The sequence below is a fragment of the Variovorax sp. GW823-FHT04F07 genome, from assembly GCF_058795995.1.
Window position 1 is genome coordinate 171,261 of sequence record NZ_JBXAIG010000003.1, and the last position, 54,789, is coordinate 226,049.

54 protein-coding genes and 1 tRNA gene (2 of these 55 running past the window's edge) are annotated in these 54,789 nt (G+C 67.3%); 20 read left to right on the plus strand and 35 right to left on the minus strand.

Going from position 1 to position 54,789, the window contains the following annotated elements:
* The 3 genes in view from AC1RAA_RS16085 to AC1RAA_RS16095 are tightly spaced (at most 44 nt apart) and all read right to left on the minus strand, a layout consistent with a single transcriptional unit that may run on beyond the window.
* On the minus strand, positions 1-260 hold the start of the coding sequence (locus tag AC1RAA_RS16085) for a class I adenylate-forming enzyme family protein (protein WP_492731913.1). The gene continues 1,240 nt to the left of window position 1, outside the view; 260 of the gene's 1,500 nt are visible here — the first part of the coding sequence; its start codon is at positions 258-260; its stop codon lies beyond the left edge, outside the window.
* 3 nt (positions 261-263) lie between these two features.
* Complete coding sequence (locus AC1RAA_RS16090; RefSeq protein ID WP_492731911.1) at positions 264-1,253, minus strand: Bug family tripartite tricarboxylate transporter substrate binding protein; 990 nt, start codon at positions 1,251-1,253, stop codon at positions 264-266.
* Positions 1,254-1,297: 44 nt separating this feature from the next.
* Positions 1,298-3,634, minus strand: a complete 2,337-nt coding sequence (locus AC1RAA_RS16095; protein ID WP_492731909.1) for an acyl-CoA dehydrogenase family protein — start codon at positions 3,632-3,634, stop codon at positions 1,298-1,300.
* A gap of 144 nt (positions 3,635-3,778) precedes the next feature.
* On the opposite strand from AC1RAA_RS16095, the gene AC1RAA_RS16100 reads away from it, so the two are divergent.
* The 3 genes from AC1RAA_RS16100 to AC1RAA_RS16110 are packed head-to-tail and all read left to right on the plus strand — an operon-like array spanning position 3,779 to position 7,099.
* Positions 3,779-4,561 (plus strand): citryl-CoA lyase, encoded by a 783-nt coding sequence (locus AC1RAA_RS16100; protein ID WP_095949640.1) that lies wholly within the window; start codon positions 3,779-3,781, stop codon positions 4,559-4,561.
* A 5-nt stretch (positions 4,562-4,566) separates the two neighbouring features.
* Entirely contained in the window at positions 4,567-5,727 is a 1,161-nt protein-coding gene (locus AC1RAA_RS16105; RefSeq protein ID WP_159273131.1) for an acyl-CoA dehydrogenase family protein, read from the plus strand.
* A gap of 10 nt (positions 5,728-5,737) precedes the next feature.
* Positions 5,738-7,099, plus strand: a complete 1,362-nt coding sequence (locus AC1RAA_RS16110) for an MmgE/PrpD family protein (protein WP_492731906.1) — start codon at positions 5,738-5,740, stop codon at positions 7,097-7,099.
* Between the two features lie 10 nt (positions 7,100-7,109).
* Here AC1RAA_RS16110 and AC1RAA_RS16115 read toward each other — a convergent pair whose 3' ends face one another.
* The 10 genes from AC1RAA_RS16115 to yaaA all read right to left on the minus strand — a co-directional run bounded on the left by AC1RAA_RS16115 (position 7,110) and on the right by yaaA (position 16,553).
* The gene (locus AC1RAA_RS16115) at positions 7,110-7,817 is read right to left on the minus strand and encodes an arylmalonate decarboxylase (protein ID WP_492731904.1); all 708 of its coding nucleotides are present in this window, start codon (positions 7,815-7,817) and stop codon (positions 7,110-7,112) included.
* 1 nt (position 7,818) lies between these two features.
* Positions 7,819-8,802 (minus strand): Bug family tripartite tricarboxylate transporter substrate binding protein, encoded by a 984-nt coding sequence (locus AC1RAA_RS16120; RefSeq protein ID WP_492731902.1) that lies wholly within the window; start codon positions 8,800-8,802, stop codon positions 7,819-7,821.
* A gap of 96 nt (positions 8,803-8,898) precedes the next feature.
* Entirely contained in the window at positions 8,899-10,053 is a 1,155-nt protein-coding gene (locus tag AC1RAA_RS16125; protein WP_070062161.1) for a mandelate racemase/muconate lactonizing enzyme family protein, read from the minus strand.
* Between the two features lie 123 nt (positions 10,054-10,176).
* Complete coding sequence (locus AC1RAA_RS16130) at positions 10,177-11,064, minus strand: LysR family transcriptional regulator (protein WP_159273125.1); 888 nt, start codon at positions 11,062-11,064, stop codon at positions 10,177-10,179.
* Between the two features lie 13 nt (positions 11,065-11,077).
* Entirely contained in the window at positions 11,078-11,968 is an 891-nt protein-coding gene (locus AC1RAA_RS16135; RefSeq protein ID WP_095746534.1) for a LysR family transcriptional regulator, read from the minus strand.
* Positions 11,969-12,095: 127 nt separating this feature from the next.
* On the minus strand, positions 12,096-13,001 hold the full coding sequence (locus tag AC1RAA_RS16140) for an SDR family NAD(P)-dependent oxidoreductase (protein WP_062479791.1): 906 nt from the start codon (positions 12,999-13,001) through the stop codon (positions 12,096-12,098).
* A 142-nt stretch (positions 13,002-13,143) separates the two neighbouring features.
* Positions 13,144-14,013: an NADPH-dependent 7-cyano-7-deazaguanine reductase QueF gene (gene queF, locus AC1RAA_RS16145; RefSeq protein WP_492731900.1), complete on the minus strand. Its 870-nt coding sequence runs from the start codon at positions 14,011-14,013 to the stop codon at positions 13,144-13,146.
* Positions 14,010-14,909: an alpha/beta fold hydrolase gene (locus AC1RAA_RS16150; protein ID WP_492731898.1), complete on the minus strand. Its 900-nt coding sequence runs from the start codon at positions 14,907-14,909 to the stop codon at positions 14,010-14,012. Before AC1RAA_RS16150 ends, queF begins: the two co-directional genes overlap by 4 nt.
* Before the next feature lie 19 nt (positions 14,910-14,928).
* A complete protein-coding gene (locus AC1RAA_RS16155; protein ID WP_492731897.1) occupies positions 14,929-15,771 on the minus strand; it encodes a 2OG-Fe(II) oxygenase in 843 nt (280 codons plus the stop codon).
* Entirely contained in the window at positions 15,771-16,553 is a 783-nt protein-coding gene (gene yaaA, locus AC1RAA_RS16160; protein WP_354342620.1) for a peroxide stress protein YaaA, read from the minus strand. The genes AC1RAA_RS16155 and yaaA overlap by 1 nt, the downstream gene beginning before the upstream one ends.
* A gap of 105 nt (positions 16,554-16,658) precedes the next feature.
* On the opposite strand from yaaA, the gene AC1RAA_RS16165 reads away from it, so the two are divergent.
* Both AC1RAA_RS16165 and galU read left to right on the plus strand, forming a co-directional pair.
* Complete coding sequence (locus AC1RAA_RS16165; RefSeq protein ID WP_492731895.1) at positions 16,659-19,529, plus strand: valine--tRNA ligase; 2,871 nt, start codon at positions 16,659-16,661, stop codon at positions 19,527-19,529.
* A gap of 100 nt (positions 19,530-19,629) precedes the next feature.
* Positions 19,630-20,523: a UTP--glucose-1-phosphate uridylyltransferase GalU gene (galU, locus tag AC1RAA_RS16170; protein WP_070062154.1), complete on the plus strand. Its 894-nt coding sequence runs from the start codon at positions 19,630-19,632 to the stop codon at positions 20,521-20,523.
* Positions 20,524-20,592: 69 nt separating this feature from the next.
* Here the strand turns inward: galU and AC1RAA_RS16175 are convergent, their stop codons facing one another.
* The 3 genes from AC1RAA_RS16175 to cysM form a co-directional block, all read right to left on the minus strand.
* Positions 20,593-20,820, minus strand: coding sequence for a sulfurtransferase TusA family protein (locus tag AC1RAA_RS16175; protein ID WP_056572272.1), 228 nt, complete (start codon positions 20,818-20,820; stop codon positions 20,593-20,595).
* Complete coding sequence (locus tag AC1RAA_RS16180) at positions 20,810-21,385, minus strand: NUDIX domain-containing protein (RefSeq protein ID WP_056572274.1); 576 nt, start codon at positions 21,383-21,385, stop codon at positions 20,810-20,812. Before AC1RAA_RS16180 ends, AC1RAA_RS16175 begins: the two co-directional genes overlap by 11 nt.
* A gap of 65 nt (positions 21,386-21,450) precedes the next feature.
* Positions 21,451-22,353 carry a cysteine synthase CysM gene (gene cysM / locus AC1RAA_RS16185; RefSeq protein ID WP_062479803.1) on the minus strand — a complete coding sequence of 301 codons (903 nt, stop codon included), beginning with the start codon at positions 22,351-22,353 and terminating at the stop codon, positions 21,451-21,453.
* Positions 22,354-22,394: 41 nt separating this feature from the next.
* On the opposite strand from cysM, the gene AC1RAA_RS16190 reads away from it, so the two are divergent.
* Positions 22,395-22,479, plus strand: a tRNA-Leu gene (locus AC1RAA_RS16190).
* A gap of 179 nt (positions 22,480-22,658) precedes the next feature.
* Here the strand turns inward: AC1RAA_RS16190 and AC1RAA_RS16195 are convergent.
* Both AC1RAA_RS16195 and AC1RAA_RS16200 read right to left on the minus strand, forming a co-directional pair.
* Positions 22,659-22,802, minus strand: coding sequence for a hypothetical protein (locus AC1RAA_RS16195; protein ID WP_492684697.1), 144 nt, complete (start codon positions 22,800-22,802; stop codon positions 22,659-22,661).
* Between the two features lie 68 nt (positions 22,803-22,870).
* A complete protein-coding gene (locus AC1RAA_RS16200; RefSeq protein ID WP_492731288.1) occupies positions 22,871-24,403 on the minus strand; it encodes a glucosyltransferase domain-containing protein in 1,533 nt (510 codons plus the stop codon).
* A 302-nt stretch (positions 24,404-24,705) separates the two neighbouring features.
* Here AC1RAA_RS16200 and AC1RAA_RS16205 point away from each other — a divergent pair, with 302 nt between their 5' ends.
* The 3 genes from AC1RAA_RS16205 to AC1RAA_RS16215 all read left to right on the plus strand — a co-directional run bounded on the left by AC1RAA_RS16205 (position 24,706) and on the right by AC1RAA_RS16215 (position 26,206).
* A complete protein-coding gene (locus AC1RAA_RS16205) occupies positions 24,706-25,380 on the plus strand; it encodes a class I SAM-dependent methyltransferase (RefSeq protein ID WP_492731286.1) in 675 nt (224 codons plus the stop codon).
* Positions 25,381-25,589: 209 nt separating this feature from the next.
* Complete coding sequence (locus AC1RAA_RS16210; protein ID WP_492731284.1) at positions 25,590-25,931, plus strand: hypothetical protein; 342 nt, start codon at positions 25,590-25,592, stop codon at positions 25,929-25,931.
* Complete coding sequence (locus tag AC1RAA_RS16215; protein ID WP_492731282.1) at positions 25,931-26,206, plus strand: hypothetical protein; 276 nt, start codon at positions 25,931-25,933, stop codon at positions 26,204-26,206. Before AC1RAA_RS16210 ends, AC1RAA_RS16215 begins: the two co-directional genes overlap by 1 nt.
* 259 nt (positions 26,207-26,465) lie before the next feature.
* Here the strand turns inward: AC1RAA_RS16215 and AC1RAA_RS16220 are convergent, their stop codons facing one another.
* The 3 genes from AC1RAA_RS16220 to AC1RAA_RS16230 form a co-directional block, all read right to left on the minus strand.
* Complete coding sequence (locus AC1RAA_RS16220) at positions 26,466-26,915, minus strand: hypothetical protein (protein ID WP_492731280.1); 450 nt, start codon at positions 26,913-26,915, stop codon at positions 26,466-26,468.
* An 85-nt stretch (positions 26,916-27,000) separates the two neighbouring features.
* Positions 27,001-27,423, minus strand: coding sequence for a RidA family protein (locus AC1RAA_RS16225; protein ID WP_492731278.1), 423 nt, complete (start codon positions 27,421-27,423; stop codon positions 27,001-27,003).
* Positions 27,424-27,436: 13 nt separating this feature from the next.
* Positions 27,437-28,372 (minus strand): SDR family oxidoreductase, encoded by a 936-nt coding sequence (locus AC1RAA_RS16230; protein WP_492731276.1) that lies wholly within the window; start codon positions 28,370-28,372, stop codon positions 27,437-27,439.
* 74 nt (positions 28,373-28,446) lie between these two features.
* Here AC1RAA_RS16230 and AC1RAA_RS16235 point away from each other — a divergent pair, with 74 nt between their 5' ends.
* Positions 28,447-29,511 (plus strand): CDP-6-deoxy-delta-3,4-glucoseen reductase, encoded by a 1,065-nt coding sequence (locus AC1RAA_RS16235; protein ID WP_062482994.1) that lies wholly within the window; start codon positions 28,447-28,449, stop codon positions 29,509-29,511.
* Between the two features lie 35 nt (positions 29,512-29,546).
* Complete coding sequence (locus AC1RAA_RS16240; RefSeq protein ID WP_492731274.1) at positions 29,547-30,524, plus strand: Bug family tripartite tricarboxylate transporter substrate binding protein; 978 nt, start codon at positions 29,547-29,549, stop codon at positions 30,522-30,524.
* Here AC1RAA_RS16240 and AC1RAA_RS16245 read toward each other — a convergent pair.
* On the minus strand, positions 30,496-31,272 hold the full coding sequence (locus AC1RAA_RS16245) for a Crp/Fnr family transcriptional regulator (protein WP_095746547.1): 777 nt from the start codon (positions 31,270-31,272) through the stop codon (positions 30,496-30,498). The genes AC1RAA_RS16240 and AC1RAA_RS16245 overlap by 29 nt on opposite strands.
* A gap of 155 nt (positions 31,273-31,427) precedes the next feature.
* On the opposite strand from AC1RAA_RS16245, the gene AC1RAA_RS16250 reads away from it, so the two are divergent.
* Both AC1RAA_RS16250 and AC1RAA_RS16255 read left to right on the plus strand, forming a co-directional pair.
* A complete protein-coding gene (locus AC1RAA_RS16250) occupies positions 31,428-33,623 on the plus strand; it encodes a xanthine dehydrogenase family protein molybdopterin-binding subunit (RefSeq protein WP_492731272.1) in 2,196 nt (731 codons plus the stop codon).
* Positions 33,624-33,634: 11 nt separating this feature from the next.
* Positions 33,635-34,093: a (2Fe-2S)-binding protein gene (locus tag AC1RAA_RS16255; RefSeq protein WP_056572291.1), complete on the plus strand. Its 459-nt coding sequence runs from the start codon at positions 33,635-33,637 to the stop codon at positions 34,091-34,093.
* 64 nt (positions 34,094-34,157) lie between these two features.
* On the opposite strand, the gene AC1RAA_RS16260 is transcribed toward AC1RAA_RS16255, so the two are convergent.
* The 8 genes from AC1RAA_RS16260 to AC1RAA_RS16295 all read right to left on the minus strand — a co-directional run bounded on the left by AC1RAA_RS16260 (position 34,158) and on the right by AC1RAA_RS16295 (position 43,469).
* Positions 34,158-34,931: an ABC transporter ATP-binding protein gene (locus AC1RAA_RS16260; RefSeq protein ID WP_172438340.1), complete on the minus strand. Its 774-nt coding sequence runs from the start codon at positions 34,929-34,931 to the stop codon at positions 34,158-34,160.
* Between the two features lies 1 nt (position 34,932).
* Entirely contained in the window at positions 34,933-35,706 is a 774-nt protein-coding gene (locus AC1RAA_RS16265) for an ABC transporter ATP-binding protein (RefSeq protein WP_056572293.1), read from the minus strand.
* 17 nt (positions 35,707-35,723) lie between these two features.
* Positions 35,724-36,932 carry a branched-chain amino acid ABC transporter permease gene (locus AC1RAA_RS16270; RefSeq protein WP_062481017.1) on the minus strand — a complete coding sequence of 403 codons (1,209 nt, stop codon included), beginning with the start codon at positions 36,930-36,932 and terminating at the stop codon, positions 35,724-35,726.
* A gap of 13 nt (positions 36,933-36,945) precedes the next feature.
* Positions 36,946-37,875 (minus strand): branched-chain amino acid ABC transporter permease, encoded by a 930-nt coding sequence (locus AC1RAA_RS16275; RefSeq protein WP_062481019.1) that lies wholly within the window; start codon positions 37,873-37,875, stop codon positions 36,946-36,948.
* Positions 37,876-38,103: 228 nt separating this feature from the next.
* Complete coding sequence (locus AC1RAA_RS16280; protein WP_139703237.1) at positions 38,104-39,396, minus strand: replication-associated recombination protein A; 1,293 nt, start codon at positions 39,394-39,396, stop codon at positions 38,104-38,106.
* Between the two features lie 26 nt (positions 39,397-39,422).
* A complete protein-coding gene (lolA, locus tag AC1RAA_RS16285) occupies positions 39,423-40,064 on the minus strand; it encodes an outer membrane lipoprotein periplasmic chaperone LolA (protein ID WP_307587047.1) in 642 nt (213 codons plus the stop codon).
* A gap of 184 nt (positions 40,065-40,248) precedes the next feature.
* A complete protein-coding gene (locus AC1RAA_RS16290; protein ID WP_062481035.1) occupies positions 40,249-42,699 on the minus strand; it encodes a DNA translocase FtsK in 2,451 nt (816 codons plus the stop codon).
* 95 nt (positions 42,700-42,794) lie between these two features.
* Positions 42,795-43,469: a Crp/Fnr family transcriptional regulator gene (locus AC1RAA_RS16295; RefSeq protein WP_062481025.1), complete on the minus strand. Its 675-nt coding sequence runs from the start codon at positions 43,467-43,469 to the stop codon at positions 42,795-42,797.
* Between the two features lie 180 nt (positions 43,470-43,649).
* Between AC1RAA_RS16295 and trxB the strand changes: the two genes are divergently transcribed.
* The 3 genes from trxB to rpmG all read left to right on the plus strand — a co-directional run bounded on the left by trxB (position 43,650) and on the right by rpmG (position 45,278).
* The gene (gene trxB / locus AC1RAA_RS16300) at positions 43,650-44,600 is read left to right on the plus strand and encodes a thioredoxin-disulfide reductase (RefSeq protein ID WP_062481027.1); all 951 of its coding nucleotides are present in this window, start codon (positions 43,650-43,652) and stop codon (positions 44,598-44,600) included.
* A 259-nt stretch (positions 44,601-44,859) separates the two neighbouring features.
* A complete protein-coding gene (gene rpmB / locus AC1RAA_RS16305) occupies positions 44,860-45,093 on the plus strand; it encodes a 50S ribosomal protein L28 (RefSeq protein ID WP_007830293.1) in 234 nt (77 codons plus the stop codon).
* 11 nt (positions 45,094-45,104) lie between these two features.
* Complete coding sequence (gene rpmG, locus AC1RAA_RS16310; RefSeq protein ID WP_007830291.1) at positions 45,105-45,278, plus strand: 50S ribosomal protein L33; 174 nt, start codon at positions 45,105-45,107, stop codon at positions 45,276-45,278.
* A 167-nt stretch (positions 45,279-45,445) separates the two neighbouring features.
* Here the strand turns inward: rpmG and AC1RAA_RS16315 are convergent, their stop codons facing one another.
* The 3 genes from AC1RAA_RS16315 to AC1RAA_RS16325 all read right to left on the minus strand — a co-directional run bounded on the left by AC1RAA_RS16315 (position 45,446) and on the right by AC1RAA_RS16325 (position 49,961).
* A complete protein-coding gene (locus AC1RAA_RS16315; protein ID WP_492731270.1) occupies positions 45,446-46,660 on the minus strand; it encodes a DesA family fatty acid desaturase in 1,215 nt (404 codons plus the stop codon).
* A 132-nt stretch (positions 46,661-46,792) separates the two neighbouring features.
* Entirely contained in the window at positions 46,793-48,064 is a 1,272-nt protein-coding gene (locus AC1RAA_RS16320; protein WP_492731268.1) for an RsmB/NOP family class I SAM-dependent RNA methyltransferase, read from the minus strand.
* A gap of 43 nt (positions 48,065-48,107) precedes the next feature.
* The gene (locus AC1RAA_RS16325; RefSeq protein ID WP_492731266.1) at positions 48,108-49,961 is read right to left on the minus strand and encodes a M48 family metallopeptidase; all 1,854 of its coding nucleotides are present in this window, start codon (positions 49,959-49,961) and stop codon (positions 48,108-48,110) included.
* A 54-nt stretch (positions 49,962-50,015) separates the two neighbouring features.
* Between AC1RAA_RS16325 and AC1RAA_RS16330 the strand changes: the two genes are divergently transcribed.
* On the plus strand, positions 50,016-50,264 hold the full coding sequence (locus tag AC1RAA_RS16330; RefSeq protein ID WP_062483076.1) for a DUF1653 domain-containing protein: 249 nt from the start codon (positions 50,016-50,018) through the stop codon (positions 50,262-50,264).
* On the opposite strand, the gene AC1RAA_RS16335 is transcribed toward AC1RAA_RS16330, so the two are convergent.
* Both AC1RAA_RS16335 and purN read right to left on the minus strand, forming a co-directional pair.
* Positions 50,252-50,560, minus strand: a complete 309-nt coding sequence (locus AC1RAA_RS16335) for an I78 family peptidase inhibitor (RefSeq protein ID WP_223301392.1) — start codon at positions 50,558-50,560, stop codon at positions 50,252-50,254. The two genes, AC1RAA_RS16330 and AC1RAA_RS16335, sit on opposite strands and share 13 nt — an antisense overlap.
* A 59-nt stretch (positions 50,561-50,619) precedes the next feature.
* On the minus strand, positions 50,620-51,216 hold the full coding sequence (gene purN, locus AC1RAA_RS16340) for a phosphoribosylglycinamide formyltransferase (protein WP_492731264.1): 597 nt from the start codon (positions 51,214-51,216) through the stop codon (positions 50,620-50,622).
* A gap of 174 nt (positions 51,217-51,390) precedes the next feature.
* Between purN and AC1RAA_RS16345 the strand changes: the two genes are divergently transcribed.
* The 3 genes from AC1RAA_RS16345 to AC1RAA_RS16355 form a co-directional block, all read left to right on the plus strand.
* Positions 51,391-52,572, plus strand: a complete 1,182-nt coding sequence (locus AC1RAA_RS16345; RefSeq protein WP_062482930.1) for an acyl-CoA dehydrogenase family protein — start codon at positions 51,391-51,393, stop codon at positions 52,570-52,572.
* A 12-nt stretch (positions 52,573-52,584) separates the two neighbouring features.
* Positions 52,585-53,700 carry an acyl-CoA dehydrogenase family protein gene (locus AC1RAA_RS16350; RefSeq protein ID WP_095746552.1) on the plus strand — a complete coding sequence of 372 codons (1,116 nt, stop codon included), beginning with the start codon at positions 52,585-52,587 and terminating at the stop codon, positions 53,698-53,700.
* A 96-nt stretch (positions 53,701-53,796) separates the two neighbouring features.
* Positions 53,797-54,789, plus strand: partial view of an alpha/beta fold hydrolase gene (locus AC1RAA_RS16355; RefSeq protein WP_492731262.1) — the 5' portion only. 366 nt of this gene lie beyond the right edge of the window; 993 of the gene's 1,359 nt are visible here — the first part of the coding sequence; its start codon is at positions 53,797-53,799; its stop codon lies off the right edge, out of view.

Consider the following 54,789-nt stretch of genomic DNA (forward strand, 5'->3'; position numbering starts at 1 on the left):
ATGCGCGCGTTGACGCCGCACGACCACGCGCCCACGCGGCTGCAGGCCAGCAGCAGCGCGATGTGGGCGGCGCAGTTCTCGGCCACCAGCAGCACGCGGTCGGTCGGCCGCACGCCAGCGGCGAGCAGGTCGTTCGCGGCGGTCTCGACCATGGCCTGCAACGCGCCATACGTGGTGGTGCCATCGGGTTCGTGGAGGAACACCGCGTCCGGCGTGCGGGCGGCGCGGTCTTCGAGCAGGTGATGAATGCGGGGCTGCATCGGCTATTCCGCCTCGATGCCCTTGGATGCGCTCGCCCACAGCTTGCGGTCCGACACGCCCTTGGTCGCCAGCACCTCCGGCGCGCCCGTCCAGACCTCGTAGCCCTGCTCGCGCAGGCGGTGCGCGATGTCTTCGCGCGCCAGCATCTTCTGCGCCGCGGCGTTCACGCGCGCCACCAGCGCCGGGTCCATGCGCGCCGGGCCGTACAGGCCGAACCAGCCGCCCACGTCGTAGCCGGGCACGCCCGACTCGATCATGGTCGGCACGTCGGGCAGCATGCGGTTGCGCTGGCGCGAGGTGACGGCCAGCGCGCGCAGCTTGCCCGACTGGATGAAGGGCCGCGAGGTGGCGATGATGTCGAACATCATCGGCACGGTGCCGGCCATCACGTCGGCCAGCGCCGGGGCGCTGCCCTTGTAGGGCACGTGCGTGAGCTGCACGCCGCTCATCTTCTCGAGCAGCGCGCCGCTCAGGTGGTTCGACGCACCCACGCCCGCCGAGCCGTAGAACAGCTTGCCGGGCTTGGCCTTGGCATAGGCCAGCAGCTCGCCCACGTTGCGCACCGGCAGGTCGTTGTTGACCACCAGCACGTTGGTGTAGTCGACCAGCGGCGCCAGCGGCGTGAGGTCCTTCATCGGATCGAAGGGCATGCTGCGCTGCACGTTCGGGTTGATGGTGATGGTCGGGCTCGCGCCGAAGAACAGCATCGCACCGTCGGGCGGCGCCTTGGCCACGGCGTTGCCGCCGAGCGAGCCGGCGGCGCCGGGCCGGTTGTCGACGATCACCTGCGTGCCCAGCTCCTGGCCCAGTGCGGGCGCGAGCAGGCGCGCGGCGCCGTCGACCGGCCCGCCGGCCGAATAGCCGACCACCAGCTTGATGAGCGGCGGCAGCGGCTGCTGCGCGAAAACGCGCGAAGGCAGTGCGGCGAGCGCCGCGCTGCCCGCCAGCGCGGCCATGAGCTGGCGACGCGAAAAGAGGTCGAGGGATTGCATGAGCGTTGTCTCCAGTTGTGTATGTCTTTGGCGGCTCACATCGCTCAGGCCGGCAAGTCCAAGACTTGTCGCGCGAGGATGTTGCGCTGGATCTCGTTCGTGCCGCCGTAGATCATGGCGGCCGTCGAACCAATGAGCGGCGAGAGCACGTTGAAGCTCTGGCCGTCGAGCACCTGGTCACCCGCGACCGCGCCCTGCTCTTCGCCGGCCTCGACCAGCAGCGCACCGATGCGGTGGTAGGTCTCGCTGGCCCAGATCTTCAGCAGCGACACCGACGCGGGCAGCGGCTTGCCCGCGCGCACGATGTCGGCGAAACCCGTGTAGGCGGCCGACAGGTCGAGCACGTCGAGCCGCAGCGCCGCGAAGCGCTGCGCGAACACCGGGTCGGCGAACAGGCGCCGTGCCTGCCCGAGCCGCGCCAGCTGGCCCAGCGCATACTGCGACTGCTTGGGGCTGCCCAGGAAGATGCGCTCGAAGCCCAGCAGCGCCTTCGCAATCGTCCAGCCGCCGTGCAGCCGGCCCACGAGCTGGTCGGCTGGCACGCGCACGTTGTCGAAGAACACCTCGCAGAACTCGGGCTCGCCCGCCAGCGTGTGGATCGGCCGCACCGTGACACCCGGCGTGCGCAGGTCGCACAGCAGGAAGCTGATGCCCTCCTGCTTGCGCGCGCCCTTGTCGGTGCGCACGAGCATGAAGATGTGGTTGGCGTCCTGCGCGAGCGTGGTCCAGATCTTCTGGCCGTTGACGACGAAGTGATCGCCCTGCGCGTCGCGCCCCGCCACCGCCTCGGTGCGCAGGCCGGCCAGGTCGGAGCCGGCATTGGGCTCCGAATAGCCCTGGCACCACACGTGGTCGCCGCTCAGGATGCGCGGCAGAAAGCGCTGCTGCTGTTCGGGCGTGCCGTGCTGGATCAGCAGCGGGCCGATCATCACGATGCCCTGGTCGGGCGCGCGCGCCACGCCGTGTTGCTCCAGCTCCTCGATCCAGGCAATGAGCTTGTCCGCCGGCAGGCCCATGCCGCCGTGCGACTGCGGCCAGGCCGGCGCGATCCAGCCCTGCGCCGAGAGCGTGAGGTACCACTCGCGAACCTCGCTCCAGCGCGCGCGGTGCGACAGGTAGCGCAGATGCGCCGGATAGCGCTGCTGCAGGAAGCCGCGCACCATGCGGCGGAACTCGGGCTCGGGCATGGCGGACCAGTCGGTGGTGCGCGCGAGGAACTCGCCATTCCAGGCCACGGCACTGCTCGCAGCGGCCTCGGCCTCGCCGGTCAGCGCGGCATGCCGGCGCTGGTGCGCCGTGGCATTGCCCAGCCAGGCCGACAGGCACAGCACGCGCTTGTAGAACAGGCTCAGGTCGCACTCCTGCGTGTAGCCGATGGCCCCGTGCAGCTGCACCGCCGCGCGCGACGCCTGCAGCGCGGCAGCGGTGCAACGCGCGTTGACGCGGCTGGCCTCGGCTTCGAGCCGGTCAGAAGGCAAGGTGCCGTCGCTTGCCAGCGCCAGCACTTCGTTCAGCGTGGCCTGCGCCACCTCGAGGTGGATGAACATGTCGACGCTGCGGTGCTGCAGCGCCTGGAAGCTGCCGATGGGCTTGCCGAACTGCGAGCGCGTGCGCAGGTAGGCCAGGGTCTGCGCCAGCATCGCCTGCCCTGCGCCGAGCAGCTCCGCGGCCTGCAAGATTTGTCCGGCCGCGAGCGCCTGGCGCAACGCCTCCTGCGCGGCCGGCCCGCTGGCCAGCACGGCGTCGGCCGGCAGCACGACCTCTTCGAAGCGCAGGTTGGCTGCCTGGCTGCCATCGACCAGCGGCACGAGCGTCTCGCTCACGCCGGCTGTGCCGCGCGGCACCCACAGCAGCACGGCGTCGTCCTCGCCGCGCGCCGACACCAGCCAGCCGCTGGCGGCGGCGCCGGGCAGCACCATGAGCTTGTCGCCCTGCAGCAGCACGCCGCCCCCATGACCGGACCGCGCCTCGCAGCCGCAGGCCAGCGGCACGGCGCTGAGGTCGCCCGCGCTTTCCTGCCAGGCCAGCGCGGGCAGGCTGCGGCCCGCCACCAGCTCGGCCAGCAGGGCACGCGCCGCCGGCGTGTCGAGCCGCGCCAGCAGCAGCGCGCTCAGGCCCGCCACCGCCAGCAGCGGCTCGGGCGCCGCGTGCTCGCCGGCCGCACGCAGGATTTCCGCGGCGCCGTCGAGCCCCAGCGCGAGGCCGCCGGCCGCTTCGGGCGCCAGCATGCCGGGCCAGCCGAGCGCGGCGATCTCGCCCCAGCCTTCCGCCTCGTCGGCCTGCGGCTGCTCGGTGCGGGCGCGGCGTCGCGCGGTGGCGCCGCTGCGGGTGAAGTAGTCGAGCGCCGCTTCGCGCACGGCCAGGAGTGAGTCGGAATCCATCGCGCTGTCTGCCTTTTCTTTTCCGTTGCAATGACGAGTCGCAGCGTGCCCGAAGACCTCGCCGGCGGGCATTCGCGATTGCGGAAGGGAGGGTTTCGCAATCACTGAGCGCCTGCGGGCGCGCGCGGGGATAGATTTGCGGCCATGACAAAGATCAAGAAATCCCTGCACACCGACCTCGGCCACAGCACGCCCGACAAGATCACCGTGCGCGGGCGCGACCTGCCCTCGGAAATCCTCGGCCACCTCAACCTGGGCGACATGGCCTTCCTGGAGCTGACGGGCCGCATCCCGACGCCGCAGGAGTCCGTGACCTTCAACGCCATCGTCGTCACGCTGGTGGAGCACGGCGTGACGCCGAGCGCGCTGGCCGCACGGCTCACCTATGCCGGCGCGCCCGAGGCCTTGCAGGCCGCCGTGGCCGCCGGCCTGTGCGGGCTGGGCAGCGTGTTCGTGGGCAGCACCGAGGGCGCCGCGAAGATGCTGTACGAGGCCATCCCCTTCGGCGAGAAGCCGAGCCGCCCGCTGGCCGACATGGCGAAGGACATCGTGGCCGACCACCGCGCGCGCAAGATCATCGTGCCGGGGCTGGGCCATCCGCTGCACAAGCCGATCGACCCGCGCACGCCGCGCCTGTTCCAGATCGCGGCCGAGAACGGCTTGTCGAGCCACTACGTCGCGCTGATGCAGGCCGTGCAGGAGGAGGCCGAGCGCGTGTCGGGCAAGTCGCTGCCGATCAACGCCACGGGCGCCATCGGCGCCATTGCGGCCGAGTTCGGCTTTCCGTGGAAGATCATCCGCGGCTTCGGCGTGATGGCGCGCGCCATCGGCCTCGTGGGCCACATCCTCGAGGAGATCGACGACCCGATGGCCATCGAGATCTGGCAACGCGTCGAGAAAGAAGCGGGCGGCCCCCGCCAGGACTGAACACGATGATCGCTACCGACAACCGTTTCCCCGACATCCGCGACGCCGTGCGCGACCTGTGCGCGCAGTTTCCCAACGAGTACTTCCGCAAGGTCGACGAGGCGCGCGGCTACCCCGCCGAGTTCGTCGACGCACTCACCAAGGCCGGCTGGATGGCCGCCCTGATTCCCCAGGAGTACGGTGGCTCGGGCCTGGGCCTGACCGAGGCCTCGGTGATCATGGAAGAGATCAACCGCTGCGGCGGCAACTCGGGCGCCTGTCACGGCCAGATGTACAACATGGGCACGCTGCTGCGCCACGGCAGCGAGGCGCAGAAGCGCCAGTACCTGCCGAAGATCGCCAGCGGCGACTTGCGCCTGCAGTCGATGGGCGTGACCGAGCCGACCACCGGCACCGACACCACGAAGATCAAGACCACCGCCGTGAAGAAGGGCGACCGCTATGTCGTCAACGGACAGAAGGTGTGGATCTCGCGCATCCAGCATTCGGACCTGATGATCCTGCTGGCGCGCACCACGCCGCTGGCGGACGTGAAGAAGAAGTCGGAAGGCATGTCGATCTTCATCGTCGACCTGCGCGAGGCCATCGGCAAAGGCATGACGGTGCGCCCCATCCTCAACATGGTGAACCACGAGACCAATGAGCTGTTCTTCGAGAACCTCGAGATCCCGGCCGAGAACCTCATCGGCGAGGAAGGCCAGGGCTTCAAGTACATCCTCGACGGCCTGAACGCCGAGCGCACGCTGATCGCGGCCGAGTGCATCGGCGACGGCTACTGGTTCATCGACAAGGTGACGGCCTACACGAAGGACCGCGTGGTGTTCGGCCGCCCCATCGGGCAGAACCAGGGCGTGCAGTTCCCGATTGCCGAAGCCTTCATCGAGACCGAGGCCGCGAACCTGATGCGCTACGAAGCCTGCCGCCTGTTCGATGCGCGCCAGCCCTGCGGCGCGCAGGCCAACATGGCGAAGTACCTCGCGGCCAAGGCGAGCTGGGAGGCGGCCAACGCCTGCCTGCAGTTCCACGGCGGCTTCGGCTTTGCGTGCGAATACGACATCGAGCGCAAGTTCCGCGAGACGCGGCTGTACCAGGTGGCGCCGATCTCGACCAATCTCATCCTGAGCTATGTGGCGGAGCACATGCTCGGCCTGCCCCGCTCGTTCTGAAGGACTGCACATGAACGCCATCGATCACCCCAGCAAGGTGCTCGCGACCTTCGCGGCCGAGCTGAAGTTCGCCGACATTCCCGCGCCCGTGCTGCGCCGCACCGAGGACCTGATCCTCGACTGGCTCGGCTCCGTGCTCGCGGCGCGCACGGCACGGCCGGTGCGCAGCATCGAGCGCTTCGCGCAGATGATGGGCCCGGCCGACGGGCCGAGCGAGATCCTCATCTCGCGGCGCACCAGCTCGCCGCTGTTCGCGGCGATGGTCAACGCGGCGGCCTCGCACTACGTGGAGCAGGACGACGTGCACAACGGCTCGGTGTTCCACCCGGCCGCCGTGGTCATCGCACCCGCGCTGGCCGTGGCGCAAAGCATCGGCGCCAGCGGCGCGCAGCTGCTGACGGCCGTGGTCGCGGGCTACGAGGTGGGCATCCGTGTCGGCGAGTTCCTGGGTCGGTCGCACTACCGCACCTTCCACACCACGGCAACGGCGGGCACGCTCGCGGCAGCCGCGGCGGTGGGCCGCCTGTTGGAGCTGTCGCCGCAACAGATGCTGCATGCCTTCGGCTCGGCTGGCACGCAGTCGGCCGGTGTGTGGGAGTTCCTGCGCGACGCGGCCGACTCGAAGCAGCTGCACTGCGCGCACGCGGCGGCCAGCGGGTTGATGTCGGCCTACCTCGCGCAGGACGGCTTCACGGGCGCGGCGAAGATCCTCGAAGGCGCGCAGGGGCTGGGCGTGGGCATGTCGAGCGACGCCGACCCCGCGAAGCTCACCGACGGCCTGGGCGCGCGCTGGACGCTGGCCGAGACCTCGTTCAAGTACCACGCCTCCTGCCGCCACACGCACCCGGCCGCCGATGCGCTGCTGCAGGTGATGGAACAGAACCAGCTCCAACCGGCCGACGTGTCCCGGGTCACGACCCACGTGCACCAGGGTGCCATCGACGTGCTGGGCCGCGTGACGGTGCCGGCCACGGTGCACCAGGGCAAGTTCTCGATGGGCACGGTGCTGGGCCTCATCGCCGTGCACGGCCGCGCGGGTCTGGGCGAGTTCGACCGCGACTTTCTCTCGCCCGAGGTCTCGGCCTTCCGCGAGAAGGTGACGATGGCGCTGGACGACGAGGTCGACACCGCCTACCCCGCGCGCTGGATCGGCAAGGTCAGCGTGCACACGGCCGACGGCCGCACGCTGGCCGGCCGTGTCGACGAGCCCAAGGGCGACCCCGGCAACAGCCTGAGCCGCGCCGAGATCGAGGACAAGATGCAGCGCCTGGCGCACTACGGCGAAGGCGCGACGGCCGACGAAGCGAAGGCGCTGTGCGAGCGCGTCTGGCAGCTGGCCGGCACGGCCCGCGTGGGGCGCTGGCTCGGCTGAGGTCGTTCGTTCAGGCGAACAGCCGGCCCTGCCCCGACGAGCGCGCATCGAGCCCGGCGGTGCGCACGAGGTCCCAGAAGCCCGCGGGCGAGCTGGACACCACGGGCACCTGCAGGCGCGCCTCGACCTCGCGCACCGCATCGAGCGTGACGAGGCCGCCGCACGAAATGAGGAGGCCGTCGGCGCCGGGCTGGTCGTCGAACACCTTGAGGCACAGGTCGACCAGCACCTCGGTCGACACCTGGCCCACGGCCTGCACGTCGGAGATGGCCAGGCCTTCGAGTGCGAGCGGTTCGAAGTCGCTCTGCTCGAGGTAGGTGCGCAGCTGTGTGTTGACCTCGTCGATGTAGGCGGTGGCGACGGCCACGCGCCGCACCTTCAAATGGCGCAGGCCCGCGAGGATGGCGTCGCTCATCGTCGTGCAGGGCAGGCCCGTGGCCTGTTCCATCTCGCGCTTCAGCTGGCGGGTGAAGGCGAGGCCGCGAAAGAAGCTCAGCGAGGTGCCCATGAGGGAGACGGCGCTCGCGCCCTCCGCCTTGAGTTCCAGCGCCTTCCCGATGACCGAGTCGATCACCTCGGTGTAGCCGCGCGTGGAGATTTCGCCGAGGCCCAGGCCTTTGGCGCTGAAGCGGATGCGGTCGCCGTAGAGCAGCGGGCCGTCGACCGGCACGGCGCCGGCTGCGGGCGGAACGATGAGGCCGAGATGGGGCTGTGTCACCTCAGTTCCCCTCCGCCACGATGCGCTGGTCCGTGATGATGCGTTTCCATCGCGTCGTTTCCTCCGCCATGTCCTTGCCCAGCTGGGCCGGCGTGGCGTAGGCGCGCAGCGTGCCTTGCGCGGCGGCGGCCGTGCCCGTCTCGGGCATGTCGAGCACGGTCTTCACGGCGGCCGAGAGCTTGTCGACCACGTCGTTGGGCGTGCCCGCCGGTGCGAGCAGGAAGATGCGCGGCGCCACGTCGAAGCCCGGCAGTGCCTCGGCCAGCGGTGCCACGCCCTCAGCGCCTTCGAGCTTCGCGTTGTTCAGCAGCGCGAGCGCGCGCAGCTTGCCGGCCTTCGACTGCGCCATGGCGGCGGTGGCGCTCACCACGCCCAGCGGCACCTGGCCGCCGACCACGTCGGGCACGATCTGCGCCGCGCCGCGGTAGGGCACATGCACCACGAACGCGCCGGTGGATTGCTTGAGCATCTCGAAGCCCAGGTGCTGCACGGTGCCCACGCCCGACGACGCGTAGGAATAACGCCCCGGGTGCGCCTTGAGTTCCTTGACGAGTTCGGTGGGCGTCTTCGCGGGAAAATCGTTGCCCGCGACGATCATCAGCGGCGACACGAAGGCGCCGGCCACGGGCTTGAAGCTGGTCAGCGGATCGATCGCGATCTTCGGCTGCAGCAGCTTGGCGATGAGCAAGGCGCTGTCGCCCATCATCAGCGTGTAGCCGTCGGGCGGCGCCTTGGCAACGAGGTCGGCCGCGATGAGGCCGGTGGCGCCGGTGCGGTTTTCGACCAGCACCTGCTGGCCCAGCACGGCGGGCAGGCGCGCGCTGAGCATGCGCGCGACCGCGTCGACACCGCCGCCGGCCGAGTAGCCGACGACGATGCGGATGGGCTTGTCGGGAAACTTCTGCGCCCACGCGGCGGGTGCGGCGGCCAGCAGGCCGGCCAGGGCCAGCGCGGCCTGCAGGGCATGCCGGCGCGATGGCCGCATGGCGTCTGTTCTTCTGTCGTTCATCTTGTCTCCGTGGTGGTCGGGATGCGCCGGCCGTCTGCGCGGCCTGGTCGTGTTCTGAAGTGTCGTTGCGCGTCAGGCCTTTCCCTTGCCGTGCGAGGTCGGCAGCTTCGCGAGTTCGCGCACGCGCTCGGCGTTGGGCGTGAAGCCCAGGCCCGGCGCCTCGGGCAGCGTGAGCCAGCCCTGGTCGGGCACGGGCAGGCCGTCGAAGATCTGCTTGAGCATCTGCACCGCGACGTAGTGGTACTCGACCAGTCCGCCGTTCGACACGCCCGCGTGCAGGTGCATGTTGTGGAAGGGCCAGGCGCCGCCGTTGTCGATGGGCACGTTGAAGGCGGCGGCCATGCCCGCGATCTTCAGGCACTGCGAGTAGCCACCCGAGATGGTCACGTTGGGCTGCAGCACGTCGGCCGCCTGGTTCACCAGCAGGTCGCGAAAGCGGAAGGCCAGGCCCTCGTTCTGCCCGCAGGCCAGCGGAATGCGCGTGCGCGCGCGCAGCTGGGCCATCTGGCGCACGTCGTTCTGCGTGAGCGGCTCCTCGAAGAAGCTGATGCCGTAGGGTTCGATGCGGTGCGCGAGTTCGGTGGCGTGGAACAGGTCGAGGCCGCAGTTGGCGTCGACGTACAGCTTGACGTCGGGGCCCACGGCCTCGCGCACGGCGGCCACGCGGCGCACGTCTTCGGCAATGACTTCGTCGAGCGGGCGCGGCTCGTCGCGGCGCGCCAGCGCGTGGTTGCCCACGGTCATCTTCAGGCGCTGGAAGCCCTGCGACACCCACAGCTTCGCAGCGGCGGCGAGCTGGTCGCGCTCGAAGAAGCCGAAGCCGAAGGTGGCGTACACCGGCACCTTGGCGCGCGCGCCGCCGAACAGGCGCCACAGCGGCTGGCCCAGCGCCTTGCCCTTCAAGTCCCACAGCGCGATGTCGAGCGCGGCGATGGTGTGGCTCGCGTAGCCGGTCTGGCCGCGCGGCGAGAGCAGCCAGTAGAGCTTCTCCCACAGGCGCTCGGTGGCCATCGGGTCTTCGCCAATCAGCGCGGGGCCGGCCACTTCGCGCACGGCGGCGGCGATGATTTCTTCTTCGGTGATGGCCGTCATGCCGTGGCCGACGAGGCCGGTGTCGGTCTCGATCTCGGTGAGGCACAACGACAGCGAGGTCTGTTTGTTCAGGCCGACCACGTCGATGGTCACGGGAATGTTCAGCGGCGTGGCGCTGACGCGGATGATCTTCAAGGGTGTCTCCTTTGGTGTGCCCGCATCTTTGCGCGAGGGCCGCGGGAGAACAATTCGTTTTTGGCGAGTTCGAGCCTTCGCGTGGCGCGAAGGCTCATCGCCCGATGGACCGCCCGCCTCAGCTCAGTCGGGACGGCCGAGGTGTTCGAGCACCGAGCGCGCGGCGGCCGTCAGGTCTTGCTGGCGACGCACGCACAACAGGTGGCGGCGCAGCGCCCAGGGCGCGTCGAGCTTGAGGCAGCGCAGCTTGAGGATCTGCAGCTGCGGCAGGATGGCCGCATAGGGCAGCACGCCGATGCCTACGCCCTGCTCCACCATGCGGCAGACCATGTCGAAGCTGCCCACCTGCATGCGCACCTTGAGCGGCACCTGGGCCTCGAGCGCGGCGGCCAGCAGCACGCGGTGCAGCGCCGTGCCTTCGCGCACCACGATATGGTCGTGGCGCAGCACCTCCTGCACGTCGATGCGCTTGCGGCGCGCCAGCGGGTGGTCGCGCGCGACCACCACGGCCAGCTCGTCGGTGCGGTAAGGCAGGCATTCGAGGCCATCGGCCGGCGTCTGGCCCTCGATCACGCCGATGTCGGCCAGGCCGGCCTGCACGGCCTTCACCACCTCGGTGCTGGCGCGCTCCTGCAGGTCGATCTTGAGCACCGGGTGCAGGCGCAGGAACGAGCCGATCTGCGCCGGCAGGAACTGCGCGATGGTCGAGGCGTTGGCCGTGATGCTGACCACGCCCGCCACGCCGTTCTGGAAATCGTCGAGCTCGGCGCCCAGCCGGTCCATGGCCGAGAGCACGGCGCGCGCATGCAGGAGAAGCCCATGGCCGGCCGAGGTGAGCGTGACGCCGCGCGCATGGCGCACCAAGAGCGGCAGCCGGGCGCGGGCTTCCAGATCGGAGATGCGCTTGCTCGCAGCAGCCAGCGCGATGTGGCAGCGCTTGGCGCCTTCGCTGATGCTGCCGTGGTCGGACACGGCCACGAACAGGCGCAGCGATTTCAGGTCGGCGGACATGGCCCGTCGCGCCTCAGGCCAGGGTGAGGTGGTCGAACAGCTCGCGCGCGGAGGCCGGCAGCTGCTCGCGGTTGCGCGCGATGAGCTTGAGTTCGCGCTCGGCCCAGGCGTCGCTCAGCGCCACGGTCGAGATGCGCATCGCCATCGACAGCCGGTGCGCCGACGACGAGGGCAGCACGCCGACGCCCACGCCGGCTTCGATCATCAGGCAGATGGCCTCGAAGCTGCTGACCTGGATGCGCGGGTTGAAGCCACGCCCCGCGAGTTCGGCGCGGCGCTGCAGGAAGCGGTGGATCGCACTGCCGTGGTGCAGGCCCACGTGCTGCTCGTCGAGCGTGTCGGCGAAGGCCACCGACGACGCGCCCGCCAGCGGGTGCGTGGGCGGCACCACCAGCACGAGCTGGTTGCGCCCGAACGGGCGCGCATCGAACTCGCCGGTGTGCACGTCGCCCGCGAGGATGCCGATGTCGGCCTCGCCGTCGGCCACGGCGCGCACGATTTCTTCGCTCAGGTACTCGCGCAGGTCGACCTGCACGGCCGGGTGCTGCGTGAGAAAGCCCGCGAGTTTTTGCGGCAGGTACTCGGTGATCGAGGTGGTGTTGGCGAACACGCGCACATGGCCCTTGATGCCCTTGCCGAAGTCCTGCATGTCGCAGCGCAGGTGCTCCATCTGCTGCATCACGCGCTTGGCGTGGTACAGCACGGCCTGCCCTGCCGCCGTGAGGCTCACGCCCTGCGCGCTGCGGTGCAGCAGCTTGCCGCCCACCGCCTCTTCCATCTGCTTGATGCGCGTGGACGCCGCGGCCAGCGAGATGCAGGCCTTCTCGGCGCCGCGCGTGAGGCTGCGCGCGTCCGCCACGTAGACGAACAGTTTCAGGTCGAACAGGTCGAAGTGCAGGTTCACCGGGCGGGCACGAAGGAAGCGGGAGGAACGCGCATTGTCCGGCGAACGGCGTCGCCTGCAGCCGCTTGCGGGTTTGTCCTCAGAAGGTGTGAATGAATCCGGACATGGTGGGTCCGTTCACACCCTCTCAGACCGGGTCCCAGCTGAACACGTCGGCCGAGCGGTCCAGCGGGAAGAAACTGGCGCGCATCGCGGGCATGGCGTGCTCGGCGATGCTCTCGGGCGTCCAGCCTTCCGAGCGGTGGATGGAACGCACCGGGCGCGGCTGGCTGATGAGCGAGATCTCGTTGTTGCGCACCGAGAAGATCTGCCCGTTCACGGCCGCCGCCGCGTCGCTCGCCAGGTACACCGCGAGCGGCGCCACCTTGGCCGGCGTCATCTGCTTGATCTTGTCGACGCGGGCGCGCTGCTCGTCGGTGTCGGTGGGAATGGCGCCGATCATGCGGCTCCAGGCGAAGGGCGCGATGCAATTGGAGCGCACGTTGAACTTGAGCATGTCCAGAGCGATGGACTTCGACAGCGCCGCGATGCCGAGCTTGGCCGCCGCGTAGTTGGCCTGGCCGAAATTGCCGATCAGGCCCGAGGTGGAGGTCATGTGCACCAGCGCGCCCGAATTCTGTTCCTTGAAGTGCGTCGCGGCCGCGCGGCTCACGAAGTAGGCGCCGTACAGGTGCACCTTGATCACCGCGTCCCACTCGTCGACCGACATCTTGTGGAAGAACCGGTCGCGCAGGATGCCCGCGTTGTTCACCACCGCATCGATGCGCCCGAAGCTGTCGACCGCACATTCCACGATGCGCCCGGCGCTCGCGGCATCGGCCACGCTGTCGGTGTTGGGCACAGCCTCGCCACCTGCCGCGCGGATTTCCTCGACCACCTGCTGCGCCGGCCCGGCACTGCCGCCGGCGCCGTCGAGCCCCGCGCCGATGTCGTTGACCACCACCTTCGCGCCGTGCCGCGCCATCGCGAGCGCGATGTCGCGCCCGATGCCGCCGCCCGCGCCGGTGACGACGATCACTTTGCCTTCAACCATGTGTCTTGCCTCTGCTTCGGATGTTCGTTCGCCCGCGAACTCGCGGGGGAATTTCAGAATGCCACAGGGGGCGGCCTGCGAGTTCAGGAATTCCGAAGAGGGGCTTAAGCCGCAGCTGCGCGCGACCGCCCGCGGGTGGCCGTTACTGCCGCGCCGTGCGGATGTTCGGCGGCAGCGCCTGCGGCCAGCTCGTGCGGAACGGGTTGATGTCCAGCCCGCCACGCCGCGTGTAGCGCGCGTACACCGCGAGCTTGGTCGGCTGGCACTGGCGCCAGATGTCCGTGAACATGCGTTCGGCGCAGGGCTCGTGGAACTCGTTGTGGTTGCGAAAGCTCACGATGTACGCCAGCAGGCCGGCCTGGTCGATGGGCGGGCCGCTGTAGCGGATCTGCACGCTGCCCCAGTCGGGCTGGCCGGTGACGAGGCAGTTGCTCTTGAGCAGCCGGCTGGTGAGGGTTTCGTTCACGTGCACCTGCGTCGTGTCGCTGCTCAGCAGCTCGGGCGCGGGCTGGTAGTGGGTGCATTCGATGTCGAGGCGGTCGAGGTCCAGGCCGTCGATCTCGTGCACCGGCTCGCGGTCGAAGAGGTCGGGCGTGAGCAGCTTCACGCCGATGCCGGCCGACTGGTCGCTGCCGCGCCATGCGGCTTCGGCGAGGTCGGTGCGCAGGTGCTCGCGCACGGCATCGATGCTGGCGAAGGTGCTGTTGTTGAAGCTGTTGAGGTACAGCTTGAACGACTTGCTCTCGATGATGTTGGGCGTTTCGCAGGGAATGGTGAAGTGCGCGATGGCCACCTGCGGCTTGCCGCGCGGGTTCAGCCAGCTCAGCTCGAAGGCGGTCCAGAGGTCGGCGCCGAAGAAGGGCAAGGCGCCGGCCTGGATGCCCATGGCTTCGCGCTGCGTGGTGCGTGCGATGGGGAACAGCAGGCTCGGGTCGTACTTGTCGGCGTAGGCCGAGGCGCGGCCGAGCTGCGACTGTTCGGGGGTGTTGGGGTTGGCGGGGTCGTGGCTCATGGGGCAGTTCCGGCATCCGCCGCGTGTGCGAACGGAGCGATATGGTGGGCGAGGATTGTGCAGACCTCGGGCGGCAGGTCGTGGCCCATGCCGGGCACGGCGATGAAGGTCGCACCCGGAATGCGCTGCGCCGAATCGCGGCCGCAGGCGATGGGCACGAGCGCGTCGGCGTCGCCGTGCAGCACCAGCGTCGGGCGCTGGATGCGCGCCAACACCTGCGGGCGGTCGTCGTCGGCGCCGATGGCGAGCATCTGGCGCATCAGGCCGGCCGGGTGGTAGGCGCGGCGCATGCTGAAGGTGAGGCGCGTGGCCAGTTGCTCGTCGGTCTGCGGGTAGGCCGGGCTCTGGATGAGCCGCAGCAATTTGATGCTGTGCGCGACCAGCGCGGCCTCGTCGTGGCTGCGCGGGCGCCGCATGAGCATGGCCCCGACCTCGCGGCGCGGGCCCGGCAGGCCGCGCGCGCCGCTGGAGCTCATGATGCTCACGAGGCTGGCGGTGCGTTCGGGCGCGGTGGCGGCGATGCGCTGGGCGATCATGCCGCCCATCGAGGCGCCGACGATGTGGGCCTTCTTGATGCCCAGCGCGTCGAGCACGCCGAGCGAATCGAGCGCCATGTCCTGCAGCGTGTAGGCGCTGCGCACCTTCAGGCCGATGCGGTGGCGGATGGTTTCCCACACGAGGTTGCCGGTGCCCAGGTGATCGAAGCCCTGGCTCAGGCCGATGTCGCGGTTGTCGTGGCGCACCACGCGAAAGCCGGCGTCGACCAGTTGCTGCACGAAGCCGTCGGGCCAGGCGACCAGCTGCATGCCCAGCCCCATGATCAACAGGATGACGGGGCGCCCTTCGCCGCCGGTGTCGTCGACTTCGATCTGCAGGCCGTTGGCGGTGACTTTCATCGGGTCCTTGTTTTTCTTTTTACTTGAACTCGCGTTCGCGCAGCCACTTGGTGGCGACCCATTTCTCGCCCGCGAGCACCGGCGCGCCGCCGTGCAGCGTGCGGGTGGCGGGGTCGGGCCGGTCGTAGCTGAAGAACACGCCGGTGCCGCGCACCGGGGCCACTTCGAGCCCGATGTCGGGGAAGGTGGTGGCGCCGCCCTGCTCGGGCTCCTGCAGGTACATCACGAGCGTGGCCACGCGCTGGCCGCCGCGCTTGAGGATGGTGGGCGTGCCGGGCTCGTGCGGGTCGAAGTAGTCGTAGTGCGGGCGGTACTGCGCGCCGGGCGCGTAACGCAGGATCTGCAGGCCCTCGCCGTACTCGAGCGGCCAGCGCAGCAGCATGGCCAGGCGCTGTTCGAGGCGCGCGACGATCTCGTTCTCGCCGCGCTCGAAGAACATGCCGTCGCTGGTGCGGTCGACGTTGAGCACCTCGCCGCCGGTGCGGGTCTCGACGGTGAGCGAGCGGGCCAGCCGCACGCGCGCGGCGGCGATCAGGCCTTCGCATTCCTCGACCGACAGCAGGTTGCCGAACACCACGACGCGCGGATGCCGCACGGTCTGCAGCACCTGCACGCGGCGGTCGCCGGCGTCGAGGTACAGCGGCGCGCCGTCCAGGTCGGGGCCGGGCATCTCGGTGCGCGCCGGCGCCAGGACCGCCTCGACATCGGGGAAACCGGCCTCCAGCTGGGCCAACGCGAGGTCGGTGGCGGCATCCTGCCAGCCGGCCGCCCGCATCGACATGCGCAACGCGGGCACCGAATGGCCGGCCGCGAGCTGGGCCACCAGCCATTCGCGCAATTCCGGACTGATCGCTTGGGACATCAGACTTTCCTTCTGAACACCAGCCTTTCGGCTGTCGATACCTGGGCGTCGAAACCATAACCCTCGAGATCGAATTTTTCCAGCGCCTTGGGCGTGGCCGCCTGGTGCAGCACGGCCCAGCGCGCCAGCAGGCCGCGGGCGCGCTTGGCGAAGAAGCTCACGATCTTGTACTTGTCGCCCTTCCACTCCTGGAACACGCATTCGACCACGCGGGCCTTGAGCACCTTCTGGTCAACCGACTTGAAGTACTCCTGCGAGGCGACGTTGACGACGACCGGCGTGCGGTCGGCCGCCAGGCGCTCGTTCAGGTGCTCGGCGATGCGCGAGCCCCAGAAGGCGTACAGGTCCTTGCCGTGGCGGTTGGCCAGCGCGGTGCCCATTTCGAGCCGGTAGGGCTGCAGGCGGTCGAGCGGGCGCAGCAGGCCGTACAGGCCGCTGAGGATGCCCACATGGTCCTGCGCCCAGGCGAGCTGGGCGGGCGTGAGGCTGCGGGCGTCGAAACCGCCGTAGACGTCGCCGTCGAAGGCGAAGGCGGCCTGGCGGGCGTTCTTGTCGGTGCTCTTGGACGACCAGGCGGCGTAGCGGGCCACGTTGAGGGCCGAGAGCTTGTCCGACAGGTGCATCAGCTCGGCGATGTCCTGGGGCGACTTCTCGCGCAAGAGCTTGATGAGTTCGACCGAGGGGCCGCGCGGGGCTTCGAAATGGGGCTGGGTGGCGGGGGTTTCGGAGGGGACGGGGGTGTCGTAGTCGAGCGACTTCGCGGGGGAAAGCAGGAACAGCATCAGCTGATTATGTGGGGCTGGGGTTTCCCCGGGCCGCCCCGGTAAAATCCCGGGCAATCCCACCCTGTCACCAACGGCACCCGAGGGTGCCGTTTTGCATTCCCCATGAGCGAACCTACCTCCCAGCCCGGCCTCGAGAGCCTGTCCAAATCGTTCGAACCCGCCGCCATCGAGGCGCACTGGGGCCCGGAATGGGAGCAGCGCGGCTACGCCAAGGCGGGCTTTCGCGGCACGCAGCAGCCCAAGGAAGGCGCCGAGTCGTTCGCGATCCAGCTGCCGCCGCCCAACGTCACGGGCACGCTGCACATGGGCCATGCGTTCAACCAGACGATCATGGACAGCCTCACGCGCTACCACCGCATGAAGGGCGCCAACACGCTGTGGGTGCCGGGCACCGACCACGCGGGCATCGCCACCCAGATCGTGGTGGAGCGCCAGCTGCAGGAGCAGAAGGTCAGCCGCCACGACCTGGGCCGCAAGAACTTCGTGGCGCGCGTGTGGGAGTGGAAGGAAAAGTCGGGCAGCACCATCACCGAGCAGATGCGCCGCATGGGCGACACGGTCGACTGGAGCCGCGAGTACTTCACGATGGACGACGACCTCTCGAAGGTGGTCACGCACACCTTCGTGAAGCTGTATGAAGAAGGCCTGATCTACCGCGGCAAGCGCCTGGGCAACTGGGACCCGGTGCTCAAGACCTCGGTGAGCGACCTGGAAGTCGAGAGCGAGGAAGAAGACGGCTCGCTCTGGCACATCGCCTACCCGCTGGAAGACGGCAGCGGCACGCTCACGGTGGCCACCACGCGCCCCGAGACCATGCTCGGCGACACGGCCGTGATGGTCCACCCCGAAGACGAGCGCTACAAGCACCTGATCGGCCAGCGCGTGAAGCTGCCGCTGGTGGACCGGCTGATTCCCATCATTGCCGACGACTACGTCGACAAGGAATTCGGCACCGGCGTGGTCAAGGTGACGCCTGCGCACGACTACAACGACTATGCCGTGGGCCAGCGTCACAAGCTCGAGGTGATCGGCATCCTGACGCTCGACGCGACCATCAACGACAACGCGCCTGAAAAATACCGCGGCATGGACCGCTTCGTGGCGCGCAAGGCCATCGTGGCCGACCTCGAGGCGCTGGGCCTGCTGGTCGAGGTGAAGAAGCACCGCCTCATGGTGCCGCGCTGCGCGCGCTCGGGCGCCGTGGTCGAGCCGATGCTCACCGACCAGTGGTACGTGGCCATGACGCGCCCCGGCGCCGACGGCCAGTCGATCGCGCAGAAGGCCATCGACGTCGTGAAGTCGGGCGAGGTGCGCTTCGTGCCCGAGAACTGGGTCAACACCTACAACCACTGGATGGAGAACATCCAGGACTGGACCATTTCGCGCCAGCTCTGGTGGGGCCACCAGATTCCCGCCTGGTACGACGAAGACGGCAAGGTGTACGTGGCCGAGACCGAAGCCGAGGCCCAGGCCAAGGCACCGGGCAAGACGCTGACCCGCGACGAAGACGTGCTCGACACCTGGTACTCGTCGGCGCTGGTGCCCTTCTCGTCGCTGGGCTGGCCCGAGAAGACGCAGGACCTGGCGCTGTACCTGCCCTCGACCGTGCTCGTGACGGGCTACGACATCATCTTCTTCTGGGTCGCCCGGATGATCATGATGACCAAGCACTTCATGGGCACTGTGCCGTTCAAGGACGTGTACATCCACGGCCTGGTGCGCGACGCCCAGGGCAAGAAGATGAGCAAGTCGGAAGGCAACGTGCTCGACCCGGTCGACCTGATCGACGGCATCGAGTTGCCCGCGCTGCTCGACAAGCGCACGCAGGGCCTGCGCAAGCCCGAGACCGCACCGGCGGTGCGCAAGAACACGCAGAAGGAATTCCCGGAGGGCATTCCGGCCTTCGGCGCCGATGCGCTGCGCTTCACTTTTGCCTCGCTGGCTTCGCTGGGCCGCAGCATCAACTTCGACTCGAAGCGCTGCGAGGGCTATCGCAACTTCTGCAACAAGCTGTGGAACGCCACGCGCTTCGTGCTGATGAACTGCGAAGGCCAGGACTGCGGCCTGCTGGAGCACACGAAGGAAGACTGCCAAGTCGGCGGCAAGGCGCACGGCTACCTGACGTTCAGCCGCGCCGACTTCTGGATCGTCTCGCAGCTGCAGCGCGTCGAGGCCGAAGTGGCCAAGGGCTTCGAGGAATACCGCCTGGACAACGTGGCCAACGCGATCTACCAGTTCGCCTGGGACGAGTTCTGCGACTGGTACCTCGAGATCGCCAAGGTGCAGATCCAGACCGGCGACGACGCGCAAAAGCGCGCCACGCGCCGCACGCTGATCCGCGTGCTCGAGGCGCTGCTGCGCCTGGCGCACCCGATCATTCCGTTCATCACCGAAGAGCTGTGGCAGAAGGTGTCGAAGGTCGCGGGCCGCGAAGGCGCGTCGATCATGATCGCGGCCTACCCGCAGAGCCAGCCGGAGAAGATCGACGAAGCCGCAGAAGCGCACGTGGCGCGCCTGAAGGCGCTGGTCGACGCCTGCCGCACGCTGCGCGGCGAGATGAACGTGTCGCCCGCCACGCGCCTGCCGCTGTACGCGGTGGCCGACGACGCCGAGGGCGCGGCCTTCCTGCGCGACGCGGCCCCGGTGCTGCAGGCACTGGCCAAGCTCAAGGAAGTGAAGGTGTTCGACGACGAGGCCTCGTGGCAGGCCGCCGCCGAAGCCGCGCCCGTAGCGGTGGTGGGCACGACGCGCCTGTGCCTGCACATGGAGATCGACAAGGCAGCCGAGAAGCTGCGCATCGACAAGGAAATTGCACGCATCGAGGGCGAGATCGCCAAGGTGCACGGCAAGCTCGGCAACGAGGCCTTCGTGGCCAAAGCGCCGCCCGCCGTGATCGAACAGGAGCGCACGCGCCTGGCCGATTTCACCGCCACGCTGGAGCGCCTGCGCGGCCAGCTTGTGCGCCTCGGCTGACAGACGAGGCCAGGGTGGGGGCTTAGGATGCGGATGCGGCTTTGCGCTGCATCCTCTCCCAACCCTCTTCTTTCCTCTTTCAAACGACACTGAACCGCCCATGTCCACTTCTTCCCCGACGCGCATCCGCAAGGCCGTATTCCCTGTTGCAGGCTTCGGCACCCGCTTTCTGCCGGCCACCAAGGCCCAGCCGAAGGAAATGCTGCCAGTCGTCGACAAGCCGCTGATCCAGTACGCCGTCGAAGAAGCCTATGCCGCGGGCATCCGCGACATGATTTTTGTGACCGGGCGCAACAAGCGCGCGATCGAAGACCACTACGACACCGCCTACGAGCTCGAAAGCCAGCTCGAAGCCAGCGGCAAGGACGCACTCCTTGAAATCGCCCGTTCGGTGTCGCCCGACGACATGACCTGCTCGTACGTGCGCCAGCCGCGCATGCTGGGCCTGGGCCACGCCGTGCTGTGCGCCGAGCACCTGGTGGGCAACGAGCCCTTCGCCGTGCTGCTGGCGGACGACCTGATGGTCGGCCCTGTCGGTGGTCAGCCGGTGCTGGCGCAGATGACCGAAGTCTTCGCGCGCCTGGGCGCCTCGGTGCTGGCCGTGCAAGAGGTGCCGCTGGAGCACGTCAAGCGCTACGGCATCGTGGCCGGCGAGAACGTGGAAGACGGCCTCGTGAAGGTCAACCGCATGGTCGAGAAGCCCAAGCCCGAAGATGCGCCCTCGCGCCTGGGCGTGGCCGGCCGCTACATCCTCACGCCCGGCGTGTTCGACGAGATCCGCAACCAGCCCAAGGGCGCGGGCGGCGAGATCCAGCTGACCGACGGCATCGCGGCGCTGATGAAGAAGGAATCGGTCTACGCCTATTCGTACAAGGGCATCCGCTACGACTGCGGCAGCAAGGAAGGCTTCCTGCAGGCGTCGGTGGAGCTGGCGCTGGCGCACCCTGAAGTGGGCGCGCAGTTCCGCGAGTACCTCAAGAGCCTGAAGCTCTGAGGGCGCTGCAAAGCACTGAAAAACAAAAAGGGGCCGCGAGGCCCCTTTTTCTTTTGCCGGTTGCCGACGCTAGCGCCGCTTCAGCACGTGGATGAAGTCGCTGCCCACGGTCTCCTGCGCCACCAGTTCGTTGCCGGTCTGGCGCGCGAAGGCCTGGAAGTCGCGCACCGAACCCGGGTCGGTCGACACCACCTTCAGCAGCTGGCCGCTCGCCATGTCGTTGAGCGATTTCTTCGCCTTCAGGATCGGCAGCGGGCAGTTGAGGCCGCGCGTGTCGATTTCGCGGTCAACTTGCATTGCCAGGCTCCGGCGGCAGGTTCAGGCCGCGACGACGCTCTTCGTTTTCCGCGGCAGTGAAGAACACCGGCTCGTGGCCGCGCGTGCGCAGCCAGTCGGCCAGCGCATAGCCGGTGCCGGCGGGCCAGCACCGCAGGTCGGGCAGGTCGTAGAGGCGGTAGTCCACCAGCTCGGGCGAGAGCTTCACCTCGCCGTCGGCCACCACGTGGTACGCGATGATGATCTGGTTCATGCGCTGGAAGTCGTAGGCCCCGACGAGCTTGGCGGCGCTCACGTCCAGGTTGGTCTCTTCCTTGACCTCGCGCGCGATGCCCTCCTCGGGCGTCTCGCCGGCCTCCATGAAGCCGGTGATGAGCGCAAACATCTTGCCCGGCCAGGCCGCATTGCGCGCCAGCAGCACCTGGCCGCGGTACTCGACGATGGCCGCCAGCACGGGCGTGGGGTTGTTCCAGTGCGTGTGGCCGCAGTTGGGGCAGCGCAGGCGCTCCTTGGGACCGCCGTCTTCCATCAACGCGATCCATTCGAGCGGGGTGGCGCAGGCCTGGCAGAACTTGGGGTGGGGCATGGAAAGTCTCTGTTCTTTTTCGCGGGCGTGCGGCGCCCGGTGGGCGCCGCCGCAGTGTGAAGGGATCAGGCGGGGAAAACGCCCGTCGACAGGTAGCGGTCGCCGCGGTCGCAGACCACGAAGACGATGGTGGCGTTCTCGACCTTCTTCGACACCTCGATGGCCGCCCACAGCGCGCCGGCTGCCGAGATGCCGCCGAAGATGCCCTCTTCGCGCGCCAGGCGCCGGCACATCTCCTCGGCGTCGTCCTGGCTCACGCTGATTTCCTCGTCGACGCGGCTCGGGTCGTAGATCTTCGGCAGGTACTCGACCGGCCACTTGCGGATGCCGGGAATGCGCGAGCCTTCGGCCGGCTGCGCGCCGACGATGCGCACCGCCGGGTTCTTTTCCTTCAGGTAGCGCGAAACGCCGGTGATGGTGCCCGTGGTGCCCATCGCGCTCACGAAGTGCGTGATCTTGCCCTGCGTGTCGGTCCAGATCTCGGGGCCGGTGGTCTCGTAGTGGATGCGCGGGTTGTCGGGGTTGGCGAACTGGTCGAGCACGCGGCCCTTGCCCTGGGCGACCATCTGCTCGGCCAGGTCGCGCGCGTATTCCATGCCGCCGCTCTTGGGCGTGAGCACCAGCTCGGCGCCGAAGGCCTTCATGGTCTGGGCGCGCTCCACCGAGAGGTCCTCCGGCATGATCAGCACCATGCGGTAGCCCTTGATGGCCGCGGCCATCGCCAGCGCGATACCGGTGTTGCCCGAGGTGGCCTCGATCAGCGTGTCGCCGGGCTTGATTTCACCGCGCTCCTCGGCCCGCTTGATCATCGACAGCGCCGGCCGGTCCTTGACCGAACCCGCCGGGTTATTGCCTTCGAGCTTGCCCAGGATCACGTTGCCGCGCTTGGCGTTTTCCGCAGCATGGATGCGTTGCAGGGCAACCAGGGGGGTCTTGCCGATGGCGTCTTCGATCGTCGGATAATTCATGCCAGCCACTGTGCCATAATTTTGGGCTTCCTTCCGGATGTGCCCGGGTGGTGAAATTGGTAGACGCAGGGGACTCAAAATCCCCCACCGAAAGGTGTGCCGGTTCGATTCCGGCCCCGGGCACCATTGTTTCAAGGCCCCAGCCTTGATAAGGGCCGCTGACATTGCATCAGGCGTTCCGCAAGGTGTTCCGCTTTTGCTGCCCACATCCCTGCGCCTCGAACTGCTCGACCGCCGGCCTAAGCCCCATCCTCGCCGGCTCATGCCCTCCCTGTAGAGCCCCCCGCCGATCTTCCCAGCACCGCTCAGTCGTCTTCGGTGAGGTGATCGGCAACCAGCGACATCCAAGCGACCACGTTGGCGATTGCATCATCCAGGCCGGCCTTGCTGCGCTGCATATCAAGCAGGCCAGCGCGCTCCTGAAAGAGCTCAATGATGGGATGAATCATTCACGCGCCGTGCTTGCGGGGGAAAACGGCGCACTCATACCACCCACAGGCAGTAAATCAAACGTCCTCTAGTCGCCTAAACAAACGATCGCGAGACTTCCAATCACCGTGACAGATTCAGCACTTGGCCAAGGGGCGACCTGCTTGCAGACCTGCTCTCCCTGAATCTTTTGCTCGCCGGCTGCAGGCTTGAAGTCGTACCCCGAAATTTCAATAAAAAGCGGTATTTTTGTGTAGCCGGGGTAGAGTGCCGATATGTTTAAGTCCCCTTGGATCGTACTAAGGCGAGCTGGATAAGCCCATTTTCCACCGCTGACGAACACGGTTTTTACTTGATCAAACGCTGGATTCTGTTCGAGGCGATTGACAATGCGATTTACCTTCATTGCATCCCAAGAATTCAAGCGTTGCTGATCAGCGAAGATTTGGTTGTTTTTAAAAATAAACGAGACGGTGAGGACAAGCACAGGGACCGTCAATAATGCAGAAGGGATGCGAGGGAAGCGCTCTCTCAGGAGTGACCAGCCGAGAAGAACGACAAGGCCGATGATCAACGAAACTTGCACCAACACCCTTGGCACAGGCCACCAGTCTCTGAACAGAAGGATGACGCCTGCCGTGAGAGGCAGCAGGGCAACCAGCGCTCCCAGCAAAATCACCCTTCTACCGAGCGAGCCAGGCGCACGGATTCCTTCTACAAGAAGGACAACTAACGATGCCGCCATCATGCAAGCAATGACGAGCTTGGGCCATTGAGCTACCACTGGCTCAGCACGCCAGTAGACCTTTAACAGCAATTCACGAAACTGAGAAACTCGTTCCGAAATCTCATTGAATTGAACAAGTCTTGCGCGCCCTGTTAACTCAATCACGTCAAAGTGCTTAAGCCCTGTCATGATTGCCAAGAAACCAATGGCGGAAGCAATGCAGACTAGCAGCAGTTCAATTGCACGCTGCTGCCCAACAGTAAGAGTGCGTGCAGTGGGCGCAGCAGCATCCTTGGAAAGACTGTCATGCAGAAGAGCAAAAACCAACGCTACAGCCAGATAATTCAGGAATCCTTGATAAATAAATAGCATCGCTATTGTTGCGATGACGGAAATCACGAACCTTGTATATCGTCCCACGCGCGGATTCTGCAGCACCTCCATTGCGATGACGGTAAGCAGCGCGGCAAGACAATAGCCAGGAAGAACCATGCGAAATGTCAGTATTTCCGCAAGATAGGGATGCGCCACCATAAGCGCTGCGGCCATAACGACCCCAGCCCTATTGACAACTCCGACGAAACGAAGAACTGAGATGACCAGTGCTACTTGCAGGGCCAATGCAACCCAAGCGAGTGACCAATAGATGTCGTTAAGGTTTACGCCAAGCGAATCGATAGCAGAGGCGACCGCCACCAATAGGAAGCGACCTTGAGTTTGAATTAGCTCTCGATCAACATCAGAAAATCCCCGCCCGTATGAATAGTCGTCAACTGCAAAGCCGCGAAGAAAAATTCCGCCGCGTGCAATCAGTACAATTCCAAACAAAACAAAAAATAGTCTTATCTGTCCGTCTTCGAAATAGCTCCGAATTCTCTGGAGAATGGTTTTCATCTAAGGCAGTTTTGTAAGACAGCAATCAGACTGTAAAAATGCTATTGCTAGCGACGTGGCGAGGCGCATTCTACTGGGAGGGTTACTTGTTGTTGACGGTTCGTCCTCGACTGACACTCCGGTAGCTGATCCAAGTCATGTCTGCCGCCAGGGTCAGCACGCGCTGCCGTGCACCGCTGGGCGCCTCTACCCACACCCTGCTTTCTGCGTCCAGCAGAGAGCCCAGCACTTGAGACGCCATGCGGGTTTGCGGGGAAAATTCTCAACATGTACCATGCGCGACCCCTTGAAGGAACGGATTAATGGAAAAAGTCGATTTCGACGCACATGCGGATAATTACAACGAACTACTTCGTGAGAGCGTTGGATTTTTTTCCTCAGACGAGGCGTATTTCGCTCGCTACAAAGTCGAGCTTGTCCGTGGCGCCACCAATCTCGAACCGAAGAGAATTCTGGAATATGGATGCGGCATTGGCAGGAACCTTCCATTTTTGAAAGAAGCATTTCCCTCTGCCGTACTTGAAGGGTCAGATGTCGCGCCTAGGAGTTTGGAAATTGCTCGCGAGGAAAATCCTGAAATTTCGTTTTTCCTTGAAGATGGCATATCCATGCAGAGCACCTTTGACATCATCTTCGTGGCGAGTGTTTATCACCACATTCCTCCTCCGCAGCGCGAGTCAGTTACAGCCACGCTCGCATCGCGACTTAATCCAGGCGGAGAGCTATATATTTTTGAGCACAACCCATACAACCCAGTGACGCGTCGCATCGTCAACAACTGTCCCTACGATGCTGATGCTGTACTCCTAAAGCCCAGTGAAACGAAAGCGCTCGTGCGCAGTGCTTCCATGCGCGTGACGGCGGCCTCCTACTGCTTGTTCATCCCTCCCAAGCTCTCGGCTTTGTCATGGATGGAACGTGGACTGGGTTGGCTGCCACTTGGTGGTCAGTACTGGGTCCGTGGCACCCGCCACTAGATCGGCGCCCAAGCGACAAAATCCCCGCCCGGCACGTGGCTTGGGCGGGAAAATCGATTCGGGGTCGTGAGCTATTCGGGCGCCAGCGTCAGCCGGGCCCTGCGCGACCGATAGGCCTCGTTCACCCGGTCGGCGAGGTAGGCGTCGTCATCCGCTTCAGCCTCCGGGTTCGGAAGTAGCCCAGGGGCAACGACGCCACCTGCTGCACGATGGCCGGCACCGGCGCCTGGTGCACCTGGGGCGCTGCCACCACCGTCCCCACGTCGGGCATCTTCGGCGGCTCGCTGCAGGCGGTCGCGCAGATCAGCGACAGTCGCAAGCTTCGTTGCATCGGTCTTCTCCTGGGCCACGTGGGCCTCATCGATTCGTTTCTGCTGGGCCAGCACCGAGGCCTGCAGAGTGCGCAGCGTCGCGGCCGCCTCAGCCTTCTGTGCCGTCACATCGGCAGCCAAGCTGTTGCGCTCGCCGCGCGCGGTATCACGCTCGCGCCGGGCTTCGTCGTGCAGGTGGGTCGCCATGCCGGCGGCGCGCTCTCGGTGCCGACCACCTGATGCTGCTGTCCATGCCAGAGGGTGATCCCGTCGAGCTTCGCAAGCTGAGCTACCAGTGGGACAAGGCCCGGAAGCGGGCTGCCGTGAAGGCCAGCATCGCGAACGACGATGAGGTGGTGCGCCGCATCCGCGAGCTGTACCTGCGCGACGCCCGCAAGCGCGCGGCGCAGAAATCCGAGGACCTGCAATCCGCGTCGAATCCGCTGCAGCACTCCGACATGCGCACGACAGAGCGCCGCTATGGGAGCGTCCGAAAGCTCAAACCGGTAAGCTGAAAAGCGCTCCGCTTTTCTCGCACCTCATTGGGGCGTTTCGCAGGGGAAATGCGGAACATTTCGAGGCGCAAACCCGCATGGATGCTCACTTTCACCCGGGACTCAAAATCCCCCACCGAAAGGTGTGCCGGTTCGATTCCGGCCCCGGGCACCACGAGACGACACCGTCTCACCCCCCACATCAAGAAACCCGCTCGCTTCATTGGCGCAGCGGGTTTTTCTTTGCTTCGGAGCTTTTCAGGCCGGGTAAAGCCCCGCCCTAGCGAAGAGCGTCGGCCAGCTTCACCTGGAGCGACAAGGCGGCCTGGTGCAGCAGCTCAAACTCGTCGTCAGGCAGCGGCACGGCCGTGAAGTTGAAGTGGCACAAGGTGCCGGCGACCGCGCCCGAGGCGTTCAACAACGGAACGCCGTGGTAGCTGATGGTGTAGTCCCGCCCGGGATGCGTGGCGAAGCGCTCGTCCACGCTCGAGTCGTCGGTGCGGAACCATCCATCACGCAGGACAAAGGGACAGATGCTCGCCTCGAAGGGCACGACGGCGATGTTCTCAGGGATCAGCTCGCCTTGCTTGTCGTGCAGGTAGAGGCTCGTGACCAGGTCGGAGCGGATCTTGTAGATCCCGGTGTACCGATGCGGCACGCGCGCGTTCAGGTAGGCGAGGACAGCCTGTGCGCCGTGATCGGCAAGCAACGCTTCAATCGTTTGGGGCATTCGTTTCGTCCGCTTCGCTTCGATCGGTTCGATCTGGAACCTGTCCTGCCATGGTACGCCCGGCCCCTGGGCATCCGCTTCGGTGTCAGCCCGCTTGCGCGGTCTTCAACGCCGCCACCGCGCGAATCTCCACCCGCAGCGCCGGCCGCGCCAGCGCCGCCACACCGAGGATCGTCCACGCCGGAAAATCCTCGGTGATGTAGCGGTCCTTCACCTCGCGAAAGCCCGCCAGCTCGTGCTCGACGTCGACGTGGTAGCTCACGATCTCCACCAGGTCGGCAAAGCCGAGCCCTGCGCTGTCGAGCACCACGCCCAGCCGCCGGAAGGCCCAGTCGGCCTGTTCCGCGGCGCTCTCGGGCACGCTGCCGTCGGCGCGCAGGCCGACCTGCCCCGCCACGAACAGCAGGCCGCCGGCCTTGACGCCGGGCGCGTACTTGAAGGTGTCGAAGACGGCGGTCGAGCCGAAGGTCGGATGGCCGCCGGGGATACGGATGCTCTGTTTGCTCACGGGTTGCGTCCTGTCAGGCGTCTGCCGGCTGCAGGCCGGTGTGCACCGTCGGATGCGCGAGCCGCACGCGCAGCTCGCGCTTGAGCCGCGTGTTGTCGAGCCGGCGCGATTCGCCCATGAAGCTCAGCAGTTGCAGCGGCAGCTGGCGCTCGGCCTCGCCACGCGCCACGCGCGGCGGGCGGGGCATGCCGTAGAGGTCGGCGGCCAGGTCGAAGTAGTCGCCCATGCGCAGCTCGGTGTCGTCAGACGCGTGCACGACGCGCTGGGGCTTGCCGCGGAACAGCGCCGCCACGCAGGCGCGCGCGAGGTCGTCGGCGTGGATGTGGCTGGTGTAGACGTCGTCCTCGCGGCGCAGCACGGGCGTGCCGCGTTCCAGACGGCCGCGCGGCGTGCCGTTCTCGCGGTCGGGCGCGTAGATGCCCGGGATGCGCAGGATGCTGGTGCGCACGCCGGTGCTGCGGCCGAACCAGCGCACGGCGCGCTCGGCATCGACGCGCCGGTGGGAGCGCGGGGTGTCGGGGCGCACGCCGCGCGTTTCGCTCACGCGCGCGCCGCCGCAGTCGCCGTACACGCCGCTGGTGGAGCCATAGACCAGCGCCGAGGGCAGCGAGCGCAGCCGCAGCGCCTGCGCCAGCGACACGGTGCGCTGGTCGCGCCACCAGGCCGCGCCGCCTTCGCGCGCGGGCGGCGCCAGGTGCAGCACGCGGGTGGCGATGCCTGCCAGGCGGCGCAGGGTGGCGCTGTCGTCCAGATTGCCCACCAGCGGCCGGATGCCGGCCGCGCGCAGCGCCGCGACACGGTCGGCCGAGGACGTGAGCGCGACCAGATGCATGCGCCCGCGCAGGTTGCGCGCCACGCGCTGGCCGACATCGCCACAGCCGACGATCAGCAGGCGCTCGCGCCGGAACCGGGCCGGCAGTGCGCCGGAGGGACTATTGATTGAAGGCAAAATCCGGGTTTCCTGTCTCAATTCAGTTGTCCCGGCCGCACGCAGCCGGGAAAGTTCACCCCCGAAGAATACCGATGACTGCTACAGCGCCGCACGAAGCGGGCTTTTCCATCACCGTCGAGCCCAGCGGGCGCCACTTCGTGGTCCAGGGCGACGAAACCATCCTCGCGGCCGGCATCCGCCAGGGCATCGGCCTCCCCTACGGCTGCAAGGACGGCGCCTGCGGTTCCTGCAAGTGCAAGAAGCTCTCGGGCGAGGTCACGCTCGGCCCGCACCAGAGCAAGGCGCTGAGCGCCGAGGAACAACTGGCCGGCTACGTGCTGACCTGCTGCGCCCACCCGACGAGCGACGTGGTGCTCGAGTCGCGCCAGGTCACCGAGGCCGGCGCGCTGCCGATCCGCAAGATGCCGGTGCGCGTGATGGCGCTCACGCGCCAGTCGCACGACGTGATGATGCTGCGCCTGCAGCTGCCGGCCGGCGAGCCGCTGCAGTTCTATGCGGGCCAGTACGTGGAGTTCATCCTGCGCGACGGCGCGCGCCGCAGCTACTCGATGGCCAACGCGCCGCACACGGTGGCCGTGCCGGGCACGGGCCTCGAACTGCACCTGCGGCACCTGCCGGGCGGCAAGTTCACCGACCATGTCTTCGGCGCGATGAAGGAAAAAGAGATTCTGCGCATCGAAGGCCCGTTCGGCAGCTTCTTCCTGCGCGAGGACTCCGACAAGCCGATGATCCTGCTGGCCTCGGGCACGGGCTTCGCACCGATCAAGGCGCTGCTCGAGCACATGAAGTTCAAGGGCATCGAGCGGCCCGCCGCGATCTACTGGGGCGGGCGCCGCCCCGAAGACCTGTACATGGACGCCTGGCTGCGCGAGCAGCTGGCCGCGATGCCGAACCTGCGCTACGTGCCCGTGGTGTCGAACGCCACGCCGGAAGACAACTGGACCGGCCGCACGGGCTTCGTGCACCAGGCGGTGCTGGAAGACTTCACGGACCTGTCGGGCCACCAGGTGTATGCCTGCGGCGCGCCGATCGTGGTCGATTCGGCCAAGCGCGACTACGTGGCATTGGCTGGCCTGCCCGAAGAAGAGTTCTTCGCCGACGCCTTCACCACCGAAGCCGACAAAGCCCTGCCCTGAGCCTTCGCGCTCCCCTTCCCTTTCCGTAGAACAACATGAAGACGAGACACTTCCTCCTGACCCTGATCGCCGGCGCCACGGTGTTTGCCACCAGCCACGCGGTCGCACAACAACACCGCCCGATCCGCCTCGTCGTCCCCTACGCGGCCGGCGGCCCGATCGACAACACGGCGCGCATCCTGGCCGAGCAGGTGAAAGACACGCTGGGCGGCCCCGTCATCATCGACAACAAGCCCGGCGCGGGCGGCAACATCGGCGCCGACTTCGTCGCCAAGGCGCCGGCGGACGGCCTCACGATCGGCATCGCGGCCACGGCCACGAACGCGGTGAACCCGTGGCTGTACAGCAAGATGCCGTTCAACGCCGCGACCGACTTCGCGCCGATCACGCAGATGGTGCGCGTGCCCAACGTGCTGGTGATGAACGCCGAGACGGCCAACCGCCTGAACATCCGCACGCTGGCCGACCTGATCCGCTACGCCAAGGCCAACCCGGCCAAGCTCAACTACGCCAGCGGCGGCAACGGCAGCGCCGGCCACCTCGCGGGCGAGCTGTTCAAGAAGGAAGCGGGCATCTTCGCGGTGCACATTCCGTACAACGGCGGCAACCCGGCGCAGCTGGCGCTGCTGTCGGGGCAGGTCGACTTCAACTTCGACAACCTCGCCACGGCCGCGCCGAACATCCGCTCAGGCAAGCTGAAGGCGATCGCGGTCACGACGCTCAAGCGCAGCAGCGCCCTGCCCGACGTGCCGCCCGTGGCCGACACGCTCAAGGGCTTCTCGATCGACACTTGGTGGGGCCTGGTCGCGCCGGCCGGCACGCCGCCCGAGGTGGTCGCGAAACTGAATCAGGCCTTCGTCGCCGCGCTGAACGCACCGGAAACGAAGACCCGCTTCGCCTCGATGCTGGCCGAGCCCGTCGGCAACTCGTCCGAGCAGTTCGGCAGCTTCATGAAGAGCGAACTCGCCAAGTACGAGAAGGTGGTCAAGGCCACCGGGGCGAAGGTGGACTGACGAGGTCGTCCAGGGGCGCTGCGGCCTGCGTGTCGGTGGCCGCAGCCACGGCCGCCGCCGCTTCGGCCGCCCCGCTCTGGTAGGTGCGCAGGCCTGCGAGGTCGAGCACTTCCACCCCCCCGTGCTCGATGCGCAACAGGCCGTCGCGCTGCAGCGCATGCAGCGCGCGGTTGGCACGCTGGCGCGACACCGCCGACAAGAGGCCGATCTCGTCCTGGCTCAACCGCACGAAGCGGGTGGCGCGCGGATAGAGGATGGGGTCGAACAGGCTGGCCAGGCAACGCGCCACGCGCGCGTCGGGGCCGAGCAGCCGATCGAATTCCATGAGGCCGATGAACAGGCTCAGCCGCGCATTGATGTGTAACAACAGAAACCGATTGAAGTCGATGCTGGTGGACATCAGCCGCTCGAAGCTGTGTCGCGGCACGCAGGCCACGCGCGTAGGCCGCAGCGCCACGCCGTCGTAGCGCCAGCATCCGGGGGTGAGCAGCGAGCCTTCGCCGCCCCAGCCGCCGGCGGTCACGCCGGTGAAGGTGGACACGCGCCCGTCGGGCAGCGACACCGACATCTTCATGAGGCCGTCGATCACGCCGATCCAGTGATCGGCCGGCTCGCCGCGCCGCACGACGAAGCCGCCGGCCGGCACCACGCGCTCGTGCGACTCCTGGACGACGCGGTCGAGTTCGTCGTCCGTGAGCGCGCGCGCCCACAGGCTCTCGCGAAGCATGTTCTCCAACGCGTTCGACATCGCGCCTCCTGCTGTCGTCCCTCGTGACATCGCATCGGCCGATCCGTCGCAGGCGCCGGTCGGCGGGGTCCGTAAGAAATGTCGTTGCAACGACATCTTCGGCGCGGCGATGGTGCCACAGTCATCCGCGTTCGCCAAACAACAAGGAGACAACGATGAAGCGTTCGAACAAGGACCCGCGCCCCGCGCGCGGACCCGACGGCGGGGATGCGCGCGGCCTGCGCCGGCGCGACGTGCTGGGCTACGCCACGGCCGCGCCGCTGGCATCGGCGGCGGCCGGCATCGCCGGGCTCGGCGCCCTCACAGCGCCCGCCTCTGCAGTCGCTGCGCTGCTGCCCATGACCCCGCCCGACACCACCGACCTGATCGACATCGGCGACGCGGTCACGCTCACGTCGCTGCCGACCATGCCGCTGGTGAAGGTGACGAACACCGGCGACGGCCGCGTGCGCCTGGCGCTGCCGCGCCTCGAAGTGGGCCAGGGCATCGCCACGGCCAGCGCCATGATGCTGGCCGACAAGCTGCGCCTGCCGCTGAGTGCCATCGAAGTCACCTCGGCCGACGCGAGCCCCGAGCTGATCTGGAACCAGCTCACGGGCGGCTCGTCGAGCGTGCGCTCGATGCACGCCGGCATGCCGGTGCTGGGCGGCCTCGGCGGCCTGCTCTCGGGCTCGACGCCTTCGGTGGTCGGCCAGCGCGTGACGCGGCTCGATGCGCTGGACATCGTCACCGGGCGCAAGAAGTTCACGCTCGACCAGGCGGTGCCCAATGCCAAGCCGACGATGGTGCGGCGCCCGCCGACCATCAACGGCAAGTTCGTTGGCATCAACAACCTGAACACGGTGATGGGCATGCCGGGCGTGATCGGCGTGGTGCCGATTCCCGCCACCAACGGCATCACGCCGACGCCGCCCGGCGTGGCGGTGATGGCCGAGACCTTCGGCCAGGCCTGGGCCGCCGTGAACGCGCTCGACGTGACCTGGGCCGCCGGCCCGCTCGACGGCGAGTCGAACGCCACCATCATGCGCAAGCTGAAGTCGTCGCTGCTGCCCTTTGCACTGCCGCCGCTGGGCGCGCTGACGGTCGAGGCCGAGTTCGAGTTCGCGCCGGCCGCGCACTGCCCGATGGAAGTCGAATGCGCGATTGCCGATGTGCGAGCGGATCGCGCCGAAATCTGGGCCGGGCTGCAAAGTCCCATCGTCACCCAGCAGGCGGTGGCCGCCGAGCTGGGCCTGCCGCTGAACAAGGTCGTCGTGCATGCGGTGCCCTCGGGCGGCTCCTTCGGGCGGCGCCTGTTCTGGGACCCGGTGCTGCAGGCGATCCAGGTGTCGAAGGCGCTGGGGCGCCCCTGCCGCCTGATGTACCACCGCACCGACGACATGCGCCACACGCGCATCCGCCCGCCGATCTACCAGAAGGCGCGCGCCACGATGCTGCTGGGCCAGGTCATCGCCTTCGAGCAGCGCATCGCCAGCGTGCGGCTGGACACGCGCCACGGCTTCGGCAACATGCTCGAGGCCGCCGCCATCGCGCTGCCCAACGCCTTCCCGCAGACGGTGGGCAACTTCGCGATCGAGCAGGTGATGTTCAAGACCATGGTGACCTCGCCGTACAACTTCGGCGTCACGACCAAGCTGCTGACGCCCGTGCCGATGGACATGAACACCTGCTCCTACCGCTCGGTGCACATCCAGCCCGCGCGGCTGGTGGAAGAGATCCTGGTCGACGAGATGGCCCGCGCCGCGCGCAAGGACCCGGTCGCCTTCCGGCTCGAGTACCTGCGCCTGCCGCGTGCCCGCGCGGTGCTGAAGGCGGTGGCGGAGGCCGCGCAATGGGGCAAGGCGATGCCGGCGGGCTTTGCGCAGGGCGTGGGCGTGCACCAGGAGTCGAAGTCGTTCACGGCCTGCATCGTCGAGATCGACGCGCGCGTGCCGGCGCAGGCCCGCGTGGTGCGCGCGACCATCGCCATCGACGTCGGCACGCCGATCAACCCCTCGGGTATCGAGGCGCAGCTGCAGGGCGGCCTGTGCGAATCGATCGCGCTGGTGCTGTCGGCGGGGCTGCACATCCAGAACGGCCTGCCGCTGGAAGGCAGCTACTCGCAGTACCACTTCTCGCGCATGAAGCACTACCCGAAGGACGTGAAGATCATCATCCTGCCGGCCAACGGCGAGGCCATCGGCGGGCTGGGCGAGGTCGGCCTGTCGGCGAGTTCGGGCGCCATTGCCAACGCCTACGGGCGCGCCACCGGCATCAAGCCGCGCAGCTTCCCGCTGAACTTTCCGGTCGACTTCACGCCGATCCCGCCGGGCAAGCTGCCCACGCCCGTCAACGTTCCGATCCCCGCCTGAGGAGACCCGCCATGCCTGTGCAATCTTTCAAGGTGAACGGCCAGAACGTCGACGTCGAAGCGCCCGACGACCTGGCGCTGCTGTGGGTGCTGCGTGACAAGCTCGGCATCACCGGCCCGAAGTACGGCTGCGGCATCAACGTGTGCAAGGCCTGCACCTGCCACGTCGACGGCAAGGCCGTGACGACCTGCTCGGTGCGCGTGTCCGACGTGCGCGGGCGCCAGGTGACGACCATCGAGGGCCTGGCCAACGGCAACACGCTGCACCCGGTGCAGCAGGCCTGGATGAACCTGGACGTGCCGCAGTGCGGCTTCTGCCAGCCGGGCCAGATCATGGCCGCGGTCGACCTGCTGCGCCGCACCCGCACCCCGACGGACGCCGACATCGACGCCATCGAGAACGTGTGCCGCTGCGGCACCTACGGGCGCATCCGCGAGGCGATCAAGGCCGCCGCCGCGATGATGGGATAGGACCAGACGAAAAAACGGCCAGCCACCGCGCTCTGCGGTGCTGGCCGGTTGGCGCTTGCGGCGCTTACTCGCCGAGGTAGGCGGCGCGCACGCGCGGGTCGCGCAGCAGTTCCTTGGCGTCGCCGTTCATCGTGATGAGGCCCGACTCCATGACGTAGCCACGGTCGGCCAGTTGCAGCGCGCGGTTGGCGTTCTGCTCCACCAGCAGGATCGTGACGCCTTGCGACGCCACGGTCTGCACCACCTCGAAGATCTTGTCGCACATGATCGGCGACAGGCCCATGGTGGGCTCGTCGAGCAGCAGCACCTTCGGACGCGCCATGAGCGCGCGGCCCATGGCCAGCATCTGCTGTTCGCCACCGGACATCGTGCCGGCCAGCTGGTCCTTGCGCTCGCGCAGGCGCGGGAAGGTCACGAACACGCGCTCCATGTCGCTGGCGATCTCGGCCTTGTCGTTGCGGATGTAGGCGCCGATCTGCAGGTTCTCGGTGATCGTCATGCGCGTGAACACGCCGCGGCCCTCGGGCACCATCACGAGGCCCTCGCCCACCAGGTCCCAGGCGCCGCGGCCCTTGATGCTGCGGCCCAGGAACTCGATGTCGCCCGCGCCGGCCGGCAGCGTGCCGGTGATGGCCTTCATGGTGGTGGTCTTGCCGGCGCCGTTGGAGCCGATGAGCGAGACCAGCTCGCCCTCGAACACGTCGAAGTCCACGCCCTTCACGGCCTGGATGCCGCCGTAGCCCACCTTCAGCCCACGGACCTTGAGCAGGTTCTTGCCTGCGGCCTTGGCGGCGGCCGGTGCCGTCGCGGTTGCCATCGTTGCTTCTGCGGTGCTCATCTCAGTGTCCTCCGGTGCCGAGGTAGGCCTCGATCACCTTTTCGTTCTTCTGTACCTCGACCGGGTTGCCCTCGGCAATCTGCTTGCCGTAGTCGAGCACGGTGACGCGGTCGCACAGGCCCATGATGAGCTTGACGTCGTGTTCGATGATCAGGATCGTGCGGTTGTCCTTGCGAATGCGGTCGATGAGCTCGCGCAGCAGGACCTTCTCGGTCGAGTTCATGCCGGCGGCCGGTTCGTCCAGCGCGATGAGCTGGGGGTCGGTGGCCAGGGCGCGCGCGATCTCGAGGCGGCGCTGGTCGCCGTAGCTCAGCGTGCGCGCCTTGTAGTCGGCGAACTTGCCGATGCCCACGTAGTCGAGCAGCTCCTGCGCGCGCTTGGCGATGGCCGCTTCCTCGGCCTTGAAGCCCTTGGTGCGCAGCATGGCGCCGAACACGCCGGAGTGCGTACGGATGTGGCGCCCGACCATCACGTTCTCCAGGGCCGTCATTTCGGCGAAGAGGCGGATGTTCTGGAAGGTGCGCGCGATGCCGGCCTTGGCCACTTCGTGCACGGCCGTCGGCTGGTAAGGCTTGCCGGCCAGTTCGAAGGTGCCGCTGTCGGGCGTGTACAGCCCGGTGATCACGTTGAAGAAGGTCGTCTTGCCGGCGCCGTTGGGCCCGATCAGGCCGTAGACCTGGCCGCGCTTGATGGTGATGCCCACGTCCGAGAGGGCCTGCAGCCCGCCGAAACGCTTGGAGATGCCGCGAACGTCGAGGATGGTGTCTGTCGTCATGTCTGTGTGTCCTTGGCTCACGGATTGATGGACATGGGACGCGATGCCGCACCCGGCACTTCGTCAGCGGGGCTGTCGATGCCCGGTGCGTGGGTCTGGAGCGTTCCGGGCGCCACGGCCGCATGGGTCGGGTCGACGGGCGCGCCGTTCTTCTTGGTCAGCGTCTTGCCGTGTTCCGGCGACGGCCACAGGCCACGCGGGCGCATCAGCATGATGACGATCATGGCCAGCGCGATGAACAGCTGGCGCAGGATGGACGCGTCGAGGCGGCCGTCGGTCATCGCCTGCAGCGGGCCGGCCACGTAGCGCAGCACTTCGGGCAGCGCGGCCAGCAGCACGGCGCCCAGGATGACGCCGGGCAGGTGCCCGAGGCCGCCGAGCACGACCATGGCGACGATCATCACCGACTCCATCAGGCTGAAGGACTCGGGTGACACGAAGCCCTGGAAGGCTGCGAACATCGCGCCCGACACGCCGCCGAAACTGGCGCCCATGCCGAAGGCCAGCAGCTTCATGTTGCGGGTGTTGATGCCCATCGCCTTGGCAGCGATTTCATCTTCGCGGATGGCCATCCAGGCGCGGCCGATGCGCGAGATCTGCAGGCGGTGCGAGATGATGATGGTGGCCACCACCAGCGCCAGGAACAGGTAGTAGTACAGCGTGACCGAGGAGATCGTGAAGCCGTCGAACTTCCACGCCTTGCCGAGGTCCAGCCCCCAGAACTTGATGGAGTCGATCGCCGTGATGCCCTTCGGCCCGTTGGTGATGTTGATCGGCTGGTCCAGGTTGTTCAGGAACACCCGGATGATTTCACCGAAGCCGAGCGTGACGATCGCGAGGTAGTCGCCGCGCAGCTTCAGCGTGGGCGCCCCCAGCATCGCGCCGAGCACCCCGGCCACCACCAGCGCGAGTGGAACCACGATCAAGAGCGAGGTGTGCAGCCCGTTCGGGAACATCGCCTTGAACCACGGAAAGGTGTCCGAGAGGTGCGACGAACCCATCAGCGCGTAGAGGTACGCGCCGACCGCAAAGAAGGCCACGTAGCCGAGGTCGAGCAGGCCGGCATAGCCGACCACGATGTTCAGGCCGAGCGCGAGCATCACGTAGAGCAATGCGATGTCGGCGATGCGCACCCAGGCGTTGCCCTGGGTCTGCAACAGGATCGGCAGCGCCAGCACGGCGACCACGCCGAGGATGTAGAGCGCGAGGTTCTTGCTGTTCTTCATGGTGTGCTGCTCCTCAGGCCCGGTCCGCCACGCGCTCGCCGAGCAGACCCGAAGGCCGCAGCGTGAGCATCACGATCAGCACGATGAAAGCGAAGATGTCGCTGTAGTTGCTGCCCAGCACGCCACCCGTGAGGGTGCCGATGTAGCCGGAGCCGATGGCCTCGATGAGGCCGAGCAGAATGCCGCCGACCACCGCGCCGGCCAGGTTGCCGATGCCGCCGAACACGGCCGCCGTGAAGGCCTTGAGGCCGGGCAGGAAGCCCATCGCGTGTTGCGCGATACCGTAGTTGGAGGCGTACATCACGCCGGCGATGGCCGCGAGCACGGCGCCGATGATGAAGGTGGCCGAGATGACCATGTCGGGCCGGATGCCCATGAGCGCCGCGACGCGCGGGTTCTCGGCGGTGGCGCGCATCGCGCGGCCGAGCTTGGTGTAGTTGACCAGCCACATCAGGATCACGAGCGAGAACGCCGTGACGCTGAGGATCATGACCTGCGTGGGCGAGATCACGGCGCCGCCCACGTGGATGGGGTCGGTCGGCAGGAGGTTGGGATACGCCTTGTTGGTGGGCTTCCAGATGATCATGGCCAGCGTCTGCAGCAGGATCGACACGCCGATGGCGGTGATGAGCGGTGCGAGCTTGGGGCTGTTGCGCAGCGGCCGGTAGGCCACTTTCTCGATCACGAAGTTGAGGCTTGCCGCGACGACGCAGGCAATGATCAGCGCAACGAAGAGGATCAGCCAGCCCGGTGTGTTGGGCATTCCGTCCTTCATGAGCCCGATGATGGTCCAGCTTGTGAGCGCCCCCACCATCAGCACTTCACCGTGCGCAAAATTGATCAGATTGATGATGCCGTACACCATGGTGTAGCCCAAGGCTATCAAGGCATACATGCTGCCGAGAACCAGACCGTTGATGATCTGCTGCAGCAATATTTCCATAACGCGATTCCCTATGTGTTGCACCTTGCGGGTGCCATTCACCTACCGAGGCACCGGTTTGGCGCCACTGGCTTGACAAGCAAAAAACCAGCCAACATGTGTCGCCGGCAGATTTGGTGGGCGGGATTGTAGACACGCCCCGGCGCTGTTTTGGGGCGGGATGACCGGGGTTTACCCGCTCACTTCATGCTGTATGCGCGTGAAGTCATGCAGATGCGCAAACCTGTATCAGCGATCTGAATTTGTGTTGAGGCGACGCAGTTCGCGCAGCTTTTCCGCGATGCGGATTTCGAGTCCACGCTCGACCGGTTCGTAGAACACCTGGCCTTCCAGGCCCTCGGGCAGGTAGCGCTCGCCGGCGGCGAAACCGCCCTCCTCGTCGTGCGCGTAGCGGTACCCCTTGCCGTAGTCGAGCTCCTTCATGAGCTTGGTCGGCGCATTGCGCAGGTGCATCGGGACCGGGCGCGTGCTGTCTTTCTTCACCAGCGCGCGCACCGCGTTGTAGGCCTTGTAGACCGCGTTGGACTTGGGCGCGATGGCCAGGTAGACCACGCATTCCGCCAGTGCCAGCTCGCCTTCGGGGGTACCCAGGCGCTCGTAGACCTCGGCCGCATCGAGCGCCAGGCGCAGCGCGCGCGGATCGGCCAGGCCGATGTCTTCGCTGGCCATGCGCACCAGGCGGCGCGCCATGTAGCGCGGGTCGGCGCCACCGTCGAGCATGCGCACGAACCAGTAGAGTGCGGCGTCGGGGTCGCTGCCGCGCACCGATTTGTGCAGCGCGCTGATGGTGTCGTAGAACTGCTCGCCGCCCTTGTCGTAGCGGCGCATGCGCTCGCCGAGCACGCGCAGCAGCCACTCGTCGGTGATGTTCGTGAGCTTCTCGGCGCCGGCCGCAACCGCCAGCGTCTCCAGCGTGTTGAGCAGGCGGCGCGCGTCGCCGTCCGCGTAGGCGACCAGGCGGTCGATGGCCGCCTCGTCGATGGCCGGAACCGCCTGGATCGCTTGCGCCTTGGCGACGATCTGCTTCAGGTCGCCTTCGTTGAGCGACTGCAGCACGTACACCGCCGCCCGCGACAGCAAGGCCGAATTGACTTCGAACGACGGGTTCTCGGTGGTCGCGCCGATGAACGTGAACAGGCCCGACTCGACGTGCGGCAGGAACGCGTCCTGCTGGCTCTTGTTGAAGCGGTGCACCTCGTCGACGAAGACGATGGTGCGCTGCTGCGTGAGCCCGTCGCGCGCGGCCGTGGCCTGCTCGACCGCCTCGCGGATGTCCTTCACGCCGCCCAGCACCGCGCTGATGCTCAGGAACTGCGCGTCGAAGGCGTCGGCCATGAGCCGCGCGATGGTGGTCTTGCCGGTGCCCGGCGGCCCCCAGAGGATGCAGGAGTGCGGCTGGCCCGACTCGAAGGCGATGCGCAGCGACATGCCCGGACCGAGCAGGTGCTGCTGGCCGATCACTTCGCCGAGCGTCTTGGGACGCAGGCGCTCGGCGAGGGGCTGGTGGGTGCGCGGGGCCAAACCGGGGACTGTCCTGCTGAGGGTGATTACTGCTTGAGCACGTCGGCACCCGCGGGCGCCTTGAAGTCGAAGGTGCTGGCGGGCAAGGCCGGGTTCACCTCGACCTTGCTGAACTTGAGCACCGAGCGCTGGCCGAAGCTGTCCAGGATCTCGAGGGCCGCGAGCGCGTCACCCTGGAAGCCGACCATCACGCTCTGCAGCTGGCCGTCCTTGTTCTTCGGCGTGGCCTTGACCCACTGCAGGCCGTCGCGCTCGGGCGCGGCTTCCAGCGCGAAATCGGCCTGCAGGGCGCGCAGGTCGGCGGCGGAGGCAATCAGCGCGGCGGGCGTCGAACCCAGCGCCTGCGCCTGGGTGCGCTGCGTGACCTGGTTCAGATCGGCGTCGTAGAGCCAGAGCGTCTTGCCGTCGGCCACGATGCTCTGGGCAAAGGGCTTGCGATAGTCGAACTTGAATTTGCCGGGGCGATGGAATTCGAAGGTGCCGGTCGAGGTCTTCACGCGGCCCGGCTGGCCCTCGCGCGGCGGGGCCGTCACGGTCTGGGTGAACTCGGCGCGGCCGGACTTGACGGTCTTCACGAAGGCTTCGAGGCTTTCGAGCCCGTCGGCCCAGGCACTGCCGGCCACCGTGCAGATCAGGCCGGCCAACAGCCAGAGGCGGGTTTTCTTCATGGGGGATTCCTCGGAAAAACGTTGCTGCGATGTCCATCGACACTACCCGCCGCAGATGCCGGCATCTGTAGGCTTTGATGAAGATTTGCAGCGGCACTGGTGCGCGTTTGCAAATTGCCTCTCAGCACGTAACCAGTCCTGGCGCGGTGGTGATGGGGGTCGTCGTCGATGGTGCGCCGGCGGGTCACTCCGCCTGGCGCGCGGGCACGAGGATCTCGCGCTGGCCGCTGCCGCTCATGGCGCTCACGAGGCCGGCTTTTTCCATGTCCTCGACGAGGCGCGCGGCGCGGTTGTAGCCGATCTTCAGGTGGCGCTGCACCAGCGAGATGCTGGCCTTGCGGTTCTTGAGCACGACCTCGACCGCCTGGTCGTACATCGGGTCCTTTTCGCCGTCGCCGCCGCCGAGCAGGTCGCCGTCACCGTCGCCATCGACCGTGCCGCCTTCGAGCACGCCTTCGATGTAGTCGGGCTCGCCCTGGCTCTTGAGGTAGGCCACCACGCGGTGCACTTCCTCGTCGCTCACGAAGGCGCCGTGCACGCGGATCGGCAGGCCCGTGCCGCTGGCCATGTAGAGCATGTCGCCCATGCCCAGCAGCGCCTCGGCGCCCATCTGGTCGAGGATGGTGCGGCTGTCGATCTTGGAGCCCACCGAGAACGCGATGCGCGTGGGGATGTTGGCCTTGATGAGGCCGGTGATCACGTCGACGCTGGGGCGCTGCGTGGCCAGGATCAGGTGGATGCCGGCGGCGCGGGCCTTTTGCGCAAGGCGGGCAATCAGCTCTTCGATCTTCTTGCCGACCACCATCATCAGGTCGGCCAGCTCGTCGATGATGACCACGATGTGCGGCTCGCGCTTGAGCGGTTCCGGATCGTCCGGCGTGAGGCTGAAGGGGTTGTAGATGAACTCCTCGCGCGCCTTGGCTTCGTCGATCTTGGTGTTGTAGCCGGCCAGGTTGCGCACGCCGAGCTTGCTCATGAGCTTGTAGCGGCGCTCCATCTCGGCCACGCACCAGTTCAGGCCGTGCGCCGCCTGGCGCATGTCGGTGACCACGGGCGCCAGCAGGTGCGGGATGCCTTCGTAGACCGACATTTCGAGCATCTTCGGGTCGATCATGAGCAGGCGGACGTCGCGTGCCTCGGCCTTGTAGAGCAGCGACAGGATCATCGCGTTGATACCGACCGACTTGCCCGAACCGGTGGTACCGGCCACCAGCACGTGCGGCATCTTCGCGAGGTCGGCCACCACGGGGTTGCCGATGATGTCCTTGCCCAGGCCCATCGTGAGCATCGACTTGCCCTCGTTGTAGACCTGCGAGCCCAGGATTTCACTGAGCTTGATCGACTGGCGCTTGGCGTTCGGCAGCTCGAGCGCCATGTAGTTCTTGCCCGGGATGGTCTCGACCACGCGGATCGACACCAGCGAGAGCGAACGCGCCAGGTCTTTGGCCAGGCCGAGGATCTGCGAGCCCTTGACGCCGGTGGCGGGCTCGATCTCGTAGCGCGTGATGACGGGGCCGGGCGAGGCGAGCACCACGCGCACCTCGACGCCGAAGTCCTTGAGCTTCTTCTCGATCATGCGCGAGGTCATCTCGAGCGTGTCGGAGGACACCGTTTCCTGGCGCACCAGCGCGGCGTCGAGCAGGTCGACCTGCGGCAGCTTGCTGTCGGGCAGTTCCTTGAAGAGCGGCTTCTGGCGCTCCTTGACGACGCGATCGCTGCGGGGCACCTCGGTCATCGCGGGCTCGATCTGCACGGGCGGCGATGCGGGGCGGCGCTTGGGCGCGACTTCTTCCTCTTCGTCGTCGAAGCTCGGCTCGAGAGGGCCGGCGTCGCCGAACGCGGCCTCCTTGCTGGGGCGCATTTTCTTGGCGCGCGGCGCGGGCGCCAGCTCTTCCTCGTCGCCGGCGCGTTCGCGTGCGGCCTGCTTGCCCATGGCGATGTCGGCGGCCATTTCGCGCTTTTCACGGCGCGACTCGAACAACGAATAAGCCCGCGCGCCGATGCGCTCGGCGATCAGGCTCCAGGAGAAACGGAACACCAGCGCCGAACCGATCACGCCGCCGGCGATGGCGACCAGCGCCGAGCCCGTGAAGCCCAGCCAACGCACGCTCGCCGGTCCCACGAGGTAGCCCAGGGCGCCACCGCCCGAACCCGGCAGGTGCGATTCGAGGCGGTACAGGCGCGACCATTCGAGCACCGCGCTCGCGCACAGCAGCAGGACCAGGCCGAACCAGAAAGCCAGCCGGCTGCGGTTGAAGCGACCGCGCGGGGGCTGTTCGACCGCCGGCGTCGGTTCGCCGCCGCGCAGCCAGCCGGCCAGCGACGAGAGCCACGCGCGCAGGCCCGCCGCAAGGCACCACCAGACGGAATAGCCGGCAAGGAAGTAGCTGCCATCGGCCAGCCAGGCGCCGATGCGGCCGCCCCAGTTCTTGATCTCACCGCCCGTGCCCGAGGTCGACCAGGCGGCATCGGACGGGGTGAAGCTCAGCATCGCCAGCAGCCAGAACAGAAGGGCTGCGAACCCGGCGATCAAGGTGATTTCGTGGGCGAAGCGCAGGGCGCGCAGGCGCACGGGTTGCCCTTCGGCAGCGGAAGAAGAAGAGGACGATTGAAGCGTATGGAGCGAATAGGTCATGAAAAGCACGGCGCCCGGCCCGAAAAAACGCAGGCCGGCCGCCCCGAACACTACAACAAAAGGCCGTGGACGCCGAAAGCGCCCGGCCTATGGGCTCAGGTCAGCGTCAGGAGCCGGTCCTTGATGATCACCGAGCCGTCTTCCTGGGACTGCACGAAACCGCGCTCTTCCAGGTCCTTCATGACGCGGCTCACCATTTCGCGCGACGCGCCGACCATCTTGGCCAGGTCCTGGCGGGAGATCTTGTCGCGGACCTTGAGGTTGCCCATGCCATCCTGGCTGGCGAACTCGAGCAGCGCGCGGGCGACGCGACCGTACACGTCCATCAGCGCCAGCGACTCGATCTTGCGGTCGGCGTGGCGCAGGCGCTGCACCAGGCCGCGCATGATGTTGTAGGCCATCGAGGAGTTCTCGGGCAGGCAGCGCGCGAAGGCGTCGCGGCCCAGCATGAGCACGTCGCACTGGATTTCGGTGCGCACGGTGGCCGAATGCGGCTCGTCGTCGATCAGGCTCATCTCGCCGAGGTAGTCGCCGGGGTGCAGCGTGGCCAGGATCACCTCGCGGCCACGGCTGTCGGCGCTCGTGACGCGGGCGCGGCCGGTCAGGATGATGTACAGCGCATCGGATTTCTTGCCCTGCTCCACGACGACCTCGGCGCGTTTGAAGCGCTTCTTGATGATCGCATCCGCAATGCTTGCGGACTGCGAGGCCGTCAACGACGCGAACAATGGAACGCGCCGAAGCAATTCAAGGTTGGACAGCATCGACATTAATCAATCCCTGAAACAGCGCGCGATGTGATCCTGATGCTGAGCCCATGGATTACTACAATCGCGCGCATTGAAAACACCGTGCACCCGGTGTTGAACCGGGCGGTGATACTCCCCACGTATCGCTACCACCCTGAAAATGTACACGCTGCCGCAGCGTCCATCCTAGGTTTTCTACTCATGTCCGCACCCCAACACGCCAAGGTTCTCATTCTGGGCTCCGGCCCGGCCGGCTACACCGCCGCCGTCTACGCCGCACGCGCCAACCTCCAGCCTTTGCTCATCACGGGCATCGCGCAAGGCGGTCAACTCATGACCACCACCGAGGTCGACAACTGGCCGGCCGACGTGCACGGCGTGCAGGGCCCGGAGCTGATGCAACGCTTTCTCGAGCACGCCGAACGCTTCAAGACGCAGATCGTGTTCGACCACATCAACAAGGTCGACCTGAGCAAGCGCCCGTTCACGCTCACGGGCGACAGCGGCACTTACACCTGCGACTCGCTGATCATCGCCACGGGCGCATCGGCCAAGTACCTGGGCCTGGATTCCGAAGAGAAGTTCATGGGCCGCGGCGTCTCCGCCTGCGCGACCTGCGACGGCTTCTTCTACCGCGAGCAGGAGGTCTGTGTGATCGGCGGCGGCAACACGGCCGTCGAGGAGGCGCTGTACCTCTCCAACATTGCAAACAAGGTCACACTCGTGCATCGCCGCGACAAGTTCCGCGCCGAGCCGATCCTGATCGACAAGGTCATGGAAAAAGTAGCCGAAGGCAAGATCGTGCTGAAGCTGCACAACCAGCTCGACGAGGTGCTCGGTGACGGCACGGGCGTGACGGGCATCCGCATCAAGAACACGCAGACCGGCGCGACCGAAGAGATCACGCTCAAGGGCTGTTTCATCGCGATCGGCCATCACCCGAACACCGACATCTTCCAGGGCCAGCTGGAAATGAAGGACAACTACATCCTGACCCGCTCGGGCCTGAAGGGCTTCGCGACGATGACCAGCGTGCCCGGCGTGTTCGCGGCCGGCGACGTGCAGGACAACATCTACCGCCAGGCCATCACCAGCGCCGGCACGGGCTGCATGGCCGCCCTGGACGCGCAACGCTTCCTCGAAGAGCACTGAGGCCTATCCCCACGGGGAACGGGGCGCCGGCCACCGGCCAGCGCGACCGGATTTCCCGTATCTGCGATGGTCCCCGGCCTCGCTGAGCCCGAAAGGGCTATAATCCGAGGCTTTGCCGAAACAGGGCCTACCTCCCACCGGGAGTCGGGTTGCGGCAAATCCGGGGTACCGCCACCCGTTTCTGGCGAGGTCAAGCTGTAAAACACCCTGCAATCGCCACGATTGCGCCGGTGCCAGCTGTTCAAGAAAGAGTGTCCACATGGCACGCGTATGCGACGTAACGGGCAAAGGCCCGATGGTCGGAAACAACGTTTCCCACGCCAACAACAAAACCAAGCGCCGGTTCCTGCCGAACCTGCAATACCGCCGTTTCTGGGTCGAGACCGAAAACCGTTGGGTTCGCCTGCGCGTTTCGAGCGCTGCACTGCGCCTGATCGACAAGAACGGTATCGATGCCGTGCTCGCAGACCTGCGTGCCCGCGGCCAAGCTTAAGGAGCTGAATCATGGCAACGAGCAAAGGCGGACGCGAAAAGATCAAGCTGGAATCCACCGCGGGTACCGGCCACTTCTACACGACGAGCAAGAACAAGAAGACGATGCCTGAAAAGATGTCGATCATGAAGTTCGACCCCAAGGCGCGCAAGCACGTCGAATACAAGGAAATCAAGCTGAAGTAATTCGGCCTGTTCTCCCCAAAAAACCCGCTGCTCACCCAGCGGGTTTTTTATTGCCTGTCGTTTTTGTGAAAGCAGAAAAAGGCAGGCACAAAAAAAGCCGACCCGCAGGTCGGCTTCTTCACTGGGCAAGAGCAGCAGCGCGGGAGGCGCCGGCCCTTTGCTCTTCGTCAGGCGCGCGCAGCGCGCAGGCGGGTCGAGAACTCGCGCAGGCCGGCAATGCCGCTGGCTTCCGCACGGTGGCACCAAGCCGCCAGGTCGGCCGCCAGCTGCTCGCGCGATTGCGAGGTGTTCAGCCAGAGCTGACGCAGCTCTTCGCGCATCGTGACCATCTTGTCGAGCACCGGGTGCGCGGCACGGGCCTGCACCAGATGGGTGCGCGCCGAGGCGGGCACCTTGTCGTCGTCGCGATGCAGCCAGCGCTTGGCCGCCTTGAGCACCGACAGGTCGGCGCCCTTGGCCTTCAGCACGTCGATTTCTTCGCTGGTCGCGCGGCGCATTTCGCGGGCGTAGCCGGCCATCACTTCGTAGCGGTTGGCAATGACGGCCTCGAGCGTCTTCTCGTTGGCCACGGGCTGGATGTCGCCCATCTGCATCTTCGGCGGCACCTTCTTGACCTTGGCCCAGCCGAGCTTCTGGAACACCTGGATGTAGACCCAGCCGATGTCGAACTCGTACTTCTTGACCGAGAACTTGGCCGAGGTCGGGTACGTGTGGTGGTTGTTGTGCAGCTCTTCGCCACCGATGATCAGGCCCCAGGGCATGATGTTGCGGCTGGCGTCGGACGCCTCGAAGTTGCGGTAGCCCCAGTAGTGGCCGATGCCGTTGATGATGCCGGCGGCGGTGATCGGGATCCAGAGCATCTGGACCGCCCACACGGTCAGGCCGAGCGCGCCGAACAGCGCCAGGTTGATCACCAGCATCAGGCCCACGCCTTGCCAGCTGTAGCGCGTGTACAGGTTGCGCTCGATCCAGTCATCGGGCGTGCCGTGACCGTAGCGCTCCATCGTTTCCTTGTTCTTCGATTCCTTGCGGTACAGCTCGGCGCCGCGCCAGAAGACTTCGTCGATGCCCTTGACCTGCGGGCTGTGCGGGTCGTCGACGGTTTCGCACTTCGCGTGGTGCTTGCGGTGGATGGCGACCCATTCCTTCGTCACCATGCCGGTGCCGAGCCAGAGCCAGAAACGGAAGAAGTGCGAGGGGATCGGACCGAGGTCCATCGCCTTGTGCGTCTGCGTGCGGTGCAGAAAGATCGTGACCGCTGCGATGGTGATGTGCGTGGTGACGAGCGTGTACAGCACGACTTGCCACCAGGCAATGTCCCACAGGCCGTGTCCGAGCCATTGGATGACCGCGTTCAGAACGGCGGAGTCAGGAAGCATCATTGAGTCAGGTACTCCATGGCCACACGAAGGTGCAGCCTTCAGGTAACCCGCGATTTTAGGATGTCAGGGCCAAAACGAGGCCTTTTGTCCTTCTGTCACACCGCAGATTTACCCTAGTTTGGAGCCCCGCGCCTATTTCCGGTTCCACACGGCGGCAAAAAAGCCGTCGGTGGCGTGGCGATGCGGCCACAACCGCAGGTAGCGGCGGCCGTCTTCCCCACCCGCGCAGAGGGTTTCGGCGCCCTCCACCTTGAGCGCCTGGAGCAATTCCGCGGCATCCATGGGCACGAAATCGGGGTTCGCAGCGGCAAAAGCCTCGGCGATGGCCTCGTTTTCCTCCGGCAGCACGCTGCAGGTGGCGTACACCAGCCGACCGCCCGACTTCACGAGCCGCGCCGCGCTTTGCAGGATGGCGGTCTGCTTGGCCGTCAATTCGGCCACCGACTTGGCCGATTGCCGCCATTTGAGGTCGGGGTTGCGGCGCAGCGTGCCGAGCCCCGAACAGGGCGCGTCGACCAACACGCGGTCGATCTTGCCGGCCAGGCGCTTGATCCGCTCGTCGCGCTCGTGGGCGATCGCGGCCGGGTGCACGTTCGAGAGCTTGCTGCGCGCCAGCCGCGGCTTGAGCGCGTCCAGGCGATGGGCCGAGGTGTCGAAGGCGTAGAGCCGGCCGGTGTTGCGCATGGTCGCGCCGATGGCCAGGGTCTTGCCGCCCGCGCCAGCGCAGAAATCGACCACCATTTCGCCGCGCTTGGCGTCCAGCAGCAGCGCGAGCAGCTGGGAGCCCTCGTCCTGCACCTCGATGGCGCCGCGCACGAACGCGTCGAGCTTGGTCAGCGCGGGCTTGCCGTCGATGCGCAGCCCCCAGGGCGAGAACGGCGTCACTTCAGATTTGATAGCAGCCTTCGCAAGCTCCGCCTTCACTTCGGCCCGCTTGTCGGTGAATGCATTGACGCGCAGGTCGAGCGGCGCCGGCTGCTGCAGGCTCTCGACCATCGGCCAGAAACCGTCGCCCAGCTGCGCCTTGAGCGGCGTGACCAGCCATTCGGGCAGGTTGTGGCGATGGCGTTCGAGCAGGTCATCGGGCTTGACGGCGTCGCAGTTGTCGAGCCAGCGCTTCTCGGTGTCGTTGAGCGCGCTCTTCAGGAAGTCGCGCGGGCCGTGAAAGCCCAGGATCGCCATGCGGCGCTCCTTCGAACCGCTGCCCGAGGGCGACAGGTGGTCGAACAGCAGCTTCTTGCGAAGCACGGTGTAGACGGTTTCGGCGAGCGTCGCGCGCTCGCGCGGGCCGAACTCGCGGTGGTCGCGGAAAAAGCGCGAAACGACCTGGTCGGCCGGGTGATCGAATTTCAGGACCAGGCCGACCAGATCGGCGGTGGCCTCCAACAGGGCTTTGGGATGCATAGCCCCGATTGTCTCAGCCGGCCGGCCTCGCGGCCGAAACGCCTCAGGCGCCGCGCACCCAGACGGTTCCGAAGGCCTGCCGCTCGATGTCTTCCAGCATGGGCGAATGCCCCGCCCAGAGCACGAGCGCCGCCCCCGGCAGGGTCAGGGTCTGCTCGAGTTCGCGGCACAGGTGCCAACGGTCCTCGTCGTCGAGCCCCGGCACCTCGACGAACACGATGTACGCCCGCCGCCAGGCGAACTCGCGCAGGTTCTTGCGCACCACCCACAGCCGCGACACCGGCAGGCAGCGCGCGATGTCGGCGCGCAGCTCGCCCAGCTCGTGGTCGTTCAGGTCGTGACGCGAAATCTGGCTGAAGAACGGCGTGTCGGTGATCTCTTCCCAGGCGCGCGCCTCGGCCTCCTCCGCCTCCTTGAGCCGCGCGCGCCACAGCTTGAGCCCCTGCTCGTCGTGCGGCCCCGCTTCGGCGTCCTCCAGCGAGGCGACGGCGTTCTTGGCCGCCCACCAGCGGCTGGCCACGCCCGACTGGTGCAGCCGTTCGAGCACGGCCAGGCGTTCGGCGCGCTCGCGCGCGGGCAGCATCTGGGCCAGCCCGCGCAGCGCGCCCGGGTGGTCCGGCGCGATCCGCAGCGCGCTTTCGTAGCGCGCACGCACCGGCGCCGCCGGGTCGAGCCGGCGCTCGGCGTCGGCCCACTCGACCATCTCGTCGGGCGTGTTGCGCTCGCCGCGGGCCGCCAGCACCGCGATGCGCTCGCGGATGCGCGAGCGGTGCGCGTGGTGCTGCTTCCAGTCGGCGGCGTGGGCGCGGCGCCAGGCATTGTCGAAGTGCGAGATCCACTTGTGCTTGTCGGCCAGCATGTCCAGCGCGGGCCGCTGCGACCAGGCCGGCAGCGCCGCCTTCTGGTTCAGCGCTTCCAGCCGGTCGCGCAGCACCGGATGGGTGTCGTCCAGGTCGCTGACGCGCCGCATCGCCTCGCGCAGCGCCTGGCGCGCGAACTCCTCGCTCGGCGGCGTGCGGGCGCGCTGCCGCAGGGCGGCGAACGGGCCGGGCGGCAGCGGCTCGCGCTCGGCGCGCGCCCAATGCCAGGGCCAGAACTCGCTGGCGTACCAGTTGCCCTTGATGGCCACTTCGGTGAGCGCAGCCGCGGCCACCGCGGTGCCGAGCAGCCGGCCCGAGATGCGGTCGGCCTCGTACTCGTCCTGGCGGGCCAGCGCGAAGGTCTTGGCGGCAAAGCGCGGGAAGTACCAGCGGAAGAAGGCCTGCGACACCAGCGCCATCACGCCCTCGTCGCGCTGCAGGCTGGCATCGAGCCGCAGCCACGACAGCCGTGTGCGGTAGATCCAGGCGCTCAGGCGGCCGTGGTTGCCACGCAGGTGGCCGTATTCGTGGGCCAGCACCGACAGCAGGCGCTGCCGGTCCAGCATCATCAGCAGCGGCAGGCCGATGCTCAGCGAGTTGAGCGCACCGCCGAACAGGCCGAAGCGCGGCACCTGGCTGATGCTGGCGTTGAAGTTGTCGTCCAGGTAGACGCGGTGCACCGGCGGCCCCTTGATGCGCTCGCGGATGCGGTCCAGCGCCTCGAACAGCCCGGGCGCGTCGGCGCGCGTGAGCGGCTCGCCGTCGGGCTCGTCGAAATGCACCCAGAGCGCGCGCAGGGTCGCCCAGAACAGGCCCAGCGCGAACACGAGCAGCCAGCCGCGGGTGAAGTTGAAACGCCCGTCGGCCACCGACACGACCACCCAGGCCACAATGCCCACCGCCAGCCCCAGGCAGGCCAGCACCCAGAGGTAGCCGAGCGCGGCGAACGCCGCGACGCCACGCCGGTAGCGCGCGCTGTCGTCCGCACTCGCGTGCTCGCTCAGGCGAACCAGGTGAACAAAATCCGCACGGTCCATCCGACTCCCGTCAAAGACTCATCCGACAGTTGTTACCGAAGAAAGAAGCCCCCGTTGAACGACGAAGACCTCCCTCCCCTGATCGAAACGCCCCCCGGCCGCTACCGCCACTACAAGGGCGGCGAGTACGACGTGATCGGCACCGTCCGCCACAGCGAGACGCTGGAGCCGATGACGCTGTACCGCGCCCTCTACGGTGCCCGCGGCCTGTGGGTCCGGCCCGCCGCGATGTTCGAGGAAACCATCGAGATCGACGGCCGCCCGCAGCGCCGCTTCACCCCGATCGACGCTCAGCCGCAGTGAACGTCCTTGACGCGGCCACGCGCGTCGACGCTGATGTTGAGCCGTCCGGGGTTGAGTTCCATCGTGACCGCCTGGTTCGGCTTGAGCACCCGTGCCGTGCCGGCGCCGGCACGTGCGCGCGCGGCGGCTTCAAGCTGGGGCGTCACCTGCTGGCCCACGGCAAAGCGGGCGCCTTCGGCGTTGCACTGGAAGACGGGTTCGGCCGGCGCGGCGGGCGCAGGCGCGGCGGCGCCCGGTGCCGGCGCGGGGGCCGGAGCGGCGCAGGCGGCCAGCAGGGCCGCGGTGGCCAACGTCAACAGTAGCGATTGGGTTTTCAAAGTTCTGTGCTCCCGAAAACCCAACAATATAAACAACTTTAAGCTTTGTGACTCAATGTATCCAACAGCCATCCAGCGATGGCGCGCGGATACAGCAGGTGCTCCTGGGACAGCACCCGGGCGGCCAGCGTGGCGGCCGTGTCGTCCGGCAGCACCGGCACCACGGCCTGCGCCAGGATCGGCCCGTGGTCGAGCTCGGCCGTGACCTGGTGCACCGTCACCCCCGCCACCTTGCAGCCCGCCTCGATCGCACGCTGGTGCGTGTGCAGCCCCGGAAAGGCCGGCAGCAGCGAGGGGTGGATGTTCACCAGCCGCCCCGCGTAGCGGGCCACGAAACCGGGCGTCAGGATGCGCATGAAGCCCGCCAGCACCACCAGCGCCGGCGCGTGGGCGTCGACCGCCTCGGCCAGCGCCGCGTCGAAGGCCTCGCGGCTGTCGAAGGCCTGGTGCGGCACCACGGCGGTCGCGATGCCGTGCGACGCGGCCAGCGCCAGCCCGCCGGCCTGCGCCTTATTGCTGATGACGGCGGCGATGCGCGCGCCGAAGCGCTCGGCCCAGCGGTCGCGCTCGGCGGCGCGCACGATGGCCGCCATGTTCGAGCCGCCGCCGGAGATCAGGATCACGATGTTCTTCATGGGAGGCCGGGATTATCCGTTCCCCGCCAACACCCCGATCAGCCTCCCGTCGACCCGCACGCCGGCGTGCTTGTCGCGACGCGGACACCGGATCGCAGCACGACCGTGCTAAAACTCGCAGTTCCGGAGACACCCCCGCGTCTGCGGTGGACCGATCAACACAGCGAGGCACGCATGGATTTGAGCTTCACACCCGAAGAACAGAAGTTCCGCGAAGAAGTTCGCGCATGGGTCAAGGACAACCTCCCCCAGGAGATTTCGCACAAGGTGCACAACGCGCTCGAACTGACGCGCGACGATCTGCAAGGCTGGGCCAAGATCCTCGGCAAGAAGGGCTGGCTGGGCTACGGCTGGCCCAAGGAATTCGGCGGCCCCGGCTGGACCGCCGTGCAGCGCCACCTGTTCGAGGAAGAAACCGCCCTGGCCGGCGCGCCGCGCATCATCCCCTTCGGCCCCGTCATGGTGGCCCCGGTGATCATGGCCTTCGGCAACGCCGAGCAGCAAAAGCGCTTCCTGCCCGGCATCGCCAGCGGCGAAGTCTGGTGGAGCCAGGGCTACAGCGAACCCGGCTCGGGTTCCGACCTGGCCTCGGTCAAGACCAAGGCCGAGCGCAAGGGCGACAAGTACATCGTCAACGGCCAGAAGACCTGGACCACGCTCGGCCAGCACGGCGACTGGATGTTCAACCTCGTGCGCACCAGCAACGAAGGCAAGCCCCAGACCGGCATCAGCTTCCTGCTGCTGGACATGAAGTCGCCCGGCGTCACCGTGCGCCCGATCAAGCTGATCGACGGCGGCGTCGAGGTGAACGAGGTGTTCTTCGACAACGTCGAAGTGCCCGCCGAGAACCTCATCGGCGAAGAGAACAAGGGCTGGACCTACGCCAAGCACCTGCTCTCGCACGAGCGCACCAACATCGCCGACGTGAACCGCGCCAAGCGCGAACTCGAGCGCCTCAAGCGCATCGCCAAGAGCGAAGGCGTGTACGACGACCTGCGCTTCCGCGACGAGATCGCCAAGCTCGAAGTCGACATCGTCGCCCTCGAGATGATGGTGCTGCGCGTGCTCTCCGCCGCCACCTCGGGCAAGAACTCGCTGGACGTCGCGGGCCTGCTCAAGATCCGCGGCAGCGAGATCCAGCAGCGCTACGCCGAACTGATGATGCTGGCCGGCGGCCCCTATTCGCTGCCGCTGATCCGCGAAGCCATGGAAGCCGGCTGGCAGGGCAACTTCCCCGGCGGCAACCCGGCGCTGGCACCGCTGGCATCGACCTTCTTCAACATGCGCAAGACCACGATCTACGGCGGCTCGAACGAAGTGCAGCGCAACATCGTGGCGCAAACCGTCCTGGGCTGAGGAGACACCAACATGGATTTCAATTTTTCGGAAGACCAGGACCAGCTGCGCGACGCCGTTCGCAAGTGGGTCGACAAGGGCTATGACTTCGAGCGCCGCCGCGGCATCGAGGCCAAGGGCGGCTTCTCGCGCGAGGCCTGGGACGAACTGGCCGAGCTCGGCCTGGGCGGCCTGTACATCAGCGAGGACGACGGCGGCCTGGGCATGGGCCCGGTGGCCGGCATGGTCGTGATGGAAGAACTGGGCCGCGGCATCGTGCTGGAGCCCTTCGCCCAGACGCTGATCGCCGGCGCCGTGCTCGGTGGCTACGCCGACGCGGCCACCAAGGAGAACTGGCTGCCGCGCATCGCCGGCGGCCAGGCCCTCGTGGTGCTGGCCTACCAGGAGCGCAAGGCGCGCTACCGCCTCGACGTGTGCGAGGCCACGGCCACCAAGTCGGGCAACGGCTACTCGCTGACCGGCGCCAAGAGCGTGGTGCCCGTGGGCGACGAGGCTGATGCCTTCATCGTGCCCGCCAAGGTCGACGGCAAGATCGCCCTCTTCCTGGTCGAGCGCAGCGCCAGCGGCGTCGAAGCCCGCGGCTACGGCACACAGGACGGCGGCCGCGCGGCCGAAGTCGTGTTCGACAAGGCCGACGCCACGCTGGTCACGGCCGATGGCCTGGCCGCGCTCGAATACGCGGTGGATGTCGGCATTGCCGCCACCTGCGCCGAAGCGGTCGGCGTGCTCGACAAGACGCTCGACGTCACCATCGATTACATGAACCAGCGCAAGCAGTTCGGCGTGGTCATCTCCAGCTTCCAGGCGCTGCGCCACCGCGTCGCCGACATGAAGATGCAGCTGGAGCTGGCACGCTCGATGAGCTACTACGCGACGCTCAAGCTCAACGCGCCGGCCGACGAACGCCGCCAGGCGCTGGCCCGCGCCAAGTACCAGCTGGGCACGTCGATGCGCTACGTGGCCGCGAACTCGGTGCAGCTGCATGGCGGCATCGGCGTGACCGACGAATACATCGGCAGCCACTACTTCCGCAAGCTCACGCAGCTCGAGCTCACCTTCGGCGACACGCTGCACCACCTGGGTGAAGTGTCGGCACGCATGCAGGACACCGCCGGCGTCTTCGCCTGACGGCTGTTTTCCCATAGCATCCAACGCCCGCCCGCCTTGCGCCGGCGGGCGTTTTCACTTGCGGGGCCCCAGCCCCCTGCCAGGAGAGAGACAGACATGCCTTCCCGCCGCACCCTGCTTGCCTTGGCCCTTGCCGGAAGCACCGCCGTCACCTTGCTGACCGGCTGCGCCACCTCCGCGCCCTCTTCCACCGAACGCCCGCCCATCGTCTTCATGCACGGCAACGGCGACTCGGCGGCGCTGTGGCAGACCACGATCTGGCGCTTCGAATCGAATGGCTGGCCGCGCGAGCGGCTGTTTGCGCTCGACCAGCCGACTCCCCTGGCCCGCGACGACGACGCCGTGGCCCAGCCGGGGCGCAGTTCCACCGCCGACTCGGCCGCGTTCCTGCGCGCCGAGGTCGAAAAAGTGCTGAAGGCCACGGGCGCGCCCAAGGTCGTGCTCATCGGCAATTCGCGCGGCGGCAACACCATCCGCAACTACGTGCAGAACGGCGGCGGCGCGGCCGTGGTGAGCCACGTGGTGCTGGGCGGCAACCCGGCGCACGGCATCTGGAAGGTGAAGGGCCTGCGCGAGAACAACGAGTTCTCGGGGCTCTCGGCCTTCATGCAGCAGCTCAATGCGCCCAAGGGACCCAACGGCGACGAGGTGACGCCCGGCGTGCAGTGGCTCACGCTGCGCTCGGACACCAACGACAAGTACGCCCAGCCCGACGGCCTGTGGATCGGCGCGCCGGGCCAGCCGACGAACATCGGCTTCGACGGGCCGGCGCTCAAGGGCGCCACCAACCTCGTGCTGCCGCGCGTGGACCACCGCGAGACCTCGTTCTCGCCGGCGGCCTTCGCGGCGACCTGGCGCTTCCTGACCGGCCAGGCGCCGGCCAGCACGGCGGTGGCGCCGGAATCGAAGGTCGTGCTCGACGGTCGCGCGACCGGCGCGGACAACCTGGCGCTGGCCGGCGCGCGCGTCACGGTCTTTGCGGTCGACCCGGCCTCGGGCGCGCGGCGCGGCGAGGCGGCGCACCAGCAGACGGTCGGCGCCGACGGCCGCTGGGGCCCGTTCAGCGCGCAGCCCACTGCGCGCTACGAG

Excerpts from the sequence above, each read along its gene's own strand:
- queF (WP_492731900.1), bottom strand. The coding sequence starts at position 14,013 with ATGAGCCACGACCCCGCCAACCCCAACACCCCCGAACAGTCGCAGCTC.
- AC1RAA_RS16275 (WP_062481019.1), bottom strand. The coding sequence starts at position 37,875 with ATGGAAATATTGCTGCAGCAGATCATCAACGGTCTGGTTCTCGGCAGC.
- AC1RAA_RS16130 (WP_159273125.1), bottom strand. The coding sequence starts at position 11,064 with ATGTCCGCCGACCTGAAATCGCTGCGCCTGTTCGTGGCCGTGTCCGAC.
- cysM (WP_062479803.1), bottom strand. The coding sequence starts at position 22,353 with ATGAATTATCCGACGATCGAAGACGCCATCGGCAAGACCCCCCTGGTT.
- AC1RAA_RS16195 (WP_492684697.1), bottom strand. The coding sequence starts at position 22,802 with ATGATTCATCCCATCATTGAGCTCTTTCAGGAGCGCGCTGGCCTGCTT.
- AC1RAA_RS16350 (WP_095746552.1), top strand. The coding sequence starts at position 52,585 with ATGGATTTCAATTTTTCGGAAGACCAGGACCAGCTGCGCGACGCCGTT.
- AC1RAA_RS16180 (WP_056572274.1), bottom strand. The coding sequence starts at position 21,385 with ATGCCCCACCCCAAGTTCTGCCAGGCCTGCGCCACCCCGCTCGAATGG.
- AC1RAA_RS16140 (WP_062479791.1), bottom strand. The coding sequence starts at position 13,001 with ATGGTTGAAGGCAAAGTGATCGTCGTCACCGGCGCGGGCGGCGGCATC.
- purN (WP_492731264.1), bottom strand. The coding sequence starts at position 51,216 with ATGAAGAACATCGTGATCCTGATCTCCGGCGGCGGCTCGAACATGGCG.
- AC1RAA_RS16345 (WP_062482930.1), top strand. The coding sequence starts at position 51,391 with ATGGATTTGAGCTTCACACCCGAAGAACAGAAGTTCCGCGAAGAAGTT.
- yaaA (WP_354342620.1), bottom strand. The coding sequence starts at position 16,553 with ATGCTGTTCCTGCTTTCCCCCGCGAAGTCGCTCGACTACGACACCCCC.
- lolA (WP_307587047.1), bottom strand. The coding sequence starts at position 40,064 with ATGAAGAAAACCCGCCTCTGGCTGTTGGCCGGCCTGATCTGCACGGTG.
- rpmB (WP_007830293.1), top strand. The coding sequence starts at position 44,860 with ATGGCACGCGTATGCGACGTAACGGGCAAAGGCCCGATGGTCGGAAAC.
- AC1RAA_RS16270 (WP_062481017.1), bottom strand. The coding sequence starts at position 36,932 with ATGAAGAACAGCAAGAACCTCGCGCTCTACATCCTCGGCGTGGTCGCC.
- AC1RAA_RS16245 (WP_095746547.1), bottom strand. The coding sequence starts at position 31,272 with ATGTCGAACGCGTTGGAGAACATGCTTCGCGAGAGCCTGTGGGCGCGC.
- AC1RAA_RS16235 (WP_062482994.1), top strand. The coding sequence starts at position 28,447 with ATGACTGCTACAGCGCCGCACGAAGCGGGCTTTTCCATCACCGTCGAG.
- AC1RAA_RS16120 (WP_492731902.1), bottom strand. The coding sequence starts at position 8,802 with ATGCGGCCATCGCGCCGGCATGCCCTGCAGGCCGCGCTGGCCCTGGCC.
- AC1RAA_RS16240 (WP_492731274.1), top strand. The coding sequence starts at position 29,547 with ATGAAGACGAGACACTTCCTCCTGACCCTGATCGCCGGCGCCACGGTG.
- AC1RAA_RS16200 (WP_492731288.1), bottom strand. The coding sequence starts at position 24,403 with ATGAAAACCATTCTCCAGAGAATTCGGAGCTATTTCGAAGACGGACAG.
- AC1RAA_RS16290 (WP_062481035.1), bottom strand. The coding sequence starts at position 42,699 with ATGACCTATTCGCTCCATACGCTTCAATCGTCCTCTTCTTCTTCCGCT.
- AC1RAA_RS16105 (WP_159273131.1), top strand. The coding sequence starts at position 4,567 with ATGATCGCTACCGACAACCGTTTCCCCGACATCCGCGACGCCGTGCGC.
- AC1RAA_RS16315 (WP_492731270.1), bottom strand. The coding sequence starts at position 46,660 with ATGATGCTTCCTGACTCCGCCGTTCTGAACGCGGTCATCCAATGGCTC.
- AC1RAA_RS16220 (WP_492731280.1), bottom strand. The coding sequence starts at position 26,915 with ATGCCCCAAACGATTGAAGCGTTGCTTGCCGATCACGGCGCACAGGCT.
- AC1RAA_RS16165 (WP_492731895.1), top strand. The coding sequence starts at position 16,659 with ATGAGCGAACCTACCTCCCAGCCCGGCCTCGAGAGCCTGTCCAAATCG.
- AC1RAA_RS16260 (WP_172438340.1), bottom strand. The coding sequence starts at position 34,931 with ATGAGCACCGCAGAAGCAACGATGGCAACCGCGACGGCACCGGCCGCC.
- AC1RAA_RS16325 (WP_492731266.1), bottom strand. The coding sequence starts at position 49,961 with ATGGACCGTGCGGATTTTGTTCACCTGGTTCGCCTGAGCGAGCACGCG.
- AC1RAA_RS16265 (WP_056572293.1), bottom strand. The coding sequence starts at position 35,706 with ATGACGACAGACACCATCCTCGACGTTCGCGGCATCTCCAAGCGTTTC.
- AC1RAA_RS16255 (WP_056572291.1), top strand. The coding sequence starts at position 33,635 with ATGCCTGTGCAATCTTTCAAGGTGAACGGCCAGAACGTCGACGTCGAA.
- AC1RAA_RS16110 (WP_492731906.1), top strand. The coding sequence starts at position 5,738 with ATGAACGCCATCGATCACCCCAGCAAGGTGCTCGCGACCTTCGCGGCC.
- trxB (WP_062481027.1), top strand. The coding sequence starts at position 43,650 with ATGTCCGCACCCCAACACGCCAAGGTTCTCATTCTGGGCTCCGGCCCG.
- AC1RAA_RS16320 (WP_492731268.1), bottom strand. The coding sequence starts at position 48,064 with ATGCATCCCAAAGCCCTGTTGGAGGCCACCGCCGATCTGGTCGGCCTG.
- AC1RAA_RS16095 (WP_492731909.1), bottom strand. The coding sequence starts at position 3,634 with ATGGATTCCGACTCACTCCTGGCCGTGCGCGAAGCGGCGCTCGACTAC.
- AC1RAA_RS16295 (WP_062481025.1), bottom strand. The coding sequence starts at position 43,469 with ATGTCGATGCTGTCCAACCTTGAATTGCTTCGGCGCGTTCCATTGTTC.
- AC1RAA_RS16215 (WP_492731282.1), top strand. The coding sequence starts at position 25,931 with ATGCTGCTGTCCATGCCAGAGGGTGATCCCGTCGAGCTTCGCAAGCTG.
- rpmG (WP_007830291.1), top strand. The coding sequence starts at position 45,105 with ATGGCAACGAGCAAAGGCGGACGCGAAAAGATCAAGCTGGAATCCACC.
- AC1RAA_RS16155 (WP_492731897.1), bottom strand. The coding sequence starts at position 15,771 with ATGTCCCAAGCGATCAGTCCGGAATTGCGCGAATGGCTGGTGGCCCAG.
- AC1RAA_RS16210 (WP_492731284.1), top strand. The coding sequence starts at position 25,590 with ATGGCCGGCACCGGCGCCTGGTGCACCTGGGGCGCTGCCACCACCGTC.
- AC1RAA_RS16205 (WP_492731286.1), top strand. The coding sequence starts at position 24,706 with ATGGAAAAAGTCGATTTCGACGCACATGCGGATAATTACAACGAACTA.
- AC1RAA_RS16100 (WP_095949640.1), top strand. The coding sequence starts at position 3,779 with ATGACAAAGATCAAGAAATCCCTGCACACCGACCTCGGCCACAGCACG.
- AC1RAA_RS16090 (WP_492731911.1), bottom strand. The coding sequence starts at position 1,253 with ATGCAATCCCTCGACCTCTTTTCGCGTCGCCAGCTCATGGCCGCGCTG.
- AC1RAA_RS16175 (WP_056572272.1), bottom strand. The coding sequence starts at position 20,820 with ATGCAAGTTGACCGCGAAATCGACACGCGCGGCCTCAACTGCCCGCTG.
- AC1RAA_RS16250 (WP_492731272.1), top strand. The coding sequence starts at position 31,428 with ATGAAGCGTTCGAACAAGGACCCGCGCCCCGCGCGCGGACCCGACGGC.
- galU (WP_070062154.1), top strand. The coding sequence starts at position 19,630 with ATGTCCACTTCTTCCCCGACGCGCATCCGCAAGGCCGTATTCCCTGTT.
- AC1RAA_RS16150 (WP_492731898.1), bottom strand. The coding sequence starts at position 14,909 with ATGAAAGTCACCGCCAACGGCCTGCAGATCGAAGTCGACGACACCGGC.